At 69.3% G+C, this 57,671-nt stretch carries 33 protein-coding genes and 8 pseudogenes (1 of these 41 running past the window's edge); 15 read left to right on the top strand and 26 right to left on the bottom strand.

Annotated features, from left to right (window positions below; genetic code table 11):
* Together ACGFML_RS28675 and ACGFML_RS28670 are read right to left on the bottom strand one after the other, a co-directional pair.
* Positions 1-166, bottom strand: partial view of a GMC family oxidoreductase N-terminal domain-containing protein gene (locus tag ACGFML_RS28675; protein ID WP_393548496.1) — the 5' portion only. Its footprint begins 1,694 nt before the window's first position; only the first 166 of its 1,860 coding nucleotides appear in the window; it begins with the start codon at positions 164-166; its stop codon lies beyond the left edge, outside the window.
* Positions 163-1,488, bottom strand: a complete 1,326-nt coding sequence (locus ACGFML_RS28670) for a hypothetical protein (protein WP_393548495.1) — start codon at positions 1,486-1,488, stop codon at positions 163-165. Before ACGFML_RS28670 ends, ACGFML_RS28675 begins: the two co-directional genes overlap by 4 nt.
* Positions 1,489-1,925: 437 nt before the next feature.
* Between ACGFML_RS28670 and ACGFML_RS28665 the strand changes: the two genes are divergently transcribed.
* Positions 1,926-2,423 carry a MarR family winged helix-turn-helix transcriptional regulator gene (locus tag ACGFML_RS28665; protein ID WP_393548494.1) on the top strand — a complete coding sequence of 166 codons (498 nt, stop codon included), beginning with the start codon at positions 1,926-1,928 and terminating at the stop codon, positions 2,421-2,423.
* Positions 2,424-2,561: 138 nt separating this feature from the next.
* Here ACGFML_RS28665 and ACGFML_RS28660 read toward each other — a convergent pair whose 3' ends face one another.
* Together ACGFML_RS28660 and ACGFML_RS28655 are read right to left on the bottom strand one after the other, a co-directional pair.
* Positions 2,562-4,628 carry a cellulase family glycosylhydrolase gene (locus ACGFML_RS28660; RefSeq protein WP_393548493.1) on the bottom strand — a complete coding sequence of 689 codons (2,067 nt, stop codon included), beginning with the start codon at positions 4,626-4,628 and terminating at the stop codon, positions 2,562-2,564.
* Positions 4,629-4,688: 60 nt separating this feature from the next.
* Positions 4,689-5,831 carry a GDSL-type esterase/lipase family protein gene (locus ACGFML_RS28655; RefSeq protein WP_393548492.1) on the bottom strand — a complete coding sequence of 381 codons (1,143 nt, stop codon included), beginning with the start codon at positions 5,829-5,831 and terminating at the stop codon, positions 4,689-4,691.
* 813 nt (positions 5,832-6,644) lie between these two features.
* On the opposite strand from ACGFML_RS28655, the gene ACGFML_RS28650 reads away from it, so the two are divergent.
* Complete coding sequence (locus ACGFML_RS28650) at positions 6,645-9,272, top strand: LuxR C-terminal-related transcriptional regulator (RefSeq protein WP_393548491.1); 2,628 nt, start codon at positions 6,645-6,647, stop codon at positions 9,270-9,272.
* A 228-nt stretch (positions 9,273-9,500) separates the two neighbouring features.
* Entirely contained in the window at positions 9,501-12,113 is a 2,613-nt protein-coding gene (locus ACGFML_RS28645; RefSeq protein ID WP_393548490.1) for a LuxR C-terminal-related transcriptional regulator, read from the top strand.
* 93 nt (positions 12,114-12,206) lie between these two features.
* Here ACGFML_RS28645 and ACGFML_RS28640 read toward each other — a convergent pair whose 3' ends face one another.
* Positions 12,207-14,954, bottom strand: coding sequence for a LuxR C-terminal-related transcriptional regulator (locus ACGFML_RS28640; RefSeq protein WP_393548489.1), 2,748 nt, complete (start codon positions 14,952-14,954; stop codon positions 12,207-12,209).
* Positions 14,955-15,378: 424 nt separating this feature from the next.
* Between ACGFML_RS28640 and ACGFML_RS28635 the strand changes: the two genes are divergently transcribed.
* A complete protein-coding gene (locus tag ACGFML_RS28635; protein ID WP_393548488.1) occupies positions 15,379-15,711 on the top strand; it encodes a winged helix-turn-helix domain-containing protein in 333 nt (110 codons plus the stop codon).
* A gap of 126 nt (positions 15,712-15,837) precedes the next feature.
* Here ACGFML_RS28635 and atpD read toward each other — a convergent pair whose 3' ends face one another.
* Together atpD and ACGFML_RS28625 are read right to left on the bottom strand one after the other, a co-directional pair.
* Positions 15,838-17,256 (bottom strand): F0F1 ATP synthase subunit beta, encoded by a 1,419-nt coding sequence (atpD, locus tag ACGFML_RS28630; RefSeq protein ID WP_393548487.1) that lies wholly within the window; start codon positions 17,254-17,256, stop codon positions 15,838-15,840.
* Between the two features lie 179 nt (positions 17,257-17,435).
* Positions 17,436-17,912: an ATP-binding protein gene (locus ACGFML_RS28625; protein WP_393548645.1), complete on the bottom strand. Its 477-nt coding sequence runs from the start codon at positions 17,910-17,912 to the stop codon at positions 17,436-17,438.
* A 400-nt stretch (positions 17,913-18,312) separates the two neighbouring features.
* Here ACGFML_RS28625 and ACGFML_RS28620 point away from each other — a divergent pair, with 400 nt between their 5' ends.
* Positions 18,313-20,976 (top strand): LuxR C-terminal-related transcriptional regulator, encoded by a 2,664-nt coding sequence (locus ACGFML_RS28620; RefSeq protein WP_393548486.1) that lies wholly within the window; start codon positions 18,313-18,315, stop codon positions 20,974-20,976.
* Here ACGFML_RS28620 and ACGFML_RS28615 read toward each other — a convergent pair.
* The 5 genes from ACGFML_RS28615 to ACGFML_RS28595 form a co-directional block, all read right to left on the bottom strand.
* Entirely contained in the window at positions 20,967-22,907 is a 1,941-nt protein-coding gene (locus ACGFML_RS28615; RefSeq protein WP_393548485.1) for an FAD/NAD(P)-binding protein, read from the bottom strand. The two genes, ACGFML_RS28620 and ACGFML_RS28615, sit on opposite strands and share 10 nt — an antisense overlap.
* Positions 22,904-25,021, bottom strand: coding sequence for a prolyl oligopeptidase family serine peptidase (locus ACGFML_RS28610; protein WP_393548483.1), 2,118 nt, complete (start codon positions 25,019-25,021; stop codon positions 22,904-22,906). Before ACGFML_RS28610 ends, ACGFML_RS28615 begins: the two co-directional genes overlap by 4 nt.
* On the bottom strand, positions 25,018-26,280 hold the full coding sequence (locus ACGFML_RS28605; RefSeq protein ID WP_393548481.1) for an MFS transporter: 1,263 nt from the start codon (positions 26,278-26,280) through the stop codon (positions 25,018-25,020). Before ACGFML_RS28605 ends, ACGFML_RS28610 begins: the two co-directional genes overlap by 4 nt.
* 226 nt (positions 26,281-26,506) lie before the next feature.
* Positions 26,507-29,104 (bottom strand): class III lanthionine synthetase LanKC, encoded by a 2,598-nt coding sequence (gene lanKC, locus ACGFML_RS28600; protein ID WP_393548479.1) that lies wholly within the window; start codon positions 29,102-29,104, stop codon positions 26,507-26,509.
* Between the two features lie 595 nt (positions 29,105-29,699).
* Positions 29,700-30,980, bottom strand: a complete 1,281-nt coding sequence (locus ACGFML_RS28595) for an exo-alpha-sialidase (protein WP_393548478.1) — start codon at positions 30,978-30,980, stop codon at positions 29,700-29,702.
* 204 nt (positions 30,981-31,184) lie between these two features.
* Between ACGFML_RS28595 and ACGFML_RS28590 the strand changes: the two genes are divergently transcribed.
* Entirely contained in the window at positions 31,185-31,424 is a 240-nt protein-coding gene (locus ACGFML_RS28590; protein WP_393548476.1) for a hypothetical protein, read from the top strand.
* A gap of 624 nt (positions 31,425-32,048) precedes the next feature.
* Here the strand turns inward: ACGFML_RS28590 and ACGFML_RS28585 are convergent.
* Together ACGFML_RS28585 and ACGFML_RS28580 are read right to left on the bottom strand one after the other, a co-directional pair.
* A pseudogene (locus ACGFML_RS28585) lies at positions 32,049-32,444 on the bottom strand (aldo/keto reductase); the annotation flags it as partial.
* Positions 32,444-32,575: pseudogene (locus tag ACGFML_RS28580) on the bottom strand (flavin reductase family protein); the annotation flags it as partial. The pseudogenes ACGFML_RS28585 and ACGFML_RS28580, both read right to left, overlap by 1 nt.
* Positions 32,576-32,784: 209 nt before the next feature.
* On the opposite strand from ACGFML_RS28580, the gene ACGFML_RS28575 reads away from it, so the two are divergent.
* The 3 genes and pseudogenes from ACGFML_RS28575 to ACGFML_RS28565 all read left to right on the top strand — a co-directional run.
* Positions 32,785-33,855, top strand: coding sequence for a MerR family transcriptional regulator (locus ACGFML_RS28575; RefSeq protein ID WP_393548644.1), 1,071 nt, complete (start codon positions 32,785-32,787; stop codon positions 33,853-33,855).
* Between the two features lie 21 nt (positions 33,856-33,876).
* Positions 33,877-34,386, top strand: coding sequence for a hypothetical protein (locus ACGFML_RS28570; RefSeq protein WP_393548474.1), 510 nt, complete (start codon positions 33,877-33,879; stop codon positions 34,384-34,386).
* Positions 34,383-34,609, top strand: a pseudogene (locus tag ACGFML_RS28565) (helix-turn-helix domain-containing protein); the annotation flags it as partial. The gene ACGFML_RS28570 and the pseudogene ACGFML_RS28565, both read left to right, overlap by 4 nt.
* Here ACGFML_RS28565 and ACGFML_RS28560 read toward each other — a convergent pair.
* The 7 genes and pseudogenes from ACGFML_RS28560 to ACGFML_RS28530 all read right to left on the bottom strand — a co-directional run bounded on the left by ACGFML_RS28560 (position 34,509) and on the right by ACGFML_RS28530 (position 45,577).
* Positions 34,509-35,226 (bottom strand): annotated as a pseudogene (locus ACGFML_RS28560) (transposase). The pseudogenes ACGFML_RS28565 and ACGFML_RS28560 sit on opposite strands and share 101 nt — an antisense overlap.
* Positions 35,227-35,380: 154 nt before the next feature.
* On the bottom strand, positions 35,381-37,324 hold the full coding sequence (locus ACGFML_RS28555; protein WP_393548472.1) for an ABC transporter ATP-binding protein: 1,944 nt from the start codon (positions 37,322-37,324) through the stop codon (positions 35,381-35,383).
* Positions 37,325-37,349: 25 nt separating this feature from the next.
* Positions 37,350-38,486 carry a lanthionine synthetase LanC family protein gene (locus ACGFML_RS28550; RefSeq protein ID WP_393548470.1) on the bottom strand — a complete coding sequence of 379 codons (1,137 nt, stop codon included), beginning with the start codon at positions 38,484-38,486 and terminating at the stop codon, positions 37,350-37,352.
* Between the two features lie 165 nt (positions 38,487-38,651).
* Positions 38,652-39,896 (bottom strand): lanthionine synthetase C family protein, encoded by a 1,245-nt coding sequence (locus tag ACGFML_RS28545; RefSeq protein WP_393548468.1) that lies wholly within the window; start codon positions 39,894-39,896, stop codon positions 38,652-38,654.
* A 26-nt stretch (positions 39,897-39,922) separates the two neighbouring features.
* A complete protein-coding gene (locus ACGFML_RS28540) occupies positions 39,923-43,039 on the bottom strand; it encodes a lantibiotic dehydratase (protein ID WP_393548467.1) in 3,117 nt (1,038 codons plus the stop codon).
* A 710-nt stretch (positions 43,040-43,749) separates the two neighbouring features.
* Positions 43,750-44,157 (bottom strand): annotated as a pseudogene (locus tag ACGFML_RS28535) (transposase family protein); the annotation flags it as partial.
* A gap of 225 nt (positions 44,158-44,382) precedes the next feature.
* Positions 44,383-45,577: pseudogene (locus ACGFML_RS28530) on the bottom strand (IS110 family transposase).
* A 231-nt stretch (positions 45,578-45,808) separates the two neighbouring features.
* Between ACGFML_RS28530 and ACGFML_RS28525 the strand changes: the two are divergent.
* The 3 genes and pseudogenes from ACGFML_RS28525 to ACGFML_RS28515 form a co-directional block, all read left to right on the top strand.
* A pseudogene (locus ACGFML_RS28525) lies at positions 45,809-46,237 on the top strand (SDR family NAD(P)-dependent oxidoreductase); the annotation flags it as partial.
* Positions 46,238-46,795: 558 nt separating this feature from the next.
* Positions 46,796-47,965, top strand: coding sequence for a type III PLP-dependent enzyme (locus ACGFML_RS28520; RefSeq protein ID WP_393548643.1), 1,170 nt, complete (start codon positions 46,796-46,798; stop codon positions 47,963-47,965).
* Positions 47,962-48,609 carry a GNAT family N-acetyltransferase gene (locus ACGFML_RS28515; RefSeq protein ID WP_393548465.1) on the top strand — a complete coding sequence of 216 codons (648 nt, stop codon included), beginning with the start codon at positions 47,962-47,964 and terminating at the stop codon, positions 48,607-48,609. The genes ACGFML_RS28520 and ACGFML_RS28515 overlap by 4 nt, the downstream gene beginning before the upstream one ends.
* 433 nt (positions 48,610-49,042) lie before the next feature.
* On the opposite strand, the gene ACGFML_RS28510 is transcribed toward ACGFML_RS28515, so the two are convergent.
* The 5 genes and pseudogenes from ACGFML_RS28510 to ACGFML_RS28490 form a co-directional block, all read right to left on the bottom strand.
* Positions 49,043-50,383, bottom strand: a complete 1,341-nt coding sequence (locus ACGFML_RS28510) for a glutamine synthetase (protein ID WP_393548463.1) — start codon at positions 50,381-50,383, stop codon at positions 49,043-49,045.
* Between the two features lie 218 nt (positions 50,384-50,601).
* A complete protein-coding gene (locus tag ACGFML_RS28505; protein ID WP_393548461.1) occupies positions 50,602-51,636 on the bottom strand; it encodes a 3-oxoacyl-ACP synthase III family protein in 1,035 nt (344 codons plus the stop codon).
* Positions 51,637-51,792: 156 nt separating this feature from the next.
* Positions 51,793-52,362, bottom strand: coding sequence for an ATP-binding cassette domain-containing protein (locus ACGFML_RS28500; RefSeq protein ID WP_393548459.1), 570 nt, complete (start codon positions 52,360-52,362; stop codon positions 51,793-51,795).
* On the bottom strand, positions 52,298-52,699 hold the full coding sequence (locus tag ACGFML_RS28495) for a hypothetical protein (protein WP_393548657.1): 402 nt from the start codon (positions 52,697-52,699) through the stop codon (positions 52,298-52,300). Before ACGFML_RS28495 ends, ACGFML_RS28500 begins: the two co-directional genes overlap by 65 nt.
* 18 nt (positions 52,700-52,717) lie before the next feature.
* Positions 52,718-53,038: pseudogene (locus ACGFML_RS28490) on the bottom strand (hypothetical protein); the annotation flags it as partial.
* 232 nt (positions 53,039-53,270) lie between these two features.
* Here ACGFML_RS28490 and ACGFML_RS28485 point away from each other — a divergent pair.
* The 3 genes from ACGFML_RS28485 to ACGFML_RS28475 all read left to right on the top strand — a co-directional run.
* Entirely contained in the window at positions 53,271-53,597 is a 327-nt protein-coding gene (locus ACGFML_RS28485; RefSeq protein WP_393548457.1) for a DUF5132 domain-containing protein, read from the top strand.
* 190 nt (positions 53,598-53,787) lie between these two features.
* Complete coding sequence (locus ACGFML_RS28480) at positions 53,788-56,085, top strand: ATP-binding cassette domain-containing protein (RefSeq protein ID WP_393548455.1); 2,298 nt, start codon at positions 53,788-53,790, stop codon at positions 56,083-56,085.
* A 105-nt stretch (positions 56,086-56,190) separates the two neighbouring features.
* A partial coding sequence (locus tag ACGFML_RS28475; protein ID WP_393548453.1) for a condensation domain-containing protein occupies positions 56,191-57,671 on the top strand: 1,481 nt, incomplete at its 3' end.

Here is a 57,671-nt window from a genome sequence, read left to right as displayed (position 1 = left end):
CGGCGTAGGCATCGACGGCCGAGGCGGCGCCGTGGACCGCCGCACGGGCCGCGGCCGGCATCCGGCCGAGCAGGGCCGTGAGCCGCTCAGGCACCGAAGCCGCCCAGGGCGAGTGGTCGTCCTCCGCCAGCAACGTGGCGACAAGGCCCTCCAGTGCGCGGCTCATCGCTCCCCCACTTCGGCGTGCGCGGTGCCGCTCAGGCTCCAGGCGGCTTCGGTGCGCCAACGGCCCCACCAGCGCTCCAACTCGATGCGTGCGTCCGACGTCTCGCTGTTGCGGCACACCGCCGTGCTGCCGTCGGGGTCGGTGTACTCAAGGGCCAGGGTCCGGTCCACCGGCTGGGTCACCCGGACCCGGATGCGACGCAGGCCCGACCGCCCGGTGACCGTCCACGACGGCAGTCCGATCCGGGCGCGGAACCGCCCGGCCCCCAGCCAGCCGACGGCGCTGCGCTCCGCCGTACGCGGCCAGGTACCCCCATTCCTGCGCAGCCGGAGGAACACGGTCGGCGGCAGCCTGCGCAGTCCCGCCTTCTTCGAGACCGCGGCCACTATCTCCAGAATGTCCCCCGAGCCGAGGTCCGCGTGCAGCCAGGCCCATCGCAGGGCGTTGCCCTCGCCGTAGATCCGGGCGTCGGCGCCCGGTGCCGCTTCGAGGGGCAGCTGTCGCCCCTCGTGCGTGACGCTGCCGGTGTAGGTGGCGGACGGTGCGCTGACGAGGTGGGCGGCGGGAAGCAGGCCGCGCCGCCAGGCCCAGCGGGGAAAGGTGTACAGCGCGGCGCTTCGGGAGTGCCTGGTGAGGTCCCAGGCGAACGCCCCTGCCGTGCCCCGCAGCCTGTCCGGGCCGGCTTCGACCCTTTCGGCCGCGAAGGACTGCGGCACGGGTCCTGCCGAGGGCGCCACCGGATCGGGGCCGAATCGGGCGTGTTGCGGGGGTGCGTCGGGCGGGAAGAGTCCGACCCATCCGTGCGCGTAGGCGGACGATCCGTCGGAGGGTGCGGTCAGTTCGTGGTGCAGCCACAGGCCGGTACCGGTCACCGGGTCCGTCACGGTCGTGTACCAGACCTCGGTCCGGCCGGGCTCGCCCTCCCAGCGGCGGGCGTGCAGGGATGCCGGTTCATCGCTCAGGCGGGGCCATCGGAAGCTCGTCACGAACGGCACCAGGGAGCGTGCCACTTCGAACCGCAGCTGGCCGTGTCCGGCCTCCTGCCCGCCGTCGAGCAGGACGAACGGAAGGACCGTCATGGAGGCCAGTGGCCGTCGGGGGGAGACGGATTTCCAGCCGTCGAACGTGTAATGGCGTCCCCTCACGGTGAACCGCATGCGGTAGCGAATGCGGCGCCGGGCGAGGGGCGAGATCTCCATCTCCCCGCACACCGGCACGTCCACGGCGAGGCCCTCGATCCGCACCCGACCCTTGATCCGGCCGTCCGTCGTGCAATGCGGCAGCAACATCCGGTCGGTGCGTACCGCGAGGTCGAACCGCATCCGTCGCCCGGCGGATTCTCCTGCAAGTCGGACCGAGCCCCTCATGGTTTCCCTGAATTCCGTCGACCGGCCACCCATCGCTTCTGCCTCCGATTGATACGTGTTCCGGGGGTCCGACGCACACACCGGCGCTCGCCGAAGACCTCACCCAGTGGGTTAGTGGCTCAGCCACTCAACCACTATCGGATGCCCCTGACAAGACGCTCCCGCTCTTCCCCGCCCTTGCGCTCGGCGCGGACCAACCGCTCGACGCGGAGCCGCCGTTGCCCGCATCGCACGCATCCCCGGCCCGCCCGTCGCGACCCACGGGCCAACAGCCGGAAGTCTCCGGCAGGCAGGTGCCGCTCCGCTCTCGCGGCGCTCGGCCGACCCTCCTGCCCCCTCCATTAGCACAACCACATTTGCGCAACCAGAGTTGTCGAATAGACAATGGCGCTGTGCCCGAACCTTCCTCAGATGCCGTTGCCACCGACGATCTGGACACCGGCAGCCTCGCGCTCTTCGTCGGCTTCGCCTCCTCCCAGCTGGTGCAGGAGCAGCTCGCCGAACAGGGCTTCGGCGATCTCCGCTTCTCGCACGGCTACGTCTTCCAGCACCTCGTCGACGACGCCCGGCCCACCGTCGGGGAACTGGCCGCCAAGCTGGACATGACCCAGCAGGGCGCCTCCAAGGCCGTCGTCGAACTGGAACGCCTCGGGTACGTCGAGCGCATCGCCGATCCGCAGGACGCCCGCGCCCGCCGTGTGGCGCTGACCGCCCACGGGCGCGCAGCGGTCGCCGCGGCGCGACGCGCCCGGAGCGCCGTCGATGAACGCCTGGCCGCCCGGTTCGGCGCGGATCGGCTGGCCGAACACCGCGCTCTGCTGGGCCAGTTGCTCGTCGAACTCGGCGGCACGACCGACGTCCGGCGTCGCAGCGTCCGCCCGCCCGCCTAGGGTCGCCCCCCCGGAAAGCCACTCACGGGGTAGCGGTGGGCCACCGCGCGGAGCCATGGGCCAGGGCACGGAACGGCCGGCAGGGCGTGCGCCCGGGCCGGTGATCCCGGCCGGGCGCCTGCTCCGGCGGACCGTTCGTCAGTGATCGAGCTTGCCGAGCAGCTCGACGGGGTTCTTGTGGTCCCGGACGATGCTCTGGTTGAGCTGCGACTGGATGCGGGACAGGTCGGCTTTGTCGCTCGCGCTCGGGTCGGCGACGACGACCGCGTAGTGCCAGGTGTCGTCGGTCTCGCCGGTTTCCGGGTCGTCCCAGACCATGAGCCGGTGCCCCCGTGCGGTCGAGGCGTCCGTCCCGGAGTCCTGCGTCATCATCACCTCGTCCGGAATGTTCTTGGGCGTCTCGTCCTGCGCACCGAAGCCGAACCGGGTGGTCTTCTCGGTGATCACCGCGGTCGACGCAGGGTTGAACTGCGGCGGCAGAGCGATTTCGGTCGGGGCGCTGGAGTGCCGGCTCCGCCAGGTGACGAGGGCGAACCTCTTGCCCTTGAAGTAGTGGGAGTCGGTGCCCTGCGGAGCGAGCCCGTACCAGTCGAGCGGGGTCTTCCAGCCGTCCTTCGCCATGTCGTTGTAGGTGAAGTTCATCAGGTCGCCCTGCACGGCACGGGGGTAGACCCGCTCGGCGTTCGCCGGGTCGATGGTGAACGACACCGGTCCGCTGCCCTTGTTCACGACGGAGAAGTTCTCGTCGTTCCAGCCGTCGCCCTTGGTGATGACCTTGTCCGGATTGCCGTTCATGATCTCGTGGTGCTTGTCGTGGTAGACGTCCCAGTGCCACTGGGTGCCGGAGATCAACGGGGTGTACGGGTCGATGCGGTGGGGGCCGTTGGCGGCCTTCGACTGGTCGCTCTGTTCCATGCCCTGGTAAGTGGCCTTGATGATCCGGTCGGTGTCCTTGGCACCGATGCCGTTGAGCCACATCCCGTACTCGGAGAGAAACATCGGAATGCCCAGGTACCGGGCCTCGTCGCGGACGTCCTGAAGCTGGGGCAGGTAGGTGTTGTTGTCGACGCCGTCGGGATTCGGGCCCATCCGGCCGGAGTCGTAGAAGTGGCTGTTGAAGACGAAGCCGGGGCCGGGCTTCTGCTTGAGGTAGTGGCCGCCGGTCGCCGGGGCGAAGACGCCGGCCTGGGAGTTCCAGAAGACCAGAGGTTCGGCGAAGACCTGCTGGGTGCTGAATCCGGTGTCGTCCATGACCTTGCGGACCCGCTTGTAGAACGGCCACAGGAAGTCGTTGTCGAACTTCGACCAGTCGCTGCCGACGACACCGCCGTCGGCCGGCTCGTTGAACGGGTCCACGCCGAGGAAGTGATCACGGTCCTCGGCGTGCAGTTGGGGGCCGAGGTACTCCAGCGCCTGGGACACCTGCCACACGAAGGCATCCTGGACCCGCGTCTGCTCCACCGGGGTACCCGCGGGGAGCGGCCCGGCCGGGCCGCCGAGGTCCTTGACAGGAGAGTTCTTCCAGAAGCTGCGGTAGGCGCTCCGGATCAGCTCGTTGGTCTGCAGGTTCATCCCCCAGTGCGGACACACCACCCCGCAGTACTCCTTCCCCCCGGGCACCGCCCACCGCGGCGCGCCGTTGCCCGTGAACCAGGAGTCCTTGTGCCACAGGTGCCGGGAGTACAGATCCTGGTGCCAGTCCAACAGGACGTACAGTCCGCGACCGGTGGCCTCCTTGATCTGTGCGGCGACCTTGTCCAGGTAGTCGTGGTCGATGACGCCCGGCTTCGGGTTGACGCCCTCCCAGGAGATCAGGAAGCGGACGACATTGGTTCCCGTGAGGTTGCGCATCTGCTGGAAGGCGGCCGCGGCATCCTCGGTGGTCTTGAACGGCTTGAAGCCTGCCTCGGCGGTCTTCGTCTCACCGGAGGCGTTCCAGCCGCGCAGGGACACTTCCCGGCCGGTACCGTCCCGGAAGACCTTGTCGGTCACGGAGACCTTGCCGGCGGGGCCGAGATCCCGGACGACGGTCTTCTCGCCGATGCTGATCTTGGAGAATCCCGGCTGCCACTCGTAGTCCAGGCTGTGGTGTACCTCGCCCGCACGGGCGGGCGAGCCGCTCATCGTGGCGGCCACGCCCAGCAGAGCGGTGAGAAGGACGGGAGTGCGCCGTATACGGGAAGCGGCTCGGGCCTTGTGCTTCATGCTGTTGCCTTGTCTTGTGTGGGGGATCGAGAACGCGGGACGAGGGAGCGGAGAACGGCTTCAGCCCGCAGTCAGGTACATGGCGTCATGGCCTTGGCCAGGAGTGTTGCGGCACTTCCACATGCCGCCTCCGGCGTTCCAGATACGGCCCAGGCAGCGGCCCAGCGCGATCTGTCCGTAGGCGTTGGGGTGCAGGGATTCCTTGAGCTCCCCCTGCAGGGCTCCGGTGTTGAAGTAGCGGGCCCAGTCACTGCCTGCGGCGGAGGGCGGGTGTGCCGCGTCGGCCATGTGCGTGCTCTTGGAGCAGGCTTCGCGTCCCTGTAGTGCGTCGCTCAGGTCGAGGAAGTCGGTGCCGTTGGCCTGGGCCACGGACCGGAGCCCGTCGGTGATGCGTGGCATCAGGGTGTCCCGGGCCCAGTCGAGGTCGGTGTTGAACATCGGGCAGCCCTCGTATGTCCGCGCCCCGGACTCCGGATAGCGCATCTCCGCCCCGCGCGGCAGCGGGGACGGGTAGGACTGCACGACCAGGTGGTAGTCCGCGGGGGCGTATCCCGCCCCGGCCATCGCCGCCCGGATTTCCTTGACGGACTTGTCGACCGCCGCCATGGCGGTGGCGAACCGCGCCTGCACCTCGGCCTGCTGGGCGGTGCGGCAACTGCCGGACCCGGTCAGGTAGCCGGTCATGCACGCCTGGAGAATGTCGCCGAATCCGACGTCGTTGCCACCGACCGACAGCACCACCATCCGCACACGGTGCGAACGCGCGACCTCGGCCAGGGCATCCGCCTGGGGCCGCTCGCCCTCAAGAGACTGCCCGCCGTGCGAGAGCCGCCAGATGTTCGGGGACTCGGCACCGGAGCAGGCGAGGTTGATGGCCTGGTCCACCGGGATACCGGTGCTCTTGATCTCGGCGACGTCCGACCGGAAGCAGCCCCCGTCGGTGGTCCCGTAGACCCTGCCCGGGTCGTATCCGTTGGGCACCGCGGCGCGGTCGGTACCGCTGCGGTCGCCGAACGGGTCGTCGCTGTTGCCGCGCCACCGGCCGGCGTTGCCCGCGATGTAGCTGTCGCCCAGTGAGACGACGGCGGTCGGCCCGGCCGGCGCCGCCTCGGCCCGCGCGGGTGTCACGCACGTCGCGGCCGCGATGCACAGCAGGGCAAGGACTTGGGGCATGGCGAGGGGGCGGGGTCTGGCTCGGCGCATAGGTTCGGTGCCTTCGGATCGAGAGGTGTGGGGGCGCACGTCGCCCGGAGACGCCGAGGGCGGACGCACCCACTCCGGGTCCCGGCGGTTCGGACCGGGCCTCTGCGTCCGCCGGGACGCTGCCGTTGTGCTGCCGACAGGTCCCCGGCCGGTGCGGTGGCCCCAGGGTCGGCCCGGAAAGCGGTCGCCGGTGGAGCAACGGCTACTCAAAGGCGTGCGTCCGGCGAGCGTTTCTTCGCCGGACGCACACGCGGGGCGGCGCGGCCCGGCGCTGCGCCGGGTCCTGGGCACGAGGTACTGGCCGAGGGGGCTGCCGGGCGCCACAATGCCGCGGGTACGGGCAGTTCCGCCGCCCGTACACGGAGTATTCGTACGGAGTTGAGTAATCGCTCCCCTGGTCGGTGCCGGGACGGATACCGAGACTGGCCGGGACCATTGATCACTTGGCGCCGCCCCGCACTCGCCCGCGGCCGCCCCGGACCCGAGGAGGAGGTGGGGACATGTCCGCACCAGCACGCCACCGAATCCGGCGCACCCCACCGACGCCGGGACGGGCGGTCGGTGGGCCGCCGCGTGGCCGGCGCCACCGTCTCCGCATCCGTCCGTCACCGCGCTGAGCTCCCGGTTCACCGCCCGGTCACGCACACCCCGGCGCCCGACCGCTGCGGCGCGTACGCCCCGGCAGCCGCTGCGCCCCTGCTCCGTACCCGGCCCCGAAGCGTCCCGTCACCCCGGTGGCCTGCTCCCGTCTTCCGCACGCGTCGTGCTGCCCGGCCGTCGACGGGCCGGTCCTGATTCTCAGCACAGGAACTCATGAATACTCTTCCGCTGCCCCCTCACTCCCCGGTCGCCCGCCCGCAGCCGGTGCTCGCCACCGGCCAGCCCTTCGTGGGCAGGGTCGGCGAACTGGAGCAGATCCGTCGCGTGTTGTCGTCCCGGCAGGGTCCGCGCGGCGTTCTGGTCGCCGGCCCGGCCGGCATCGGCAAGTCCCGGTTGCTGCACGAGGCCCGGGCCTTGGCCCCGCGCCGGCAGCTCGTCAGCCTGCACCCGCGCGCCGACGCGACGGTCTCCGGCCAGGACACGGGGCGGCGCCCCTCCCCCGCTGCCCGGGCCCTGGCCGATCTGCTCCGGGCCACGGGGCGGGACCCGGCGTGCGCCTGGCTGCTGAGCATCGACGACGCGGACCTGCTGGGACCCGCGCTGTGGCCCCTGGTGTACGAGGCGGCGCGTCATCCGGCGGGCAAGGTACTGCTCTCGGTGACGGGCGACGGGCAGCCCCTCCCACCGGAGATCCAGGCACTGTGGAGCGACCACGCGCTGGTGCGCATGGACCTGCAACCGCTCGACGCGACGAACGTCAAGGAACTGACGGATTCGCTGCTCGAAGACGGGCTGGGGCAGACCAGCGCGGCCCGGCTGGCACAGTTGTGTGCCGGCAACCCCCGGCTCCTGCGGGAGGTTACCCGCACGGCCGTCGAGCAGCGCTTGCTGGTGCGGTCGGAGGGCTGCTGGCATTTCCTCCATGAACGACTGCCCGTACCGCCGTCCGTACTGGAGCTCGTGGACCCTCAGTTGCAGCAGCTCGGGCCGGTGGGCCGGGAGGTCCTGGAGCTGGTGGCCCTGGCCGGGGAACCGCGCCTGGCGGCGGTAGAGCGCTTCTGTGACGCCGAACAGCTGGAGGAACTGGAGCAGCGCGATCTGCTGCGCACCGTCGACGGCTCCCCTGCCGGCTGCGGTGAACCGCGCGTACGCATCACCCACCCGCTGGTCCGCTACGCGCTGTCCTGCGGCCTTCCGCCGCTGCGCCGACGGCGCCGGCTGCGGGACTGGCTCGCGGCGCACGGCGGACCGGCGGAGATGATGCGGGACGACGACTGCCTGCGCCTGGCCGAATGGCATCTGGACGCCCTCGAACGGCCGCCCAGGGCGCTGCTCGACCGGGCGGTCGAGCAGAGTCTGCGCGAGCAGGTGCTGCCGAGTGCCATCCGGCTCACGAAGGCGGGCTGGCAGCACTACCCGGGTGAGGACACCGCCGAACTCCACGCCTGGGCGCTGACCGCCGGCGCCGAGTTCGCGCAGCTGACGGAGTTCGTCGCGACCGTCCACAGCAGTGCTCCCCAATACGCCCGTGCCCTGGAGCGGGCCGAGGCACGCGCACTGCTGCTCCAGGCCCGGTACGCGGAGCTGGACGCCGTGCTACCGCTCCTGCCGGAGGGCGAACAGGACTATTACCGCATGGCCGCCCGGTACTTCCAGGGCCGCTTCGGCGAGGCGCACGCGCGGGCGGAGGCACTGCGCCGCAACGGGCCCGACGTCCACGCCCTGGAGGCCGGGCTCATCATGATGGGGTCGCTGTGTCACATGGGGCTGCCGGACCAGGCGCTGTGCCTGTATCGCACGCTCCGCTCGGAGCTGGACCGCACGCCCGGCGGCCCCGCCAAATTCCACGCCGACTCCCTGGAGGAGCTGCACGCCTCCGCTCTTCACTACTGCGGCAGGTTCGACGAGGCGGAACAGATCTACTGGCGCGAGTACGCGCAGGCCGTGGAGAACCACCACGTGCGCATCGACGCACAGCGTGGCCTGGCGCTGGGACACCTGCTGCATGATCGCGGCAACATCGAGGGCGCCCTGAAGTGCTTCACGTTCACCTCCAGTTACCGGGTGGGATGGCGGCAGTGGCACGTCAAGGCGGGGATCCACGCCGCCCTCGCGATCAGCTCACTGCCGCTGGACCGGCGGGTGACGGACCGGCTGCCCGACGACCTGACCGCGGACGAGGCCGGGCACTGCGCGATGTTCCTGGCGGTGGTGCGGGCCCGGCGGCACCACGAGCGGGGGGAGACGGCCCTCGCCGAGCGGGTCCTGCACGATGCGGTGGCGCGGGCGCTGGAGGACTCGGCACATGCCGACGCGGCCATCGGACTGCACGAGTGCGCGCGGCTGTCCCTGCCCACCCCGGTGCCCCCGGCCACCGAACTGCACTTGGAGGGAACCTTTCTGCAGACGCGGGCGGCTTACGCGGAGGCGTACGCCGCCCGTGAGCCCAAGTTGATGGGACGGGTGGCGCGGGCCTTCGCGGAGATGGGCGCCGGCCTGTTCGCGGCCGAGGCGTACGCCGAACTGGCCCGGTTCCACCAGCGTTGCGGTGGCGTCAAGGCGGCCACGGCAGCCACCGCACGGGCCCGGGAGCTGTTGCGTGACTGCGGACCGGTGGACACTCCACCGCTGCGCTTCCTCGGCCGTTCGGCGCTCCTGTCGGACCGCGAGCGATTGATCGCCGGACTGGCGGCCCGCGGGTTGCCGGACAAGGAGATCGCCGAGCAACTGTGCCTGTCCGTGCGTACGGTCAGCAACACCCTTTACCGGGTCTACCAGAAGGTCGGGGCGGTGAACCGCCGGGACCTTCGGGTGCTGATGACGCAGCGGGACGGTGGGTGATCCGTGCCCGCTGAGCAGTCGTACGGGCGCCGTGGCCCGCGGGCGGTCCTGCGTGCGGCGGGTGGCCCGGCCGCGGCGCATGGCATTGACGGGCGACAGGTGCGCGGGGTACGCATGCTCGTGGCAGGTCTTCGGGACCGGCCGTTCCCCCCCACAATGATCGGCAGCCTGCGGTGCCACCGGCCGACCGCCGCGGCGTCCTGGCACCGCCGATGGCAGGAAGCACCGATGAAGACGACGACTCCCGACCGCCCCCGGCGCGAGCAGTGCTGGCCGCTGCTCGGCCGCGATGCGGAGCTGGCCGAGGCGGGCCGCGTCATCGAGGACCCCCACCACGGCGGGGTGTTGGTGACCGGGCCGTCCGGCACCGGCCGCAGCAGACTGGCTCAGGAGTGCTGGCAGCGGGCCGGGCACCGAGGACACCCCCGGCTCCGCGTCACGGCGACCGCCGCCGCGCGCTCGGTGCCCCTCGGTGCGCTGGCCCCGCTGCTCCGGCGCGGCTCCGACGGTGCGCCCGCCCTCGACACCGACGGGTCGCCGGGGCGGGGACGGCCCGTGCTGCTTCTGGACGACGCACACCATCTCGACGACGCATCGGCCCGGCTGCTCGCGTCCTGGCTGCGTGGTGGGCGGATCGCACTGATCGCCACGACCGACGCACGGGGTGCCGCCGCTCCGTGGCCGGAGCACGCCCTGCACGCCGTCCGCCTGGCGGCTCTACCGCAGGCCGTGGTGGGAGAACTCCTGGAACGGGTGCTGGAGGGTTCGGTCGAGCGCAGGGCGGTGCGCCTGCTCCACGAGGCCAGCGGGGGGCGACCGCGCGACCTGCGGGAACTGGTGGACGACGCGGTGCGGCGGCGGGCACTGGTGCCGGAAGGGCCGCTGTGGCGGCTGGTGGGCCCGCTCACCGTCACCCCGAGGCTCCATGCCCTGGTCGAGAGCCGCCTGCGTCGCCTCGACCCGCCACACAGCGCGTTCCTCCAGCGGATGGCGGTGTGCGGACGCCTCGCGCTGGACTCCGCGGAACGGGCCTCTGCGGAGGTCCTGGCGGACGAGGGCTGGCTCCGCGTCGTGGCGGAGGGGTCGCAGCAGTGCGCCGAGCCGACCGGTCCGCTGTACCCGGAGGTGCTGCGCGCGGGGCTTCCCGCGCAGCGAATCCGTCGCATCCTGCGGGACCAGGCCGCACGTCCGCGGGCGCTGGATCCCGGCCCCGCCGGGCTGCTGCGCTCGGTGTGCTGGCGCCTCGAAGCTGCCGACTCCGTGGACCCGGGCGAGCTGGAGCGGGCGGTCGTACTGGCCCGCCGGGCCCAGGACCATGCGGTCACGCTGCGGTTGGCCAGGGAACTGGCCCAAGTGCGCCCGGAGCCCCGCACATTGCTGCTGCTGGCCGAGGAACTGTACGAGGGCGGCCATCCGCGGGAGGCCGAGCGCACGGTGCGACGGGCGCTCGAAGAGGCCACTCAGGACGACGACCGGTTGCTCGCCGTGGTGGTGCACGTCCAGAGTCTGGCGTTCGGCCTGCTGCGGGTGGACGAGGCGCTCGCGGTCAACTCCGCGGCCCGGCGGGCGTTCGCCGGTCACCCCGACGTGGCTGTTCTGGAGGCGAACGACGCCGCGCTGTGGAGCCTGTTGGGAGACGTACGGCGCGCCGAGCGGTCCCTGCGGAACATCCCTGCGGCGCCCGGAACCCCCGCTTCCGCCCTCGCGGCGGTGCCGCGCGTGTACAGCCTGACGGAGTCGGGCCGCACGGGCGACGCGGTGCGGGCCGCCCGGCAGACGCGGGCCCACGGCCGGGCGGAGGAGGGTGCCGAAGACGTGGCGCACCCGGCGCTGTTGATCGGCGCCGAGGCCCGTGCGCTGGCAGAGTCCGGGGCACTGCCAGCGGCGGAGGAACTGGCTCGGCAGGCTTACGACCAGGCGGTCGATGCCGGCGCGGGGCTCGCCCAGACCTGGTTGTCGGAGCACCTGGGCTGGATCTGCTACCTCGGAGGCAGGCTGGGCGAGTCCCGGGTCTGGTACAGCAGCGTGCTCGCGCACGCTCGCGAGGTGGGGCTGCGCTCCGGTGAGTGGGTGGGTCTGTGCGGACAGGCGCTGACCGCGGCGGTGTGCGGCGAGGTCGACCGCGCGGAACTGTGGTGGGAGCAGGCTCAGTCGCTGCGCCCGGGCCGCTGGTGGCGTCCGGAGGCGGCCATGGTCAGTGCCTGGCTCGCGGCAGCGACCGGCCGGCCGGCGCGGGCCCGGGCCGAGCTCGTCGAGGCCGCCGGGGACGCCTCTCGGCGGGGGCTGCGCACCGCGGAGTCCCACCTGTGGTCTGACGCGGCCCGGCTGGGCGCGGCGCGGGAGGCGGTGGCGCCGCTGGCGGAGTTGGCGGCCGGTTCGGACAGTGCACTGGCCGCCGCACGCGCGGACCTGGCGCGGGCGCTGGCCACCGGGCGCGCCGGTCAACTGGAGTGGTGTGCGGGCCGGCTGTCCTCGCTGGGGGCCGGGCTGCTCGCCGCGGAAGCCTGGAACACCGCCGCCACCGCGCACACCAGGGCCGGCGCCGCAGCGTCGGCCCGCGCCGCCCGGGAGCGCGCGCTGGCGTTCACGGGCCCCGGTGGCGCCCGTACTCCCGGACTGGTACCGCCGGCGGTGCGCTGCCGGCTGACCGGACGTGAGCTGGATGTGGCGCTGGCTGCGGCGAGCGGCCTGAGCAGTGAGGAGATCGCCCGGCGGCTGTCCCTGGCGGTCCGCACCGTCGTCAATCACGTCCAGCGCATCTGCGCCAAACTGGAGATCAACGACCGGACGATGCTGCGGAACGCGGTGCACCGCACGCCCGGGGAGCTTGCCGCGGGCTGACGCGGCGCCGTCAGGTGCGCTGCCTTGGGGGCCGGAGCAGGCCGCCCGTCGCCGTGACGGTGACGGTCCCCACCCGCGCCGCCGCAACCGCGGTCATTCCCCCCATCGCAGCACGCGGTCGAGTTCACCTCGCGAGCTCACTCCGAGCTTTGCGTAGGCCCGTTGCAGGTGGTTGTCGACGGTGCGCACCGACAGCACGAGCCGAGCGGCGATCTCCTGGCTGGTCAGCCCGTCCGCCGCCAAGTGTGCGACGTCCCGCTCGCGGTCGGTGAGCGGGACGGCCTCGATCCGGTGCCGCAGTGGTGCGCTCATACGGTCCGTCCCGCAGCGCTCCAGCAGCCTCCGGGACAACACCGCGGCGGCCGCGGCGGTACGCGACTCCCCCGCCCGGGCCGCGAGCGCCGCCGCCCCGGCGGCGGCCTCGGCTCCCGTCATGTCGGAACCCAGCCGAGCACATTCCTCGGCGGCCGCGTGCAGCATCCGGTGGTCCTCGTCGGCGAGTCCCGCGGCCAGCTCCGCCCTGGACCCGGCGAGCGGGCTGTCGCCGGCCGCGGCCAGTTCCGCGAGCCGGGCGCGCACCTCGCGGGCGGCGCCGAGCCGCGCGGCGTCCGCCAGAAGCCACCCCTCGTATGAGGCCATGCCCGTCGCCCGGGCACCGGCGGCAGCCTCCAGCAACAGCCTTTGTGCCGCCGGGCGGGCTCCTCGGGCCGCGTTCTGCCAGGCCGTCGCGAGCTGCCGGATGATTCGGGACGCCTGTTGGCGTTCGCCCTCCGGGCCGCTGGTGGCGGCAAGTTCGCGCTCGGCCAGGTCGGCACGCCCGGCCTGGGCGTGCACCGCGGCCAGCCCCGCGCCCGCGAACACCACCGCCCGCCGGAAGCCGTGGCCCCGCGCCATGCTCAGCGACTCGGCGAACCAGTCGTGCGCGGCAGGGAGGTGACCGGCGACCAGCTCGCAGCGCCCCAGGTGCGCGGCGAGCCAGATCTGCGGTGCCAGGGCGCGGGCCGCCACCGCTTGGGCGAAGGCCGCTCGGCCCACTGCCCGCGCCTCCCCGCCTCGCCCGGCATCGGTCAGCGCCGCGACGCGATAGATGGCCGGCCCGCTGGCGTGCGACGAGGGACTGCCCGGCCGCTGTTCGCGCTCGGCCGCGACGAGTTCCTCGTGCACGTCGCGGGCCAGGTCCACGGCCTCACCGGTGCGGCCGGCGTAGCCGAGGGCGAGGGAGCGTTGCAGCTGTGCCCACAGCCGCAGCCGCGGGACGGTGATGTCCTCGGCGTCGGCCAACAGCCGCAGTGCGTCGGGAACCGCGCCCGCGTTGAGCCGATAGGCGGCCTCGTTGACACGCAGCACCCGTCGTCCGCCGGCGTCCAGCCGACTGGCGGCACGGGCGTTGACCGCCAAGGTGCGAGCGGTGTCGCCCAGCCCCCAGTAGAGGTTCTGGGTGCGTTCCATGGCGACGGTGAGTACGTCCTCGTGGCGCTCCGCGAGGCGTTCCGCGGCGCTCAGGGAATCCTCGGCCTCCGCCCATCGGCCGGTGTGGTGGTATGCCTCTCCGCGCAGCAGCCAGACCTCCAGGACCGCGTCGCCCCGCGGGACGCCTGCGAGCAGTTCGACGACCTTGGGGTAGTCGCGTACGTGGCGCGCCATGCGGGCCGCGGGGAGCAGCGCCTCCAGGCCGACGGGAAGTCCGGCGGCCAGCCGCCAGGAGGCGAGGCGCAGCGCGTCCTCACGCCGGCGGGCGCCCATTTCGACAAGGTGGGCGGCCTGGTAGCGGTAGATCGCCCGGCGGCGCGCGGCGGAGATGCCGCGGCGCAGCACCTGGCCGTAGAGCGGGTGATCCAGCACGCAGACGACGCGCCTGCGGTCCATCCGGACGCGGATCAGCCCGTCCTCCTCCAACACCTCGACGTCCTCCGCCCGGTGGCCGCCGTGCACCAGGGCGTCGGGAGAGAGAGGTTCGCACAGGGCGAGGAGCTCCAGCACCCGGCGCCGGCGTCCGTCGAGGCCGGCCAGTCGGCTGTGGACGATTTCGGTGAGCCGGCGTGTACCGGTCAGCGGGCCGGTGAGGTGCCACAGCCCGTTCTCGCGCACCAGCCCGGCCGAGTCGAGGGCGCCGGCGACCAGTTCGCGCAGGACCAGCGCGTTGCCGCGTGAGGCGTGGCTCAGGGTGCGGAGCGTGGCGTGCTCAACCGGCCCGCCGAGGACTCCGCGGACGAGTTCGGCCGTTTCCGTCGCGTCGAACGCGGCCAGGTCCAGGCGGTGGCTTCCCTCTTCGTGCTCGAAGGACTCCACCACGTCCGACGGCGGCACCGGAGTGCGCACCGTGCCCACCAGGAGGACGGCTCCGGTCCGCACCAGGTGCCCCAGCAGCACGGTGGAGGCGTTGTCCAGCAGGGGGAGGTCGTCGACCAGGACCACGGTGCGCCGGGAGCCTCCGTCCGCGGTGGGCGAGGCGAAGGCTTCCGCCGCGGCATGGAAGGTCCGCACCGGGTCGTGAACAGGCGCGTCAGGCGGCAGCAGATGCCCGAGCGCCCCGAGCGGCAGCGCGGCGTCCGCGGTGGTGGCCACCACTCGCTCGGTGCGATGACCGGACCGTTCCGCGTCGCGCAGAAACTCCTCCGCGAGCCGGCTCTTGCCCACACCGGCCGGGCCGTACAGCAGCAGCACGCAGGCCGCGGCGCTGTCGAGGTGGGTCCGGAAGGCGGCCAGCTCTTCGGCGCGGCACGCGAACGGCCAGCGGTGGCGCCGAGCGGCCGCGGCGGGGAGCGCCCCGTCACGGGCACCGGCCGCCGGGCCCTCACGTGCGTTGTCATTCGGTCCCGAGGATGACCGGGGGGACGCCACCTCATGCTCCCTGCTCGTCGTGGCCCTGCGCTGGTGACCGACCGGTCGCCCCGCAGGGGCGGACCTTGGCCGGCCCACCCCCTAGCTTGTCCGCTGTCGGCCATCTGCACATGAGTAAGGATTGCTCCCGTGGTGCCGGATCCACGACGCCGGCAGCGCGATGCGCCTCCCTCCCGGCTTCGCTGTCCACACGGATGGGCCCCGGCAAGGCCCATGCGGTCCACCGGAGCCGGCTATGGGAGCCCGTCCCGGCCCCCGTGGCAAAGAGGCGATCACGTATCCTTCCGGCACACACTCGGCATCCTCGCCCTGATCGTCGTGGCCACCGTGCTCAGCCCGGAGGACCGGCGGTTGCGGGCCCGGCTGCCGGCACGCACACAGAAACAGGCAGCCAGTGACCGACACTCCCGAGGATCCGACGCCGATGGATCCGACGTCGGTGGATCCCGCGCTGGTGGATCCCACCCGTCTGTCGATCGTGTCCGTGCTGTCCTCGGCGCGGTGGGCAGAGTTCGCCTTCGTGCGCGACACCGTCGGGCTCTCCGACTCCGCCCTGTCCAAGCAGGTCAGCAAGCTGGAGGACCGCGGGTACGTCGAGGTGAAACGTGGCCATGTCGGCAAACGGCCCCGTACCTGGCTCAACCTCTCGGACGCGGGACGGCACGCCCTGGAGGGTCATCTCACAGCCCTCCAGAACATCGTGTCCGCCTCGCGCCGGGCCGGAGAACAGCACACCAGCGAATTCCCGCCCTCCTGAGCAGAGCCGCGGCTCCACTCCGGTCCGCGCCGTCCTGGCAGGTCGCCGCGCGCAGCGGCCCGTCGGAACGAATCCGGCGGGCACCGGGCCCGGGCCGCACTCAAGCGTCCCCGGGCCGGGGCTTCTTCAGAGCAGCGCCTTGGCATTCCGCTCAAGGTCCTCGATGCCGCCGCACAGGAAGAACGCCTGCTCCGGGAAGTGGTCGTAGGCCCCGTCGGCGATGGCGTTGAAGGCGTGAATCGACTCGTCCAGCGGTACGGTCGAGCCCTCCATGCCGGTGAACTGCTTGGCGACGTAGGTGTTCTGCGACAGGAACCGCTCGATACGACGGGCGCGGTAGACGGTGAGCTTGTCTTCCTCGCCGAGCTCGTCGATACCCAGGATGGAGATGATGTCCTGGAGGTCCTTGTACTTCTGCAGGATGCTCTTGACGCGTGAGGCGCAGTCGTAGTGATCCTGCGAGATGTAGCGCGGATCCAGAATGCGGGACGTGGAGTCCAGCGGGTCGACCGCCGGATAGATGCCCTTCTCCGAGATCGGACGGGAGAGGACCGTCGTGGCGTCGAGGTGGGCGAAAGCCGTGGCCGGAGCCGGATCGGTCAAGTCGTCCGCCGGGACGAAGATCGCCTGCATCGAAGTGATCGAGTGACCACGGGTCGAGGTGATGCGCTCCTGCAGCAGGCCCATCTCGTCCGCCAGGTTCGGCTGGTAACCCACCGCGGAGGGCATACGGCCCAGCAGGGTGGAGACCTCGGAACCGGCCTGGGTGAAGCGGAAGATGTTGTCGATGAAGAACAGCACGTCCTGCTTCTGCACATCGCGGAAGTACTCCGCCATGGTCAGACCGGCCAGCGCGACGCGCAGACGGGTGCCCGGCGGCTCGTCCATCTGACCGAAGACCAGCGCGGTCTTGTCGATGACGCCGGAGTCCGTCATTTCCTCGATGAGGTCGTTGCCCTCACGGGTGCGCTCGCCCACTCCGGCGAACACCGAGACGCCGTCGTGGTTGTTGGCGACGCGGTAGATCATCTCCTGGATGAGCACGGTCTTGCCGACACCGGCACCACCGAACAGACCGATCTTGCCGCCCTTGACATACGGGGTCAGCAGGTCGATGACCTTGACGCCGGTCTCGAACATCTCCGTTTTCGACTCGAGTTCATCGAAACGGGGCGGATGGCGGTGAATCGGCCGGCGCTCGACAGTGTCGGCGGGCGCCTCCGTCCCGTTCAGCACGTCGCCGAGAAGATTGAACACTTTACCCTTGGTGAATTCGCCGACCGGGACCGTGATCGGGGCGCCGGTATCGGTCACCGGGGCCCGGCGGACCAAACCGTCGGTGATCTGCATGGCAATGCATCGCACCAGGCCGTCCGCCAAATGATGGGCCACTTCAAGGGTCAAAGTGCGCCGCTCGCCCGCGAAATCCGCGTCCACCTGCAGCGCATGGTGAATCTCCGGAAGTCCGTCCAGGGGGAATTGCACGTCCACGACCGGCCCGAAAACGCGGGCAACCCTGCCGGTGACGTCAGTGGCGGTAGCCATGAGGGGCACTCCTTGCCTTCGCGGATGAGGCTCGCCCCATCCCGTATTACACACAACCATAGTTGCACAACCATAGATTTTCAACTTGGGTTGTATATATCTCGAAGGCGACCCCGCAGCGACCCCGACACCGCACCCACCGTCACAAGGGCCGCCCGGCCGCGGCCCGACCGTCGCCCTCACTCCACGCGGTACGGGCGCAGGCCCCCGCCCGGCCGACCGGCGCCGGAGGCAAGGGCCTCCACTATGGCCAGTCCTCGACCGCGCTCCTCGACACCGCAGCCGGCAACCCATTCGCCGCAGGTGAGCGCGGCGCCGCCGTCGGTCACCGAGATACGGACCGCCCCCGGCGCCGCGGCGCCCCCGACAGGGGCAAGGAACAGATGAACCGGGGGCGTCGCGTGCCCCACCGCGTTGGTCACCAGCTCGGATACGACCACCAGGACGTCATGCCCCCACTCCTGACCGACGCCCCAGTCGGCCAAGGCGCAGCGCGCCAGGCGGCGCGCCTTAGAGGGAGCCAGCGGACCGGGATCGAGGGCGAAGCGCACCGCGGCGAGAGGCACCCCGCCGGGCGCCGCAGCAAGCAGGCCCCCACCGGGGACGGGCACGGTGACGCTCACCTCCCCTCCGGCGGCTGCGTCGGACCGGCGCATCGTGGACACGAGACTCACCTTCTTCGGTAGCGAAGTGGTGTGGACTACCGCTCCAGAGTCAGCGCGGCACCCCGCCCCGAGCATGAGCATTTTGTGCCCAAATCGCTCGAAGTCCGCAGCCACCATCACCGTCGAGCCCCTGTCCGCCGGCTTCGCCCCTCGCTCGCACCTCGGGCACACCCCCCAGGGCGCATGAGCAACCCCGAGCCGAGGCCGACACCCCAGGCGGTGGCATCGCGCCCGAGCGCGTTCTCCCGATGTCCGGCGGGAGCCGGAAAGCTATTGTTGGGCCAGGTCGCGGTGTCGCGACGCGGTGGCTGAGAGTGACGCGCGAGGACGCTGCGTTTCTCCCTCGCACCCGGCGGAGGCACTACGCGATCCCCTGCCACGTGGAGACGACATGGAAATTCCGGACGTTGCCCGAGAATGGCCGCTCGTGGCGAGGTCGGAGGAATTGCGCAGCTTTCGACGTATTCTGCGGACAACAGGCTCGGAAGGCTGCGTCATCCACGGCATGTCCGGGGTCGGAAAATCTCGACTCGCCGCTGAATTCTGGCGGATCGCCCAAAATTCCGGAATGCCCACACGGAAGGCGATAGCCACCGTCGGCGCCGCTCAAGTGCCCTTCGGAGCCCTGGCCCATCTGCTACCCGCGGACCTGGACCCGGAGCAGCCGGTCCGGGCCTTTCAGTCGGCCGCGCGGTCCTTCGCCGGTTCGAAGGGCGGAAAGCTGGTGCTCTGGCTCGACGACCTGAACCTCTTGGACACGACCTCCGCCGTGCTCCTGCGGCAGCTGCTGGATGCCGGAACGGTGTTCCTCGTCGCGACGATCCGGAGCGAGACCGCCCCCGGCGAAGCCATCAGCGGCCTTGCGGGGAATCTTCACCGCTTCGATCTCGAAGAACTCTCCCCGCCGGAGACCGCGACTCTGCTCGAAGCCGCTCTCGGGGCCCCGGTGTCCCTCTCGACCCGGCACCACCTCTTCTCCGCCAGCCGCGGAAACCCGCTCTATCTCAGGGAGTTGGTCCACGGCACCCTCGACACCGGAGCGCTCTCCTTCGACGGGGAGGTCTGGCATCTCGCCGAGACACATTCCGGTGTGACGCGGCGTCTGCGCGATCTTGTCCAGGGCCGCCTGCTCCACATGCCGCCGGCCGCCCGTCACCTGCTGGAGGCACTCGCCCTCTGCGAGCAGGTGTCCGAGGCCGATGCGGTCGACATGACCTCCCGCGACATGCTGCAGAGCCTCGAAAGCTCCGGTCTCCTCGTCGCCACCGCGGAGGGGCGCCGCACCACCGTGGCTCTGGCTCACCCCGTCTACGGCGAGGTACTGCGAGATGCCCTGCCGACGATGCGCCGAAGGACCGTGCTGCAGGAGCAGATCGCGCGCACCCGCGGATACGGCGGCCGTCGCCGCGGTGACGCCATCCGGCTCGCATCCTGGGAACTCGCCGTCAACGGAACCACGGATCCGGCGCTGCTGGTCGAGGCAGCCGCCTTCGCGGCCTTCGGCAACGACAACCAGCAGGTCGTCACCCTGCTCGAAAAGCTTCCGGAACGCAGCAGGAATCTGCGGTCGGACCTGCTGCTGGGCAACGCGCAACGAAACCTGGGTGCGTGGGAGGAGGCCGAGACCGCGTATGCGCGGGCGAACCGGCATGCGTGCAGTGAGCGGGAAAAGCTCATGACGGCGGGTGCACGCACCTTCAATCTCTTCTGGTCGGGCGCTCAGGTCGACCGGGCGCTGGCCGTGAACGACGAGGCCCTGACGCACCTGTCCGGCTCCGGGAGCACCACGACGCTGCTCACCAACAAGGGCCATATGCTCGCCGCTTCGGGAGACCCGGTCCGCGGTCTCGCTCTGCTGTCCGAGCTGCCCGACCGCATCGACGACGCCGCGGACCCCGTGCTCTGGCTCCTCTGCGCCACATGGAAGGCCGCCGCCTCCGCCGCCGTCGGCAGGACCGCTCGCGCCATCGAGTTCGCGGAGCATGCGGTGAAGCAGGCCAACGCCGCCCAGGGGACCGGAGATCTGCCGCATCCGGGATCGCAGGCACTCACCCTGGTCATGGCCCTGTCGGAGGCGGGCCGCTTCGACGAGGCGGCGGCGGTCGGTGCGGCTACGCACGAGGACGTGGTGCGCTCCGCGGAACCCATGCAATACCTGTGGCTTTGCCTGCACATGGGAAGGTCGGCCTGGATGGCCGGCCGGCCGGGTACGGCTCGCCGGCTGTTCGCGGAGGCTCTCGCGATGGCCCGCGCGCACCGCCACACCAAGGCACTGCAGATCGTCCTCTCCGGACTGGCGGCCTCGGCCGCTGTGCAGGGCGACACGGAAAGCGCGGCGGCGGCTCTCAGGGACATCGCCGGCCAACCCCCCATGGGGTTCTTCGCCGGTCAGGAACATCTGGGTGAGGCGTGGCTGCTCGCCGCCCAGGGGCGGGTGAGTCAGGCACGGTCCGTACTGATGTCGGCGGCCCGCTCGGCACGCGACGCAGGGCAGCTGATGTCCGAAGGGCTGCTGCTCACCGATGTCGCGCGGCTCGGCGCGCCCCGGGAGGTGAGCGGACGCCTGGGGGAACTCGCGGACCTGTGCGACGGTCGCCTGGCACCGGCTCGTGCGCGTCTCGCCGCAGCTCTGGCGGACCGGTCCCCCGATGCTCTCAGCGAGGTGTCGGACGAGTGTGACGCCATGGGCGCACCGCTGCTGGCCGCCGAGGCGATGACCCAGGCCAGTACGGCCTGGCAACTGGCGGGCGAACCACGGCGGTCGACCTCCGCGGCCAACCGAGCCCTCGCGCTGATCGGGAAGTGCGAGGGCGCGCAGACTCCCGGCCTCGTGCTCTCCGCTTCCGCGGCGGCGCTCACCAAACGGGAGGCCGAGATCGCCCACCTCGCGGCAGCCACGATGCGCAGCCGCGAGATCGCCGAACTCCTGACCATCTCGGTCCGGACGGTCGACAACCATCTGCAGAGCATCTACGCCAAGCTCGGGGTGACCAACAGGCGCGAACTCGCCCGGAAGCTCGGGGAAACAACGCCCCGCTCCTCCGCTCACCCCTGATCGGCGCCCCGGGGAACGTTCCTGGTCGAGGCCCCCGCCCTCGCCTCGACCGGCGCGCACAGCCAGTCGACGACCTTGTCGTTCTGCCGGAAGAACGCGGCGTTCGTGTGCGGCCGCGACAGCGACCCCAGCGCGCCCGAGTCCGCATGGTCGCCGAGAGCGACGAGCCGGTCGTCGCGCGTCCCGTGGCCATCGAGGACGTGGAACGTCTTCCGGCAGGTGGCAAGCTTCGCGCCGTGGGCGGGCGTGGCCGGTGTGGTCACCCGGACAAGTCCGTCTCCTGCCGAACGGCGCAGCAGCCCCGAGGCATCCGCGATGGCGTCGGAATCAGGCAGCCAGGCGTCCACGAGGCGTGCCGCCCGGAACTCCTCCCCCGGCAGTGTGCGGGTGCGCAGGACGAAGGTCCCGGTGGTCGGCTCGGTCGCCACGGCCGGCTCTCCGCCGGCGAAGCGGACCAGGCCGCATCGTGCCAGCGCGGCGAGCTGCTCGATCCGCAGTGCGGGCGCGCCGGCGGCGGCGCGCCGGGCGAGTCCGGCCAGCGTCGCGACGAGCCGGCGCGCTTCCGTGTCCAGCGCTGCCCGCTCCCTCATCAGCACCCCGATGATGGTCTCGACCGCGCGCACCATGGCCTGTTGGGCTGCGCCGTCGGTGGTGCGCCGGGGGTCGCCGGCCTGTCGTACCGCGGTGTGAAGGTGCCGCTGCATCCAGGTCGTGAGCCGGTCGGCGGAGGGCATGACCGGCAACACGGCCGGGGTGAGGCCGGGTTCGACGAACCGGTCGGCGGGGTCGCTGATGTGCCGGGCGAGGAGGGGCCAGGCGGGGCTCTCGACGGGGGTGGTTCGCAGCACGGCCGCGAACGCCTCCCACCCCATGTGTCCGGCCCTCGGATCCCTGGTGAAGAGCTCCTCGTAGTGGGCCCAGGCCATCTCGCGCACCACGGCCTGCCAGAGCTCCTCCAGGGCGGCCCGCCGCCCGGCCTCGCCACCGCTCGTCATGCGCTCCGCAGCTGCTCGGACCTCTGCGTCGGCCAGCAGGACGGGCGCGGTCCGCTCCGGCGTGAGCGGTGGCACGGCGGGGCGGGCGCGGGGTGGCAGCCCCCGGCGCGAGGCGACGATGAACGTCGGTTCGCGGCCGGACGGCTCGTAGGCCAGTACTCCGGACGCGTCCCGGCGGAAGACGCCTCCTCGCCCCTCTGTCAGCAGGATCAGCAGGTCCAGGAACGCCAGGCCAAGCCCTCGTACAAGGAGCGGGTCCCGGGCGGGTATGCCGGACAGGTCGAGGTCCGCGGTGTAGCAGGGCGGGAAGTACCGGCCTCCGTGCTGTTCGGCGAAGGTCCCCAGCGCCCGCTGCTCCGGCGAGGGGGCGCCGTCGAGGTTGCCCAGGGCGAGGACCACACGGTCCGCCGCCAGGCGGCGGCCGCCCTCCAGGTGGACGTCGAGCGCACCGTCGGATCGTTCGCGGAGGTGCCGTGCGCGCACGGCGTGTGTCACGACAGTCCATCCGGAGGACAGCGCGTCCAGTGACGTCCGCAGGCACCAGTTCAGATACGCGCCGCACAGGCGGCGGCTCGCGTAGCTGTGGGGCTTCAGGAGACCCGCCTCGGCGAGCAGCGCCGGATCGGTGCACCACCGGGGTGCGATGCGCGACGCCCAGTCGTACAGCGTCGGCCCCACTGCCAGGGGGCCGGTGGTCCGGACGCTCTCGTCGGGGAGCAGCGTGACGTCGCCGCAGCGCGAGTTCATCCACAGCAGCGAGGACTGGTCCTGCCGCCAGACCCGGCCGCCGTCGGGGTGGGGGTCCACCAGGTGCAGGATTCCCGGCCCCTGCGGGCGTCGTGCCGCCAGACGTTCGACGATGCCGATGCCTCGCGGGCCCGCGCCAATGACGACGACACGCAGGGAGGCGCTGCTCAGGGAGGTACCCGCTCTCATGCGGTGACCGCCCGGGTGAGGGCGAGTCCGGTGTGCTGCCCGGCGAAGGACAGCACGTCGCAGCTCATCCGGTGGCGTGCGCTGCGGGCCATCGAGGTGTGCCCGCTGTCGCCGTAGGAGCGCAGGAGGTACGGGCCGTCGCCGCTCGACGCGCTCTGCAGCCGGGCACAGAACTTCCGGGCGTGCAGCGGGTCGACGCGGGTGTCCCCTTGGAGGGTGATGAGCAGCGTCGGCGGGTACGGCCGCCCGTGCTCGATGCGGTGGTACGGCGAGTAGGAGAGCAGGTGCCGGAACTGGTCGGGGTCGGCGGCGGATCCGAACTCGTGCCGCCAGGAGCGTCCCAGTCCGCTCTGCTCGTAGCGCACCATGTCGGTCAGCGGAGCGATGGCGACCACCGCGGCGTACCGGCCGGGATCGCGCACCATGGCAGCGGCCATCGTCAGACCGCCGTTGCTCATCCCCAGGAGTGCCAGCCGGTCGGGGGCGCTGAGCCCCCGCCGGCGGAGGTGGTCGGCCGCACCTTCCAGGTCCTCGAAGGTGCTGTGCTTGCCCGCCCTCGCGGTGGGCCCCCGCAGATCGGGGACCGCGACGAGTCCGCCCGCCCGCACCCAGGCCAGGACCAGCGACTCGTAGGACGAGGTCAGTGCGTGGCCGAAGCCGCCGTAGCCCAGGAGGAGGGTGGGCAGCGGCCCGGAGGGCCGGCCGCGTCGGGCGAGCAGGGTCAGCGCAACCCCGGTCCCGTCGGCGGAGGGCGCGAACTCCCGCCACTCCTCCAGGGGCTCCGGTCCGGCGTCCGGGAATCTCACGGCGGGCGAGGAGTCCGGGTCGAGGGGGACCGCGATCGGCGGTGTCGTCCAGCTCGTCCAGCCCAGTCGTGCCCCGCCGTGCGGTGCGGGCTCCAGGGAGAGCACGGTGCCGGAGGAGGGGAGAGGCAGTGTGCGCGGCGGGACGTTCCCGCCGAGTTGGTGGACGGAGAGCACCGGCCCCCCGGCTCGTGTGCGGGCGACCAGCAGCCGGGGCGGGCGGCGTTCCTGGGCGCCGTCCAGCAGACACAGGTGTGTCAGCGGGGCCCCGGGTTCCTCCGGGACCACGGTCGTCCGGTTCTCCGGGCCCGGCCGGTTCGGGTCCACCACCACGACCTGCCCGTCCGGCGCCCCGTGCGTGGTGGCGAGGAAGACGACTCCGCTGCGTGCGACATGGGCCGTGGAGACGGCGTCGGCCGATTCCTGCAACGGCGTCCAGAGGGGGTGGGCCGGTTCCTCGCCCAGTTCGGCGAGCCACAGCCGGTTGCGGGTCTCGCTGCCGCGGCGGATCTCCACCGTCAGCCACCGCCCGTGCCACACCCGGGCCCGGAAGCGGTCCAGATCGTCGGTACCGCGCAACACCCGCCGGTCCCGGCCATGTCGGTGCAGCCAGAGGTCCTGACTCCCACCGTCTTCGTCGGTGGCGGCGTAGAAGAAGCCGCTCCCGTCCGGCAGCCACGCGACCGGGCTGTGACGCGTACGCGGGATCCGGTTGCGTAGGTCTCCGGTCGTCGCGTCCAGGAGCAGCAGCGGGGTGCGGTCCTCCCGTCCGCCCTCCAGGATCTGGCAGGCGACGGTACGGCCGTCGGGAGACGGTTCCCAGGACGCCAGGGCCGACTGCCGCCACAGGACGACGGCTTCGTCCTCGCGTGCCGCCTCGAACACGCCCAGGACCGGGTGTTCCGCCTCTGCGTCGATCACTTCCCGGAAGACCCGGGTACCGACGGCGCGTTCCGGGCTCCGCGCCCCCTGGGCCATGAGATGCGTCAGGGTCCGCTCCACGGCCTCCCTGCCAGGAAGGGCGGCCAACACGCACTGGGAGAACCGCTGTTGGCGCTCCAGCCAGTCGCGGGTGGCATCCGAGGCGCCGTCTTCCAGCCACCGGAACGGGTCGTCCACGGTATGACCGTGGACGACCTCACGGAACGGTGCGCGCGGGCTGACGGAGGGCGCGGCGCCGTCGGGGCCGCCCCGGCTCTCGGCCCTGTCGGTGCCGTGCCGGTGGGCGCGACGGTGTGAGCCGTCCGGGTGGTCGGGCGCGTACGGAACGCTGTCCGGGCGCGCCGGCTCGGGCCGAGGCGTGGGGGTCATGACACCGCCTTCTCCGTGAGTGTTGTGGGGGCAGGATCCGGGCCCTTGCCGGTGGGGGTGCGTACGACCCTGATCAGCCAGGGGAGGGTGAGCAGCGGAAGGGCCGCGGCACACCACAGGGTTGTCCGGGTCCCGATGACGGAGGCCAGCAGTCCGGCGCCGAGTGCGCCCACCACTTGGCACGCGGTCGAGGCGCTCCGCAGGAGGGCAACGGTGCGGCCCAGGCTGCCGGGGGCGCTGTCGGCCAGCACCACGGTGGAGAGGCAGATGTTGGCGATCGCCCCGGAGAACTTCGCCGTGGCGAGTCCGCATCCGGCCGTGGCGACGGCCAGCGGAAGGGGCCCGCCTGCGGTGGCGAGCACGGCGGACGCCAGCATCTGTGCGGCGTTCGCCAGGAGGAACCAACGAGGGGTGCCGCCCCGCCGGGTCAGGTGTGGCCCGGCCCATGAGCCGAGCATGCCCGCCAGGCCGGTCGCCACGAAGGCGAGGCCGAACAGGGAGGCCGGGACGTGCAGATCGCGCAGCAGGAAGGGGCCCAGCAGCGCGGCGCCTGCGGCGGTCGCGGCCGACTGCAGCATGAGCAGGCCGAAGACCGCCTTCAGGAACGAACCCCGGCGGAGCAGACCGCGCAGCCTTGCCCCACGACGAGAGGGCGAGCCTTCCGACGTCGCCCGGTCTTCGAGGACAGGGGCGTCGGGCCGGCGGATGCTCAGCAGCAGCACGGCGCTGAGCGCGTAGGTGAGGGCGTCGAGGCCATAGGCGGCGGCGCCGCCCAGTGCGGCGACGGTGAGGCCGGCCAGCGCGTTGCCCGCAAGCCTGGCCCCGTACTCTCCGCTCTGCAGCGTGGCCCGCGCCCGGGTCAGTTCTCCGGCCGGCACCAAACCCTGGAGGTGCAGGAAGTACAGAGTCTCCGCCGATACGGCGATGCCGCCCAGCAGCAGGGTGAGGCCGACCAGCCAGAGGACCGAGAGGTGGCCTGTCGCGGCCACAAGAGCTGTGGCCGCCAGCAGACTTCCCGCGACGACATCACAGCGGATGAGCTGCCTGCGAGGCCGCCGGGCCCGGTCCGCTGCTCCGCCCACCCAGAGGCCGAAGAGGGCTGCGGGAAGATATCCCGCCGCGGTCAGCAGCCCGGTCTGTGTGGTCGAGGCGTTGAGGGACTCCACCGCGATCGTGGTGCCGGCGACGAAGGTGAGGACCGTCCCGAACTGCGAGGCCACCTCGGCCCACCAGTATCTCCGGAAGTCCGTGCTGCTCATCGGGGCGGTCTCCGTCCTTGGTTCTGCGTGGCCGTGGGCCGGGCGGGTTGGGGTGCCCGGCCCACGGCCGGGGTCAGCAGGCGACGGAGAGCGTGCTCTTCTCCGGCGGCATCGGAGCGTCGTCGGTCTCGGTGGCCAGCTGCTGCAGCTCAATGACGTTGATCATGATCGTTATCCTTTTTTCTTGAACGAACGACGGTCGGATGGACCGCCTCTCCCGGAGAGATCACCCCGGGAAGTCTGAGGGGAGGGAACACGCCGGCACCGGGTCCCGCTCGACGTGTGCGTCGAGGGTGAACAGAGGGTCGGCGGTGCCTCGTAGAAGGTGGTCGAGGAAGAGCAGCACACCCGCGGAGCCGCTGCCGAGGTCGCAGCTCAGCCGTATCCCCGGGTCCCCGTTCAGATACGTGCCGTCTTCGGTGGGAACGAGGTGCACGAACAGGCGCGTCGCCACGTCCTCGGCCATCGCGCGGGCCGACTCGTCGCCGGTCCGCCGGGCGACGTCGGACCAGTAGGACCCCAGTCCGGCAAGCCCCTGGAACAGACCGCCGGCGCGGGTGAACAGGCAGCTCGCGGCCGTTCGGATCCCGGCTGCGGCACGGGACAGATCCTCGTCGTCCCCGAGCGAACGGTAACGCTCGACCACCATGCCGATCCCGGCGCTCCCGCTCCAGAGATACGGCATGAGCCTGCGGTCCTTCGCCGATACAGGGAACAGCAGACCGCCATGGTCGTACGTGCCCCGCGCGAGGTCGCGGTCCAGCAGTCCTCTCCCCCGCGCACGAGCCGGTTCGTCACCGGTGAGCCGGTACAGGTAGGAGAGGGCGAGGGCGAGGCCCGCGGGCCCGGTGGCCAGCCCTGTGGTCGCCAGGTCGCCGGGGGTCCCGTCGCGCGAGGGTGCGAGCAACTCGTCGGCTCGCTCCAGGTATCCGCCCTCGCCCGTCGCCGCGTGGAGCCGCAGACACGCCATCGCCACTCCGGCACGCCCATGGGCGAAGTCGGGGCAGTCGCGCAGCACCGGGTGGTCCACGGCGCACCCCAGCAGCGCCGCCGCCTCGTCGAGACGGCCGGCTTCGGCGAGGACCCAACTCAGGCCCGCCGAGCCGCTGAAGAGCCCCGGGGGCAGGACTGTCCGGGACGCGAGGGCATCCCTGGTGAAACGGGCGACGATCGCGTCCGGCACCTCCGTTCCGGACCGCTGGAGCGCGTGCAGCACGCCTGCCGAACCGTGCCGAACCCCCAGCGTGTTGGTCGCGAAGCCGTCGGGAACGGTGGGGAAGAGCGTGACACCGTTCCCGGTATCCGCCGCGCTCAGGATGCCCCGCACCAGATCATCCCTGAGGACGCTCAGCTGCCCCGTGGGGGCGGCCGCCAGCCGCTCCGGGGACACGAACGGCGTGGGTGCGGACAGCCTCAGGGGCGCCCGTCGGCGCAGGACCTGGTCCCACAGCGCGTTCGGGGGCGGGTTCACCCGCTCCAACAGGGCCCGCAGATGCCCGAGCACGGCGGGGTTGCGGTCCGCGGTCGCCTGCACCGGGGCCAGCAGGTACAACGCCACGGAGGACAGGGCGTGCTCGTCCTGTGCGAACGGGTCGGTTCCGGCGAGTTCCGGATCGAAGAATCCGACCGCGCCGATCAGCGCCGGCAGCCGGTCGACGGGAGCGACGGTCTCGAAGTCCACCAGCCGTGGCACGCCGCCGTCCTGGACCAGGATGTTGTCCGGACCGAGGTCGATGAAGGCGTGGCCCGCAGCGTGGAGGCGCCTGAGGTCTTCGCGCAGTGCGTCGATCAATTTCTCGCAGGCCGCGAAATACTGCGCGAACTCCGCTGCGGCGACGGTGCTGTTGACAACCGGATTATTCCGCACCGTCCATCCATTGAGGGTCTCCCCCTCGACGAACTCCGTCACCAGGAATTCGTGTCCGCCCTCGGTGAAGTAGTCGACGGGCTCGGGACACAATCCGGGATGTATCGCGTGCAGAGCTGTCAAGGCCCGGAATTCTGATTGCAGCCGCCGGCGTGCGTCGCTTTCCAAGCTGACCAGGCCGACGTGCGGCCGGGCCTCTTTCAGGAACACCCGCCGCCCGGTGGATTGCTGGATCCCCTGGTACGTTCCGCCGCTGTTGCTGAACCGCACGACGCGTTCGATCGTGCAGCCCCCCACCGACACCTCGCCGGCCCGGGGGGTCCGGGCCGCCATCGGCTCCTGGAACGGGTCGGTGATGCCGGGTGGAAGTCCGAATCCGATGTCCCGGCCGTCCACGACGGCGTGTCCGTTCGCATCGATGACCGTTCCCTCAAAGGATCCGTCAGGTCGTATGCGGCCCTGCGAAGTGAAGGCACCGTAGCGGTAGTACACGCAGGCCGATCCCTCGAAGGCACGATCGGTCAGAACGTACGGGCCCTCTTCACCGGCCAGCGCCTCCTTGAGATCGCGCATCAGCCCCAAGGCGGTCCGTGGGTCACCGGGATACGCGGCGATGAACTTGCCCGCCTGCGACCGCGCGGCGTGCTTGTGGTGCATCACCACGAAGTGGAGCGGTGTGGCCAGGTGTTTGAACACCACACCGTGCTCCGCGCAGAGCGGCGCCACTATGTCGAGCACCTGCTGCGCCCGATGGGCGCGGGCGCTTATGTGCACCTTCCAACCCTGCGCCTCGACGTGCGGTCCGCCGCCCGGATGCCATTGCCGCCACATTCCGGAGAGGGTGTTCCGCCAGTCGGTCGGCAGACCCTGCGGGAGATAGGGGACGTCGTTCCCGGATTCCGTTCCGGCCGGGACGTAGAAAGGACCAGCTCCCAGAACATGAGCCAATTCATTCATGGTCGTCCCTTCGGGTGGAGTGGTCCGCGGGGAGCCGATCTCCGGCTCACCGCCCTTGCAGGAATGACAATTCCATCGCCGAAAATGCGCTTGGAGAGTAATCACGACTCCATGCGTATCGCTCAATCGAATGACAGCTCGCTCACTTGCCCAAACAGCATGAGATGAGGTCGCTGAGCGCCCTAAAAGGGGATGCTTCACCCCATGCCGCACATGCCGTACTCACACGAGCGGCAGGCAGGCGAGCGCGCACACTCCCACGAACCGGCACCCGGCGCCGGGTCCATAGCGGCAGCCGGCGGCGGCCCGGGCTCAGGGACGGAGCCGGGCCGGCAGCCCGGGCCGCCGCGAGAATTGGCTCGACGTCAACTCCGGGCAGTTCGCGCTGAACGCACCGCGGATCTGCAGCGCGCGGCCCAGTACGAGCCGCCGGCCCGGCTCGGAGCGAGTCACCCAACGCGCCGTCATCGGCTCCCGATTGGCCTCGCAGCCGGGCGGATCGTCGAACCGTCGCAAGTGGCCGCGCGACAGGTGCCGCCACGTCGAGACGTCGGGACTTCTCCCGCACCGAACGCCCGGGCGGCCCCGCCTCACCTCAGGCGGGACCCTGCGCGTAGAAGGGCTTGCAGGCGCCGTCCACGTTGTCGGTGGCGATCTCCAGCACACTCTTCCCGTCGGCTGCCGGCAGCAGCGCGCTGCTGTAGTTGGCGCAGGAGTCCTCCTTACCGGAGTTCACCGTCACCGGAGCGCGCTTGGACTGCCACGCGCCTTCCCCGCCCTTGCTGTTGGTCCAGAACGTCCGCCGGCCGCCGGAATTCGGCTTGCCGTCCCGGTCGCGAGTCACCTGCCCGATCAGCATCAGCTTGCCCTGCGGGTTGCCGCTCTCGGGAGCCCACGCCAGCGTCGGTGTGTGGGCAAAGTAGTGACCGTCAGCGGTCTCCGGACGTGTCCCCGGGTCCGACGGCTCGCCCCACTCCCAGCCGTCCTCGGACGTACGGGTGTGCACGACGCAGGCGTACTTCCCGCCGGGCGTGCAGATCTCGTAGACCATGACGTACGTGCCGTCCGGCACCTTCCGCACGACGGCCATCCCCGGCCGGTCCGGCTCCTGGCTGCTCTCGACGGTGGGGTGCCGTCCGTTCCAGTTCTTACCGTCCGAGGTGCGCACCGCCATCAGCTTCTGGCTGTGCTTCGGGTCGGTCTCGTCCGAGTAGTGGCAGACGAGGTTGCCCTGCGCGTCGATGGAGAACTCCGGCTCCCACAGGCCGCCTTCGTTCCCGGCGGACGCGGCGACCGACAGATGCGACCAGGAGCGTCCGTGGTCGGTGCTCTTGAAGACGCGGATCGACATCGTGCGGGGTTTCTCGCTCTGGCCCGGCGAATCCGCCCACAGCAGCGTCCCCGCAGGCATGTCACCGATCCGCTGCGGCAGTTCGTACAGCGTGCTGCAGCACAGCCCCTTGCCGTCGGCGCCCTTCGGGTCGGCGACCGAGCCGACCTCCCGGAACGTCTTCCCCTCGTCGGAACTCTCGCGGATCACGCCGACCCCGTCCTTCCCCCGGAAGGCGACGTTCGAGGTCAGAATGCGGCCGTTGGCGTCTCCGCTGTGCTGCAGCCGGATCACCCGCGGGTAGAACCCGGGCTCCTTCTGCAGCGGCCGGCGCGCCGAGACTCCCGCCGTCCCCTGCAACGGTTCGGCGGCGGTGGACGCGGAGCCCCCGCTCCCCTTTCCGCCTCCCGTGCCGCCTCCGCCACCCTTGCCCTCCCCGCCGACGACAGCTTGTGTGACCACCACCGCCAGCAGGACACACAGGAGGGACGAGCCGAGTATCAAGAGGAGGCTGCGCCGGCCGAAGGGCGCGCGTACGAAGGGCATGAACTCCCCAGCAATCGAAGATCGTTGTTCATGCCACGCTGTCACAGCACGCTGTTCAGCAGCGAAGGGCCGGGTGCATGGTGACAGGACCGGCAACACGGTGACACGCCCGCTACACGGTCACAGGGGTGAGGCGGGGTGGCAGTCCGGAGGCGCGGCGGCAGGTCGCCCATTGCCGTACGTCTCCAGCAGGTGCAGGTGCAGGTGCCTGTGATCACGTGGCGGGAACGGGTGGCGGAATCGCGTCGGGCTGCCGGCTTCCAGTCGGCCGCGACACCGTCCGAGGATCGCCTTGCCGTCGGACCGCCGGCCCGACCCGCGGCCGAATTGCTGGACGGCGAGCAGTGGGCGGCCGTGGCCGAGGACGTCCTGCTCCGCCTCAGGCCGGACGAACCGGTCGAGGAGCAACTTGCCATGTGGGTACGGGCGTTGGACGCGGCGTGACAGCTGATGGCCGAATGGAAAAGGCCGGGCAGGACGCGAAGTTCAGCTTCGAGATCCACCACCGTCCCCGCCGGGGAGCGGTCTGCGCCCGCCGCGGGACCCGGCCACGGGCGATGCGGACGAGGACGACGAGTAGCCGTCAGCCCCTGGCATCCGCCCGGGCGGCCGCGACGTTTCTCGGCAGGACCGGTCACCGGGCGGGCAGCCCGATACGTCGCAGCCACGCCTCCACTTCGGTGTCGGCGTCCTTGACCTCTTCGCCGCGTACCGCGAGACCCTCGGCGATGGTCGCACCGGGACAGGAGGCGGCGTAGTCGCGTTCCGTGGTGCCAGGCCGCTCATGGCGTAGGTGGTGGTCGGATGGACGGCCTTGCCACTGAAGTCGAGTGCTTCGGTGAATCTCGTCATGATCATGGGTGCTCGGACGTATTCGCGCTCAAGGCGGCAGTTGCGGTCACCAACGCGCCGCGCAGAACTGTGCGCCGGCTCGGCAGGGCGGCGTGGTGCTGTGGCGTGATCATGGTGGACGGCTCCCGATAAACCGTGGAAAGTGTGGGAGCCGGGCGGGTGCCCCGGGCATTCGCTTGAGGGCACCCGCGGCCGGCCAGGCATCTGGTGACGCCTTCAGCTGTCCAGGCGGCACCCTGCGAGCCAGGTGACCATCTCGGGGTCGTGGTGGTCGAAGAACAGGGAGCTGCCGGTGTCGAGGGTGGCGATCCGGGCCAGCTGTTCGTCGGTGAGCCGGAAGTCGAAGACGTCGATGTTCTCGGCCATGCGCTCGGCCCGCACCGACTTGGGGATCGCGATGACGCCGCGCTGGGTCAGCCAGCGCAGGACGACCTGGGCGACCGACTTGTCGTACTCCTTGCCGACCTCGGCCAGAAGCGGGTTGGTGAACAGGTCGTTCCTGCCCTCGGCGAAACCGCCCCAGGACTGGATCTGCACCCCGTGCTCGCGCATGAGGTCCTGGTAGTCGGCGCGTTGGAAGAAGGGGTGGGTCTCGATCTGGTTGACCTGCGGGGGGCAAGGTCGTGTGTGCCGTCCGCGGACGTGGTGGACACCCAGGCGATGGGCCGAGGCACCACCACGGCAGTCAGCAGCCGGTAGAACTCGGTGCGGGACATGGCAGCGGGATCAAAGTCGGTACGCATGGTGATCAGTATCCACACGGACGGCCGCGGATCCTACAGCGGATCCACGGCACCCCAAACCCCTGAGTGCGACGCAAAGTGCCTGGTATCGCAGCCGCCGAGCACCAGGAGCCGACACCGGTGGACGCCTAGTTGTTGCTGGCCATGAGGTTGGTGGCACCGCTCGTCGGTGTTGACCTTCGAGTTGGTTGAAGCTCAATGATGGCGAGGTGCCAAATTCTGAGCTGATGTCAATCGGGGTTTTTGCCCAGCGCAGTGGTCTGACCTCCAGCGCGTTGCGGTTCTACGCCGACTCCGGGCTGCTGCCCCCTGCCGAAGTCGACCCGATCTCGGGCTATCGCTACTACGGCGCTGACCAGGTGGCGCGGGCGACCGCGCTGCGTCAGCTCCGCGAGATCACCATGCCCCTCGCTGCGGTCGAGGCGGTCCTCGACGCCGGGGCCGACGAGGCAGCGCGGCTGCTCGACGAGCATGTTGCCAAGATCGTCGATGATGCGGCGGCGGCACAGCAGAAAGCTGCTGACATCAAGTCCGCGCTCGGCAATGAGCCAGGTCTTCCGATTACGGCGCTGAAGGGTCCCGTGCTGGCGGATGCGGTCGAGCAGGTCCTGACCGCGACCGCACATGAGCCCGGGATGCCGGTTCTCGCCGGCCTGCGCATCGAGGCAAGCCATGAGGCGGTCACCCTGACCGCGACTGACCGTTACCGGCTCTCCACCCGAACCCTGGTGCCGACGCAACCACCGAGGCAGACCTGGGCCGGCACGGTCAACGGCGACGAGCTGCGGGCCGCGGTCGCCGAGATCCGCCGCAGCGCGCTGGTGCAACTCGAAGCAGTGCCGCACGGGATCTGGCTCCGCGTGGCCGACCGGGAGGACCGGCATTGCCGGTTGCTGCCCGAGGAATTCCCCGACTATCGCCTGATGCTCGCGTCACTGGGTGAGGTCACCACCCGTGTGACGGTCTCGAAGGATCTGCTCCTGCGCGCTCTGGAAGAACATCCCGGCGACCGCATCGCGCTGCACGTTGCCGACCACGGAGTGAACGTCGTGTCAGCGGATGACGAACACCCCGACATCCCGCTGCCGGCTACCGCGACGGGGCAGACCCTCCAGATCTGCTTCGAACTGACCACGCTCTATCCCGCCGTGAGCACCTCGATCGGCCCCGACGTGATGCTCGACCTGCGGGGAAACGACCAGCCCGTCACGATCCGCTCCGCCGACCGCGGCGATCTCACCACCCTGGCCATGCCCATCAAATCCGACCACTCCGTCTGAGAACGACGACAAGGAACATCCATGACCACCGCACCCGCCAGCCCCGACCCGACCATGGAAGCCATCGGCCAAGCCGTCACCGCAGGCCGAGCCGGTGACACCGCTGCCGCCCGCCAACAGCTCCTGAGCCTGTGGTCCGCGATCGGTGTCACCGGTGACCCGCTGCACCGCTGCTCTCTCGCTCACTACCTCGCAGATCTCTACGAAGATCCCGCCCGGGCCCTGGCCTGGGACGTCCGGGCCCTGGACGCTGCCGACGCCGTGACCGAGCAGCGCGTCCAGGAACACCACGCCAGCCTCCACATCGCCGGCTTCTACCCCTCCCTGCACCTCAACCTTGCCGACAACTACCGCCGACTCGGCTCCTTCGAAGCCGCCACCGAGCACATCAACGCGGCCAAAGAGCACGCCCCCAACCTTCCTCAGGATCCCTACGGTGACCTGCTTCGTGGCGCCATCCAAGACGTTGCCGAGGCAATCGCCGGGCGGGACCGCACACGGCGAGCCTCTGCGCCCGGTTCCCCTGTGTGACGCACAAGAACGCCCCCTCACCGTGGAGGGGCGGCGTCGCCTCATCGAGCGCTGCCGCACGAGGCCCATCGCCCACGTCGCAGCCGAGATGGGGATCTCCCGGGCGTGCGCATCGAAGTGGGTCAACCGATACCGGCGCCACGGCGAACTCGGGCTCGAGGACCGCTCTTCCACACCGCACCACAGGGAGAGTTGCCTGCGATGCGGACTCCGGCAAGGTAGATCATGACGGTCTTCTCGTGGCGGGTGGCGATGCCGCGCCACTGCTTGGGGCGGTTGATGCACCGTTCCACGGTGTTGCGCTGCTTGTAGGTCTCGCGGTCGAAGGTGGGTGGCCTGCCGCCCCGGCTGCCGCGTCGCAGGCAGTGGGCCTGCTGGTCGGCCGGGACAGGAATGACTTCACGGATTCCTCGCTTGCGCAGGTGCTGGCGGATGGCCCGTGAGGAGTACGCCTTGTCGGCCAGGACCACGTCCGGCGTGGTGTGGGGGGAGCCACGCCGCCGAGGGACCCGCCGGGTCATGACCTCCTCGAAAGCGGGTACGTCACCGGCCTGGCCGGCGGCCCCCTTTGCGGGCCCCGGCCGCGTGCTGGTGAGCCCGCACGATCGTGGAGTCCACCGAGACCCCACAGTTGAGGTCCTCGTCCGCGTCGACCTGGGCCATCAGCGTGCTGAACACCCGCTCCCAGGTGCCATCTACAGCCCACATCCGCAGCCGGTATCCGGGGAACCACGACGGCGCCGCCCATCGGCGCCCGTCCGTGGTTCCGGGTGGAGTACCACCGTGACGCCCAGACGACATCAACGGCGATGCCCGTCGGTCAGCGGACCGACTGGGCATCGCCGCGTCGTCAGACCACCGTCACGGCACAGGTACCGCGAACCTCACATCCCCGGAGCAAATATGCTCGGCTCGCGCAACTCGCCTGCTCACGAGGACACGGCCACCGGCTCGGATCGCCTCACCGCGTCAGCCGTTGCAAGTGCCGTTGTCGTCAGTCACTGTCGAACTGCCGGGCCTGAAGTCGATACATTCCCGCGTACACTCCCCCGGCATCCAGAAGATCCTCATGGGTTCCGGATTCCACTATGCGCCCCTGGCTCATGACATGTATGCGGTGCGCAATGCGGGTCGAAGCCAGCCGATGCGTGACGAGAAGAACCGCCTTGCCGGCACTTGCCGCCTTGGCGACCTGCGAGAAGACCTCGATCTCCGATTCCGGATCCAGGGCTGCTGTCGGCTCGTCCAGGATGACGAACGGCGCATCTCGGTACTCCGCCCGGGCAAGTCCAATACGTTGCCACTGTCCGCCCGACAACTGAACGCCGTTTCTGAAGTTCAACGCAAGGAGGGTATCCTTTCCGCTCTTCAAGGACGATACGAGATGCATCGCGTTCGCCTGACGCAGGGCATTGTCAATGGCCTGGTCGTCCCAAGAATTTTCCGGCCGCCCGATCCCGACGTTGGCGCGGACGGTGAAAGGCCACGTAACGAACCTCTGTGCCAACATCGAGACCTGCGAAGAAATACTCGCGCGCTCCACGGCCGCCACGGGCCGACCATCCCATGTCAACGATCCATGGGAAGGCAGATAGAGCCCAGCCAGCACCCTTGCCAGGGTCGACTTACCCGACCCGTTGACGCCGACCAAGGCCACGACCTCACCACATCTCACCGTTACGTCAACGTCCGACAATGCGTCGCGATCAGCACCGGGATACCTGAAGCAAATCCCCTCGGCCCTTATTTCCTGAACCTGTTGCACGAGAGGTCCCGCTTCGGACGACGACTCGGAGACCTCCATTCGGCAGCAGGCCGCGTGCCATTCGCTTATCGACAGGGCATTTTCGACCATGACGTTGACGGCCGTCACAAACGTGGTGACGCCGCCGCTCAAAGCCGGAATGGCCAGGAGAGCGGTACCCACATTGGCCAAGGAAAGGTCACCCGTCCAGACGAGGATCCCCATCGCGCCGTAGGTGGCCAGTGTCAGCAGTCCACTCACCGAGCCGGCAAGGAGCGAGTCCACAGCGGTGCGCTTCGCCAGCCTACGCTGCTCCCAAAGGGCTCTCCCGGACAAGCTGGTGAAGCTCTCCACCAGGTAGCCGCCGATATTATGGACTCGAATTTCCTCCGCACTGTCGCGCTCGGTCATCACAGCGGAAAGGAGATCAATCTTCCGCGTGTTCTCGATCCACCGCACCGCGGACAGATAGTGGCGGCGGGCGGCTCTGACAGCGCTGAACCCTCTCGGTATGCCGGTTACGCAACTCAGCGCGAAGAGTACCGGATGCAAGGAACCAAGCGTCGACGCAACCGCGATGAGCGAACACGCGGACCCGATGATCGTCATCACGTGACCGAAGGCGGTTTCAACGTTGCGCGAACCCGTCTTCGCCAGCGCCATCGAGTTGTGAAAATCAGGATCATCGACGATGGCGAGCTCAGCGGAAACCGCACTCCGGAGCAACATTCGCCCCGCCATCGTCCCCATTTCCGGACCTATCCGGTTGACCAGGAATTCTTGAAGAATTCGCATTCCACCGGAAAGAGCTACGGCTACGCATATGATGACCATCCCGGGAACGGCCGCACGGAACCGCCCCTCATCGATGGGCGGCCGAAGCAACTCGACCAAGGCGCTGTTGGCCGCGAGCAGCCCTGTCGCCGAGGTGACCCCGATAGAGATTTGCACGACGACGAGCAATACGACAGACAGCGGACTCACCTGCCACGCGAGCCCCAGGGTGAGACCAACCACACGCGGCAAGCCACTCAGCGATTTACTTACGGGCACCTCGCCATCGGCGGACGCCAGCTGACCAACCATTTCGCTGTGCGCCCCGAAGAGTGGATCCTCGTGATCCCGGAATCCTTCGTCACGACGAAATAGCGAGCCGGATTGGCCGGCAAATCCCATTCCCTTGAAGGGGCCCATTACCCATTACCCGCCCATCGTTTCGTCAGCATACCGCCAGCAAACGTCCCCATCCCGGAGGGCGGCCCGAATTTACGGCGTTGAAAAGCGCCAGGATTCCGGCCGTCCCGGAAATGAACCCGGGATCATTGAACTCGACCCCGGCTCGCACAGTGCGGTATCCGAGAACCGATTCCTCGTCGTACGAGTCCAGTAATTGATCAAGAAGTGATATGGCGCTCCGGCGCAGGCGTGAATCCCCCGACTCCTGCGCGACCAGCCAGGTAATCATCAGCAGACCCGCCAGTCCGTGGCACAGGGATGCCTCCCGCAGGCGATGGCCGGCCGGCAGGTGCAAGTCGGACAACGCATGCACGGCGGAGTCCCTGAGCCGGCGGTCGTCGAGCGCACGACCTGCCAACCACACGGCCCTTGCCATCCCGGCGGCTCCGTAGCACCAGGCAGCCGGCACATCTTCCGGAGGTGTGGGCAACGACGTCTCCCCGCGCAGGCCCAGACGGGCCGGCGGCCGGGGGCCGCGGGCTCCTGGCGTGAGCAGGGCACTCAGCCATCCAGCTGCGTCTGCCAGCACAGGTTCCAGATCGGTGAGGGAAGCGCGGTAGCGGGGGCCGATGGCTGCCAGCAGCCCCACTGTTCCGCTCACGCCGTGAGCCACCCCGCAGTCAATGTGCCCGGAGGGTGCTCGCAGGCGAGCCGTCTCGACCAAGAAGGCAGGCCCCGTGTACATGGGAAACCCGTCCCCATCACGTCGGACCAGGTCAACAAGTGTCTTGAGCAGGCGCTGGACCGCAAGATCGGCAACCGGATCCGCTATGAGGGAGAGTGCCGCTGCCCAACCAGTCACCCCGGAGACCAGGTCATGTACCGAGCCCTCCATTCCTTCGCCGGATGCGATCTGTTCGTCGGCGACGGCGCACACGGTATCGACCCGAGCGCACATCGCCGCAGTGAGCGCACGCTCAGCCCTTTCATATTTCTGTCCCCCGCGCCCGGCCAGCTTGACAGCTGCCAGCAACCCGCCAGATCCGTGAAAGAGGGAAAAGTCGTTGTGGCCAGAAGCTCCTAGACCCCGTGCGGATTCAGTCAATAATTGCTGAACAACTTCTTCCCCGGCCTCCGCCGTGGCCAAGGCGATCGCTATCCCGGCGGTACCGTCGGCCATCGACAAGTCTGTTGTGGACTGTGCGACCTTCCGCACCTCGGCGTTTTGCAATCTCGCGGCCAGCGTCGAGCCTATGGTTCTCGCCCGCTGAAGTTTATCGAAAGTAAACAACTCTCCCCCACTCGCCTCCGCGGCCTCTCCGCGGACCGCCCAGGCACTACCTGATCAGTTCAGCAACAGCGCCTGGTCCCATCCGCTCTTCGGCGGCAGCCCCGTGGAATATGCGTGGAGCGCAAGAGCGGTACCCGCGGAGCCCTCCAAGAACCCCGGTCGATCGAGGCGCCGGCCACCAGGAGTATGTGAACGGAACCCAAAGAGGGAATCTGGGCGGAACTGCGCAATCGCACGGGTGGCAGTCAATTCAACCAGCCGCTCCAGAACGGGTTCAGGAGCCTGCCGATGCATAGCGGAGAAGGTTTGTAGCAACCCACCCCAGCCGTGGCAGAGCGAGGCATCTGCCACACCCCACTCGATTTCCGGACGCTTCGCAAGATCCTTTACAGCCTCGATTGCCGCACTTTCCCACGCCGGCTCCCCGGTCGCTGCCCCGGCGATTTGCAGTGCTCTCGCGATTCCGGGCGTCCCGTAGCACCATGCTGCTCGACTGGAGTTGGCGCGATGGCGACTTTGCTCATCCACAAGTGACCGGTGCGTCGGCCAATAGACCCCGTAGGCGTCTCTCCGACGCTCATGGAGTATCCAGGCGGCAAACGCTTGAATGGCGTGTACATGGCGATCATCTCCGTGTCCGGCCTGGACGAGCAACGCCAATGTCGCAAAACAACCAGGAATGCCATGGGCGAGGCCGAGGTTCGCATGCCCCTGAAAGGGGTCCGAAATCGGCTTTCCTTCCAGGTCGTGGTCGACCCACCAGCCGGGAACCTCTTTTTTACCAATGACACGGGGTTCGGCGAGTGCGGCAAGCATATCGGCGATGTTTCGCAGAACGAGCGCATCCGTAGCGGGTCTGCTGAGAAGATAGCGTCCGATTCCTGCCAGACCGCTGATCACGTCGTAGTGATACCAGGTGTGACGTTCGGCGCCATCGGCAGTCCAGGAGCGAACCCGTGCCTCCAGCATGCTGTCCAGCTGCCGTGTCAGGATCGCGTGGTCGCCATGCTGCGCGCTCCGCGAGGAGGCAAACGCGACAGCGGCCAATCCGTTGATCACCCCTGGGTCATGAATCCGGTATTTCACCGCCCGGGTGATGTGTTCATGAACCACAGAGCGGTAATCAGGCTCAAAGAAGCGCAGTTCGCTGAACAGCAAGGACAGGCCGGCGTACCCGTCGGAGAGTGACGGGTGCCACCAGTGAGCAGTTGTGTCGGGGGGAGACGACTGAGCGAGCGCTTCTTCGAACTGCTTCCGAACGCTTTCCGGGTCACTGAGTCGCGCGGCGACACGCGTCACAACTTCTGCCGCTGATTTTCGGGCCGTCAACGTCCGTACCTCTCTCGACTGACAATCAGCTCAGCCATGCCGCGAGCTATTGCGTGTGCCGCCCCTTCAGACTCTCTGTCGATTCCCACAAACCGGTTGTGATGCATGTGCAACAAGGATTGCAAAATGTGACTGATTCCATCATGTTCGACTGCTTCGGAGTGCAACCCGGACAACAATTCGCGGTACCGGACAACAGCCGAGTCACGCTTTTTGCGAAGGTCCGCCAAGACGCCCGCCTCGGCTCCCGGCGCAACGGTATCCCAGCCGTTCGCCACAAGCGCACGAAGTTCACTCCGGCGACCTCGGAAGGCTTCTCTATGCTCATCGCGAGGCAATTCTTCGACCAACCGTGAAGCCCATCCTCCGGGCAGCATCGCGTGGCAGATGTCGAGAAAATTGAGAGCTGTCAGGACAGGTATTTCGAAGTCTATTCGCTTGGCTCGCAGCAATTGCAGCTGAGCTAGCGCGAACTCGCTGTCCGCTTGAAAAACCTGCTCTGCCGACTCCATGACGTCAAGGCCGCCATAGCGAGCAAACTCGGGTTCATAGGAATCCAGGTTCCACTCGCGGATGAGCCCTCGCTCCCGAAGTCGCTCAGCCCACTTCCGCACACCGGGCAATACATCGGTCAGCAGTCGGTCAACATCCCCGTGAAAGCGGATGCGCAGATGCGGATCGGGGTCCGAATAGCGAATGAAGAACCAGCGATCGGTAAACTCTTGCACGCTGTTCACCAGCGAAGGAAGGTGCTCTGCCAATACTTCGTCGTGCAATCTGAATGAAGTATAGATCTTGACATAGAGCCATTCGCCGCCTACTCGGTGCTTTGGCACGGGCGGTGTGGCAACCGGTCGGTGGAGGCGCATGGAGGCTGGAGCTGTAACTGTGGACTTCAGCGGAATGACCAACTCATTGACGTAGCCCTGCAGCCAACCCGTCCCCTCCTCGCCGTCGACGAGGGGTTCTTCGATACGAGCGTGGGGCATCCGGCGTATTTCGTCATGCAAGATGCGCTGATGCATTGGGTCGATCAGGTCGAGGATCAGCTGCCGGTCGTCAGCACAGACTCGGATTTCGCGAGGAACCTCGTACCGATCTCGCCACTCGGACATTGCCTCGCGCCACTTTTCCCAGTCCCCGGCAGATTCGACCATGGCCGATGTAGGCCTCCAGCGCTCCGGGCAAAGGATGGTCCGACGATATCGGACTCGAGGTAGGTGGGGCAGCCGAGAGTGGATTCCCCACTCCCATCCGTACCATCCCTGATGCCCACTGGAAGCGACTTCCCGGAGGAACCGGGCGGGTGGCGTGCTCACCCCTTCCGGGTTCAACATGTTGGGCACGACCACGGCAATATCGCCACCAGTTGCGGCGGACATCAGGTGAAACCGGTCCTGGCTTGCGCCGACGAGCACGTCCACCGCTCGCAGCGGGGGGACGCCCTCGTGACCGAATTCGCCAATGCTGATGGATCGATCGGCCCATTGCGGGCTTTTGACGACGTTGGCAGTAACTGCCTTGCCAGATCGATAGGAGAGTTGGGCGGCAACGGCCCCGTCCGGGATCCCGTGGACCATTCCCCGGCGCAATCCTTGATCCAATTCCGGCAGCAGGTGGGCGAAACGGCCGAACATCGCGCCCGTCTGCCAGCTTCCGCCCAAGGCGCCGAGCGCCAATGTATATTCGCCACTCTCCACCATGTCGATCGAGTCGGCAAACAGTTGAACGCACGCCTCGGCTGTGGGCGTGGGCGGCAGCGTCGACTTACGGTCAAGGCGATTTACGGTGTCATCGGAAAGAACGACCTCCCGCCCTCTGCGCTCGATCGCGGTCAGCGCCAGCTCGGCAAGAACGGCTTCGCGGTTGTGGTCATCCGCACCTGCGCGATGTGCTGGCCGATGCTCCGCCTGGGGTTTGTCGGGGCTGTAGCCTTCTGGCAGCCCCAGGCCCCGCTCAGGATCCAGTAGATCCAGGAGAGGCACATTTGTCCCGGGTTCATAATGGTTGAGGAATCGCTCATGGTAGGCGCTCAGCGCATCCGAAATTTCTCCCTGAACGGGCGACATGCGCCACAGCGCGCTCACGGCAAGGGCAGCTTCGTCGGCCACGGACTCAGGCAGTGAAACCCGTGCGTCGCTTCGCAGGTCAACTTGGAAGAAGGGGCGGTTCTCGTCATTCACTCGACACGCTGTACGAGCAGCGTCATCGAGTTCTGCACAACCTTCCCCGACGCCCGTGGCCTGGTAGGCGGAGATCTTCTCGCGAAGCTGGTGCAGGTCGGCGATGATTGCCTGATCGACCGGCGTGGGCAGCCGGTTGAGCACGTGATCGAGCGGGTCCGAGGAATCGAGAGGCGGATGCAGGTCCGTCAGCAGGATGTTCTGCCGTATCAACTGCACAATGAGCGCCTCGATTCTGGACGCGGCAGCCATGGGGAAGGACTCGCACAGGAGACTGAACAAATCGGAATAGGAAATGGGCTGTGCGGCGGCCTCAAGGGTCCGGCGGAGTACCGATGTCATTCGTACGGCAGCCTGACCGATCCTGGGAGGTGCCCAGCGTGCCGCATCGGCTTTGCTCTCGTAGACCGGTATGTGCAGCCGATCGCCTTTGACCACCCGGAGATCGCTGGCGATGAGTTTCAATCCACGAACTATCTCTGGACGGCATTCCAGATTCTGCACCACGGATGTCAGCCAGGCGCCGTCCACCCGGACATGCTTGACATGTTCCGTACCGACTGATACTTCCACACGCTCAGTGAATCTGACCGGAGCGACGCCTGCCAGAATGCCGAAGGGAGTACTGCGGCTCCGCGCCCGTATGAGGTATCGGCTCACCGACAGCAGTGCCCGACCGAGCTGTGAACGTTTGACGGGGAGCCCGTCGACGATGCGATCGACCAGGTCCGACAGTGAAGGCGCTGAGACCGATATGGCTTCACGGATTTGAGGGTCCTTGACCGCGGCGCGAATGAATTCGACCATCTGCTCGGAACTCATTTCCTCCACAGCCTTGCCCCCGGTATCCGGTGACGGGCTGCGCAGACGTGCCAGCGGCAGGCGTAGCATCGCAAAATTCTCTGCCGCATAGACAGATCCAGAAGCCAATTTTTGGGCCTTTCATAACTCTCCGCAACAAGCCTGCAGCGTCCAGCTCAGCGCAGTGCACCCCAACCCCTCATTCGACCGAAGGGTGTCCGAGAATTACACGCGTCAACTTGTCCGGATGTGGAGTGATGTTTCTCTTCTGTCAACAGCACGCCTCCCCGCCCGCAGTGTGCGGACGGGGAGGCAGTCGCCGACAGGTAGCAGTCTGGCGGACTTACCGGGAAAAAATCAGAAGCATCTACAGGGACTGCCTGTCTGACCGGTGCTGTGGCAAGAGGAAGAACACGTCCCAGCGCAGGTTGCCGTGTTGCCGCAGTTGCTCAACTTGGTGGCGGTTCCGCTGGTGGTGATGCTCATATCAATTCTGGATACCGAAGAGTCCCACAGAATGTCGACATCAATATCGAAGATGTCGTCGGTACCGGCCTCCAACTCCATCACGCTCATGGTCAACCTCCCATTGAGTGCCTGATTCGCGAGGCACTGGTGTTCGAAATGTTGCTCGGGAGTAGAGAATTGCGCACTCCTGCCGGAAAATCGTTAGCAGTGGGTGCACAGGTGTCTTAGCACTGAGTTCACACATACCGGCCTGCGGACGGTGACGTTGCCCCGTGTACCGGTCCTCGGACCAGAACTTCGGTCCCAGGATTGATGCGTGTTGCAGAAGGCTGTGATCTGGGCAGGTCAGGGCCCGGGTTCGACGGTTGTGATCAGGCGGTCAGGGCGAGGTTGTGCATGTGGGCGACGGCCTGGACTGCGTGGTGAAGGCCGTCGCCACGCTGCCGGCAGTCACGAAGGGTCTTGAAGTTCTGCATGCGGGCGACGTTGTGTTCCACACGGGCGCGGACCTTGCGATGCTCGGCATTGTCCGCCTCTTCGCCCGGTAGTAGCGGCCGTCCTGGGCGTTTGCGGTGCGGGACGACAAGTCCGGTGTTGAGGGAAGCGCCATCCCCCAGGACGGTGACGTCGTGGCACTGGTCGGGCAGGCCGGAGTTGCGCCAGACGTGCGCGTCGGCCTTTTTGCCCGGGGCCGGCCGGGCGGCGGCAACGACCAGCCTGGTATCCGCATCGATGATGACCTGCACGTTTGCCGAGAAACGGTAGTTGCGGGACGAGGCTTAGCTTGAGTTTCAACCTCTGACTAAGTGTGGAGAGTTGCTGCGCGGCACGAATGGGCAGGTCGCATTGCTCTCATTCCCAGTTCTTCGCCCTCGACGAGGGTTTCGGAGACCAGCGGTGGGGCGCAAGGTCTGCCGGTGTTCCATGACGCCCCTACCCACCGGAGCCGGGCCGCTCCGGTCGGCCTCTGTTCGCATCGTACGAAGGGAATCTCAATGACCGTGTCAAGCCACATGCGTGACTGGCGGAGCGGAGGTGAACAGCCTCTTGTCACGCAGCATCGCCCACAGCACGTCCACCCGCCGCCGGGCCGGCGCGAGCAGGGCCTGAGTGTGCAACAGCCCCTCAACAGCCCCTCGGCGCGCTTTCTGAGGTAGTAGTCCCGGGAGGGCCGGGTCGCATCATCGCTATCTGGGCGGCCATGTAGAAGATGTGCCGCAAACGCCGGTTGTAGCGTTGGGGCCGGTGGTAGTTGCCGCTGCGGCGGCCGGAGTCCCGGGCGACCGGTGTCAGGCCGGCGTGCGAGGCGAGGCGGCCGGCGTCGCGGTAGCCGGACAGATCGCCGACGATGGCGACGAATTCTGCACCCAGGACGGGACCCATGCCGGGCATCGACTCGGTGATCTCGGCCCGTCCGTCGGCGCGGAAGGTCTCGCGGATCTCCCGGTCGTTGTCCTTGATCCGCTCGTCCAGGGCCAGGAGCTGGTGGGCGAGGTCGCCGACCAGCTTCGCGGCCCGCTTCTCGCCGGGCAGGGCGATCTGCTGGGACTGGGCAGCCTCCACGGCCTTGGCCGCGACGGTGCCGGCGCTGCGGACCTTGCGGCGTTCCAACCAGCGCGTCAGGCGTTTGACGCCGATCCGTCGCAGGGCGGCCGGGGTCTGGTACTCGGTCAGCATGACGACAAGGCCCTTGGCCTCGGAGCAGTCGAAGGCCCGCTCCAGAGCAGGGCAGATACCGACCAGCAGGTCTCGGAGCCGGTTGATCAGCCGCACTCGGTCCGCGATCAGGTCGGCCCGGTAGTTGGTCAGGACCCTGAGCGTGGTGACCACCTCCGGGGGTGTGTCCAGCGGAGTGAAGTTCTTCGGACGCATGCGGACCTGGTCGGCGATGACGCGGGCGTCACGGGCGTCGGTCTTGCCCTCGCCCCGGTAGGCGCCGGGCATGCGGTTGACCGTGCGGCCGGGCACGTGGACCACGTGCTGCCCGTGAGCGATGAGCGGGGCCGGCAGCAACGTGGAGGCCCTGCCGGAGATGTCCACCGCCCACCGGACTTCGTCGGCCCGCGCGCAGGCGGTCTCGATGAGGGCAAGTATCTGGGCCTCGTCGTTGTTCACCTCCGTCGAGAACGGCGTCTCGCCGTCGGCGTCGAGGGCCACTGCCCAGTGGTGCCCCTTGCCCGCATCGATGCCGACCCATATTCGCGCCTGCCGCGTGCTCGAGCCCGTCGCTCCGTATCCCTTGTGACCAGCACTTCCATGGCCCGAAGAACACCCCGCCGACAGGTCCCTAACCAGCGATCACCGCAGTTCTCAATCAGTGGTCGGAGCGTCCCGGAGGACCGGGCGGCCATTCCTTTCGAGCCATCAACGGCAAGCACCTGTCAGCCACACCCGGTCCTCCCGGACCGCCAACATTCTTAGGGAACTCCTGTGCCGGACACCAAGACATTCCTGATCACCGGCGTCAGCACCGGCCTGGGCCGCGCACTCGCACGTGCGGCGCTGGCCGCGGGCCACCGGGTGGTGGGCACGGTGCGCACGCCCGCCGACGCACGGGCCTTTGAGGCACTCGCCGACGACGCGCACGCCCGCATCCTGGACGTGACCGACCATGACGCGGTGGACACGGTCGTGGACGAGACCGAGCGCGACCTGGGCCCGGTCGACGTACTTGTCGCCAACGCCGGGTACGGCCATGACGGCCTCTTCGAGGAGTCGTCGATGGATGACCTTCGCCGCCAGTTCGAGGTGAACGTCCACGGAACCGTGGCGGTGATCAAGGCCGTGCTGCCGCACATGCGGGAGCGCCGCTGCGGCCACATCATCGCCGTCACCTCGATGGGCGGGCTGATCACCATATGCGAAGGCGCCATCACCGGCGCGTGTACCAAAACCTTCCCGTCCCGGCCCCAGCCGCCCGCCCGGTTCCAAGAACCGTCGCCCGGCGTACCGACCTACGCAAGGGCGAACTCCTCGGCCCGCGCTGGGAAGACTCTCGACCTCAACACCGGCACCGCCACCATCAGTCACACTCCCCAGCGCGACCTCAGCGGCGATCCGACCACCCTGCCGGTTGGACCGGGGGTTCCCCCCGTCCGTTCAAGCGCCATTTCAATGACGCGGTGGCACAGGGAGCGCGGCGGGGAGAAAAGTCGGGCCAGGCGTCATAACCGACCTTCGCCCCTCTCGTTTCACCTTATGGGTGCCACCAAGTCCTGGCATCGATTATCCAGTTGGATGGGAAGTTCACACGTGAGGCCTCAGGCCACCGACACGCGTCAGATCGCCGAGCAGCGCCGGACGGCCGACCGTAGCAGAACCGGCCACCGCACCCTGACCGCGTCGGCCGCCGTGCACGCGTCCGCCGCCTGCCGCCCCGGCCAGTACGGGCACCTCGGTCGACACGACCGTCCTGCCCTGCGCGCCGCCCTCGCCGCCGCCGACGAGGACGTCATCATCTACGATCTGACCGGCATCGGTCGCCAGTACACCGCGCTGTGCGCCGAACTGCCTGGTGTCGCCGTCCGGTTCGCGATGAAGGCCTGCCCCGTGGGTGAGGTGCTCGACCACCTCACCCGGCTCGGTTCCGGCTTCGACGCGGCCAGCCCGCAGGAGATCGCCCTGGCGCTGCGCACCGGGGCGGCCCCTGAATCGATCCACTACGGCAACACCGTCAAGTCCGACCGCAACATCGCCGAGGCCTACCGGCTGGGCGTGCGCGACTTTGCCACCGACAGCCTGGAGGACGTCGCCGCGATCGCCGAACACGCCCCTGGCTCACGGGTGTTCTGCCGGATCGCGACCACCGGCGATGGCGCGTTGTGGGGCCTGAGCCATAAGTTCGGCTGTTCGCCCGAGGATGCCCTGCGGGTGCTCGGTGCCGCCCGGGCCGCCGGGCTGGTGCCCTCCGGTCTGTCTGTGCACGTCGGCTCCCAGCAGATGACAGCCGAAGCCTGGGGCGCGGCGATCGAGACACTGGCCGCCTTGCTGGAGACGCTCAACCGGCACGGCATCGTTCCGGACCGGGTCAACCTCGGTGGTGGACTGCCCGCCCTCGGTGTCCTCGACCGGCGCGGCCGGCCACTGGAACCGCCGCTGGACAAGACGTTCACGGTGATCCGCGAAGGCATGGAACGGCTGCGCGCCGTCAACGCCGCCCCGCTGGGCTTCCTGCTGGAGCCCGGCCGCCACCTGGTCGCCGACCACGGCGCGATCCGTGCCCACGTCGCCCGGCTCACCTCCCGCCATCGGCTCGACGGCACCCGTGAGGACTGGCTCTACCTCAGCTGCGGAAAGTTCAACGGCCTCTACGAGATGGACCAGTTGCAGTACCGGCTGGAGTTCCCGACCTGCCCCGTCGGGCAGTTCGTCAACGCCGTGGTGGCCGGTCCGACCTGCGACAGCGACGACGCGTACGCTCAGGACGGCATGGTGCGTGTCCCGCGCACGATCGCCTCCGGCGACCCGGTCTGGGTCCACTCCTGCGGTGCGTACGCCGCCGCCTACACCACCCAGGGGTTCAACGGCTTCTCGCCGCTGCCGTACACCTGCATCGGCGGCCCGGCTCCGGACGGAGACGGCGCATGACCGACACGCGGATCCGGCTGCTCCGGGAGGAGGACTGGGACGAGTTGGTGATTCTGGAGGAACGCGCCTACGCGGCGAGCGGCCTGTCCGAGGGAGAGGCGGCACTGCGCTCCCGGCACCGTGCCTCGCCCTCGACCTGCTTCGTGCTGGAGCACGCCGGCGGCTTCGGCGGCTACCTGCTCGCACTGCCGTACCCGCTCTTCCGTTGCCCGGACCTGAGCCTGGCCGAGGAAGGCGCGGTACAGGGGAGCAACCTGCACCTCCACGACCTGGTGATCGCCGAGCGGGCACGCGGCCGGGGTCTGGCTCACCGGATACAACAGCACCTGGAGGAGACTGGACGGGCGGCTTCCTACCAGACACTCTCCCTGGTCGCCGTGCACGGCTCGCAAGTGATGTGGACCACGCTGGGCTACCGCGCCCGGCCCGAGATCGAGCTGCCCGCGAGCTACGGCGCCGAGGCGGTCTACATGGCGAAGCCCCTGGAAACCGCTGTCACGAGTCGGCTCTCGGGTCCTCATTCGGAGCCACAGCGGGCTGATGCGGATGTTTCCGTCCCCGGCATGTTCCGCCGCTCCCGACCGGCCGCCGGCGCACTGGCCTTCCTCCTCGGATTCCAGTACGCCACCCCGGCTCCCGGGTAACCGTCGCAGATCTCGAACGCGCAGGGCGCACCATGGGCGACCGGGTGCGCCGAGCCACCTGTCGGGCCGACGCGGAACTGAGCGTGCGGCAGGTCCGGCGCGACTGGGCGATCACCTGCCGAGCCTTCGGGCTCCGGGCCGTTGCGTGACTCGCGTGCGCGGCATCGAGCTGCCGCCCCTGGCCGTCAGCCGCGTGCTGCTCCGCGACGGCTCATACCGCCCTGCGCTGTTCGCTTCGGCCTCTACCGACGCCCAAGGCGCCGGATGTTGCCCGGCACCGGGTGCTTGAAATTCAGGATCACAACCTGCGACGCCCGGCGCGGGTTGCCCTGCAGCCCGCGCCGACAGGCGTCGCCCCTGCCCGCCCCTCTCACTTCGGACGATGCCGCGGCTCATCGCTCGTTACCTGAAGGAGGGTGGTACGGATGCCTCGTCAATGCCGCCAGCGGACCGCCTTGATGACGTCCGCGTCGGTATGCGTCGCGAACAGCTCCGCCTCCGCCCGCCGGACGGCCAGCACGGCCTCGTACAGTTCGGTGCCGAGTGCCTGCCGCAGCAGAGCGGACTTCTCGTACGCGTCGGTCGTCTCCGGCAGGCTCGCCGGGAGGCGCTCGGCGCTGCCGAGGGCGGCGGGGTCACTCCGGGTCTCGGGAGGCAGGGGCAGGCCGGCGTCGAGACCGGCGAGTCCGGCGGCCAACACGCCGCCGATCTCCAGGTACGGGTTGGCGGTGGCGTCGAAGCACTTGAACTCGGCGTTGGCCTGCCCAGCGGTGGAGCCGGCGATCAGGCGCAGCGCCGCCTCACGGTTCTCCAAGCCCCAGCAGCGGAAGGCCCCGGCAAAGCGGGAAGGGACCAGGCGCAAGTAGGATGCGGCGCTGGGCGCGCCGAGGGCGAGCAGGGCGGGCAGCTCGGCCAGTACGCCCGCGAGGAAGTGCTCGGCCTCGGGGTGCAGCCCGTGGCGGCCGGGGCCGCCGTGTCCGAGGTTTCGGCCCTGTCGCCAGAGGCTGAGGTGCAGGTGGCCACCGTTGCCGATCTCACCCTCGGTGAAGACCGGCGCATACGAGACACGCAGACCGTGCCGCGCGGATACGGCCCGGATGGTATGGCGCACCAGCATCGTGGTGTCGGCCGCCTCGACCGGCCCCTCGGCGGCGACCGTGACCTCGAACTGCCCCGTGGCGTACTCGGGGTGGAGCTGCAGCACGTCCAGCCCTTGCCTGATGAGGGCCCGCAGCACCTCCCGCAGGTAGTCGGAATGCTCGATGAAGCGGGTCATTCCGTACCCGGGCCCGACCGTTGCGGGGTCTCCGGCGGCGTCGGCCACCACCCACTCGATCTCGATCCCGGCTCGCACCGAGAGCCCGCGCCGCTCGACGGCCTCGGTGGCCCGGCGGGCGAAGCCGCGCTGGCAGCCGGGGTGCGGGGTGCCCTCCTGGGTGTACCGGTCGGCCGGGGCCCAGGCCCAGCCGGGCTGTGCGGCGAGCGGGGTGAGCCGGTCGAGGTCGGGGACGAGCCGCAGGTCGCCCATCGGGCCGGTACTCGAGGGCGCGGTGGTGAAGGAGTCGTCCACCAGCGAGAAGTCGAAGCAGGGTACGGCGCCGACACCGTACTGGGCGGCGTGTTCGAGTTGGGTGAGCGGGACGGACTTCACCCGGGTGAGCCCGGCGTTGTCGACCCAGCCGAACACCACCCCGTCGATTCCGTCGGCAGTGAGCTGGGCTTCGGCCGCCCGGGCCTGGGCGGCCCGTTCAGCCCGGGAGCGTGTGGTGTCCATGTCGCCCATGCTGGTGCTCGCGGCAGCGGGTGCACCAGGAATTACCTTGAGTTCACTCGTCCGTGAAAGGACGGAGCAGAAAGGCGCCACAGGACGGACAACGACCGTGAAACACGGCGCCTTCCCTGTACCCGGGTGTTCGCATTACCGAGGTTCGCGTCGCCCGGGATCGACGGGTTCGACAACCCACCTGGAGCCATATCGGGTCTGTGGATCGGTCAGGCGTGCCGGAAGCAGAGGGTTCCCCACTGGAAGCCTGCGCCGATCCCGGACAGCACGTAGGTGTCTCCCGGAAGCAGGGAGCCTTCGGCGACGGTGGTGTGGAGTGCGGTGAACAGGCCGGCTGATCCGGTGTTGCCCAGTCGGTCGATGGTCACGGGTGCACGCTCACGGGGAACGCCCAGGGTAGCCATGGCCTCCGTGAGGATATTCAAGTTGGCCTGGTGCAGGAAGAAGTATCGGACCTGGTCGACCGGCACGCCGGCGCGGTGGGCGGCGCTGGTGATGCTCTCGGGCAGACGTGTGGTCGCGGCGTTCCAGACGGCGCGGCCGTCCATGGACATGTAATGGTCTCCGGCGGCGACGGTGGCGGCGCTGGCGGGCAGCCGGGAGCCTCCGGCGGGGATCTGGACGTCGTAGGACAGCTGGGAGCCCAGGTTGTAGGAGAGCAGGCCCGCTCCAGGGGTGTCGGCACGGGTGAGGACGACGGCTGCTGCGGCGTCCCCGAAGAAGACCTTTGTGGTGCGGTCGGTGGGATCGGTGATTCTGGAAGCGCAGTCGGCCGCGAGAAGCAGGATGGTGGTGATGGAGGGGTTCTGCAGGAGGTGGGCGGCGATCAGCATGGCCTGGATGCCGGAGGCGCAGGCGGCTTGGGTGACGTCCAGGGACAGAGCGCGGTGGGCACCGAGGGCGTCTTTGACGATCAGTGCGGTCGACACGAGCGGCTGGTCCCAGGTGTAGGTGGCGACGATGACCGCGTCCAGTTGCGCGGGCTCGATGCCGGCGGCGTCCAGAGCCGGGTGGGCGGCGGCGACGCACATGTCGGAGGTCGCCAGATTTGGGTCCAGACGGCGGCGTTCGCGGATACCGGTGCGGCTGGTGATCCATTCGTCGCTGGTGTCCAGGGTGCGGGTGAGCTCCTGATTGGTGACGACCGTCGGTGGCAGGTGCATCCCGGTTCCGGCAATGGCGAACGGCACGGACAAGCCGACACCGGTCTGGTGGAACAGGGTCTGGTCCAGGGCGACGGTCACTCCGCGGCGCTCCGCTCAGGCCCGTTCGATGTTCCTCGAAGAATTCCCATATTCCGCCCCATTCGATATCGGTCCGTGAATGCCAGGCACTGCCAGCCCTGTCGCATTACAACACCGCCGCATCGTCTCACGGGACACGGATATGAAGTTCGCTCGTTAATCAATGAGAGTGAGGAAAGAATCGACTGCTTGACGTCCCTTGCTGGAAATGCTTTGTCGTGCTCCGGGTGGGCGCGGAGCGGACACCGGCCGTGATCGATTTTCGAATACCTTTTCCTTGCTTCGTGCGTGGAGTCCGCGGACCGTGTTGAGGACGGAGGCCTGCACCGAGACGTCGAGCGCCGAAGTGATCTCGTCGGCGATCAGCAGGCCGGGGTCGACGGCCAGGGCGCGGGCGAGGGAGACCCGCTGACGCTGGCCGCCGGACAGCTGCCGCGGCAGGCGGCCGGCGAGCCGGGGGTCCAGGCCGACGAGGCCCAGCAGCTCGGTGACGCGCTCAGCGTGGGCGGCCCGGTCAAGTCGGCGGAAGACGGTGGCAGCTTCGACGAGCGCCTGGCAGACCGTAATCCGGGGGGGGCGAGCGCGGTGTCCGGGTCCTGGAGGACGACCTAGCCCGAGGGTGCTGCCGGACGGGATCTCCAGTGGGTGGCATCGAGGTCCTTCAGCCGTGGAGCCGGCTCGGCGCAGTGGTCCCGGCGGCGCGGGCAGCGGGGCTCGAACGGGCATCCCGGTGCGGGCACGAGCAGTTCGGCGGTGCGCCCTCGATCGCCGGCAGCGGTCGGCGGCGAGCTCCGGCACCGAGGCGGCCAGGGGCCCGGGCGTAGGGGTGCCGGGCGCCGTCGGCGAGGCGGTCGGCGGGCAGTACCTCGACGATGGTCCCTGCGTACATCACCAGGCCCCGTTCGCAGAACTCGCCCACAAGAGCAATGTCGTGGCTGATGAACAGGATCGCGGTGGAGGTGTCCCGCCGGATATCGGTGAGCGGCCGGGTGATCTGCCGCTGCACGGTGACGTCGAGCGCGGTGGTCGGTTCGTCGGCGATGATCAGCCCCGGTCGCCTCATCAGCCCTGATGCGACCATCGCGCGCTGGTACTGGCCGCCGGAGAGCTGGGAAGGACGTGAACGCAGCAGTGCCGGGGGGAGGGCGACCCGGCACAGGGCGTCGGCAGCCTCCGCAGCGGCCTGTGCACAGCTCGCACCACAGTGAGCCCGGACGGCCTCCGCGACGCGGCGGGTCCGAGGCGCGGGTCCTGCACGGAACGGCGCTGAAGGGCGGGGTGCCACGTTGCCGGGCCGCGGCGGAGGTATCGGCTGAACCTGGCACTTATTCGAGAATAAAATCAGGTAATCGTGCCGGACGGTGTTCGGCGCACCGTAATTCAGGTTACGCAGGAAGGTCATGACCACTCACATGAGTGAAACCGCAGGGAGTCATTTGGCTCAGGCGGGCGTGACTCGACTACCGTGATCACGGGATCGGAAGGCGCGTTCCGGTGTCCGGGAATCTGAATTCGTTAGGTGAGTCCCGGATTTCGAGATGGAATGTTTCATATTCGCCCGGCTGTGCGCTGCTTCGGCGTTCGCCGCGCCCGGGTTCCCTGTCATACGTATGCGTAGAGAGGATGGAGCATCAATGCCGCCTGTAGTACCGCCCTTCCTGGTCGGCCTCATCGTCGCGCCACTGGCCAAACGCCTGCTCAAGCCCCTGGTGGGTGGAGTCGTCAAAGCGTCCGTCGGCATCGCGATGGAGGTGAAGAAGGCGGCTCAGGAGGCCGGGGAGAACATCCATGACCTCGCGGCCGAAGTGGCCGCCGATGTGGTGGCAGCCCAGATCGCCACCGGGGAAACCGAAAGCCACTCCGGTGACGGCCAGCACGCCACCGGGAACGGCGACAAGGGGGAATCGAAGGCCCCGAAGATCCGCACGACCGCCGGTAGCACCGCCGGAAAGGCGAACTGACGGCCCGTAAGGGACTACGGCCGCCGCCAGGCGCGTAGCCGATCGATTTCGGCGGAATGCGCCCGGGCGGCGGCCGTTGACAGGCCGTTCGGCCGCAGAGATTTGCCGTCCACAATTTCCCGCTCCGTCGCCGTAATCCGTCGTGTCCGTGGCGGTTTTCCGCGACCTCCGCAAACAGGTGATCGTACACATGCCATCGCTACTGGGTGCCGCCAGCGGATTCCGCTCCGTGGAATTGGGTGCGAGCCCGCGCTCGGTCACACCGGGCCGCCAGCGCTGGGACGTCAAGCTGGTCCTCGGACGACCCCGGACGGCCGAGATCCTCTCCGCTGCGCTGCGCCACATTCCCGGGATCACCGCGGCCCAGGCCAACCCGGTTACCGGCGGGGTGCTCGTACGACATGATGCGCGGCTGCGCGCCTCGGACATCGGCCGGATCGTCCGCAGGGCCGTCTCTCGGGTCGCGGAGGGGCCGACCGGAGTGGGGCATCCGGCCCCGGCCCGCACCGCCTCTGCGCCGGCCCCGGAGGCGGACCGCGGCCTGATCGTGCGCCCGGTGCTCGCCGTCGGTGGCGGGATCGCGGCCGGGGTCGCGCTGATCAAGGGGTCGGCGTTGAGCAGGCAGCTGGTGGCTGCGGGCGGGGTTGCCGCGGCGACCGCGGTCGTCCTCCGGAAAGCCTGGCGCGGAACTGTCGACGCGTCCCAGGACACGGCCGGGCCCGGTGCCGAACGCCACCCCTTGCTGGAGATCGTCGGTCCGCACCGACGCCGCCTCTACGGGGCCGCCGCCCTGTCCGTCGGCTGCCAGGCCGCGGAGATGACGCTCGGCACCTTCCTCGGATGGACCGGCCTGGTCCTCATCAAGGGCGAGGCAGCTCCGCTGGTCAGCCTCGGCCTGACCACGGCCTCGGCTCAACTCTGGGGCCTGGCCGGGCTGGTGGCCGCCGCCTGTGCCGCGGTGGCGGGCCTCTCGTACGCCTCGAACCGCCAGTGGCGCCGACTCGGCCAGGACATCGAGCACGACTGGCGGAGCCGCACGTACCGACACGTCCAGCACCTCGAACTGGGACATCTGGAGGGTGAGCGGACCAGCCGGGTGGCCGGCGCGCTCACCAACGACATCGGCCAGCTGGGCGCCTTCTTCGCCGGCCCGGCCAACGACGTGCTGCAACTGGGCACCAGCCTGGCCCTCCTGGTGCCGGCGTTCCTGCTGCTGGCACCGCAGATCGCCTGGATCGCGTTCCTGCCGATCCCGGTCATCGCCTGGCTGTCGCTGCACCACCAGGAGAAGGCCGCGGCAGACTACGCCGTCGCCGGCGAGTGCCGGGCCAGGCTGGGCAGCCAGGTGATCAACTCGCTCGAAGCCGGTGCGACCGTCAAGAGCTTCTGCTCCGAGGACTACGAGGCCGAACGCATCGACGAGCTGAGCGAGGCGGTCCAGGAGAGCGGCCGGCAGACCGACCGGAGCACGCTCCGTCACGCCGAGACAGTCCGGTCCTGCACCACCGCATCGATGGCAGGCACCCTGCTGATCGGCGGTCGTTCGGTACTCAACGGCACCCTGCGCTTCGAGGTGTTCAGCCCGCTGATCGGGCTGCCCCAGATGCTGCTGATGCGGATGAGCCGGCTCGGCGGCATCGCCGACCAGTACCAGCGCACCCTCGCCTCCTACGACCGGGTCCAGCGGTTGCGCGCCCTGCCCGTCGAGGCCGAAGGCGGCGACGGGACGCTCGACCTCGCCGAGGTGCGGGGCGAGATCGTCCTCGACGGGGTCACCTTCGCCTACCCCGGCCGACCGAAGGCACTGGAGGACCTCTCGCTGACCATCCCGGCCGGGCAGGTTACCGCCCTGGTGGGCGCTACCGGCTCCGGCAAGACGACGATCGCCAGATTGCTGATGCGATTCCAGGACGCCCAGTCCGGAAGGGTGCTGATCGACGGGCAGGACATCCGGGACCTGCAGCGACACAACTTGCGCCACGCCATCGGCTTCGTCGCCCAGGACCCGTTCCTCTTCGACGGCAGCATCGCCGACAACATCCGCTACGGCAGCTTCGGAGCCTCGGACGAGGCAGTGCTCCAGGCCGCCGCCATGGCCGAGGCGCATACCTTCATCGCGACGCTGCCGGACGGCTACGACACCCTGATCGGTGAACGCGGTGCCGCGCTCTCCGGCGGCCAGCGGCAGCGGATCGCCCTGGCTCGTGCGATCCTCAAGGACTCTCCGGTCGTGATCCTCGACGAGGCCACCTCCGCCGTGGACAACGAGACCGAGGCCGCCATCCAGCGCACACTGCGCGGCTTCGCGACCGACCGCACGATGGTCGTCATCGCCCACCGCCTCTCCACGGTCCGCCACGCCGACCGCATCTACGTCATGGACAAGGGCGGCATTGTCGCCGAACAGGGCACCCACGACGAACTCCTCGCCCAGCGCGGACTCTACGCATCTCTCTGGCAGCTCCAGGCCGGCGAACTCGCCGCCTGACCGCAGAAAAGCCGCTCCGCCCGCCGATCGCGTGACACCACCGCGGTCGGCGGGGCCCGGCACGTGCTGCGCGCATGCCCGCCCATACTTCTGGAGGTACCCCCCATGTCCCGTCGCGACGGAGACGTCCTTCCGCTGACCGCGGCCCAGCGGGAGATCTGGCTCGCCGAGCAGTGCTCCCGGACGCCGATCCCGGGCTACCGCGTCGGTGAATGCCTGGAGATCCACGGGCCGGTCGACCCGGAGCTGTTCGAAGCCGCGCTGCGCCGGGTGGTCGACGAGGTCGACGCCCTGCACGTGACCTTCGTGGACGACGGTGAAGGACCGCGCCAGATCCTCCGCGAGACCTGGGACTGGGCGCCCGTCCACCTCGACCTCGGCGCGGAGCCGGATCCCCGGGCCGCGGCCATGGAATGGATGAAGCGGGACCTGGCCCGTCCGCTGGACCTCGCCCGTGATCCGCTGTTCGGCCATGCGCTGATCCGGCTGTCGCCGACGGAGTTCCTCTGGTACCTGAACTACCACCACGTGGTGTTGGACGCGATCAGCAGCTCCATGGTCCGTCAGCGGGTCGGCGAGGTGTACTCGGCGCTGGCCGAGGGCGGTGTTGTCCCGCCCTGCCCGTTCGGCTCGCTGCGGGACCTGGTCGACAGCGACGCCGCCTACCGTTCGTCCGCCGACTTCACCGCCGACCGCTCCTACTGGACCGAGCGTTTCGCCGATCTGCCCTCCCCGACACGGCTCACCGGCTCCTCCGCGACCGACCCGCACCGGGCCCTGCGCGTGGCCGGGGAACTGGAGCTGCGGAGCCCCGAGGCACTGCGGGCGGCGGCGAGCCGGGCCGGTGTGCGGTGGTCCCGGGTGGTGGTCGCGGCGACGGCGCTCTACGCCCACCGGCTGAGCGGCGCCCAGGACGTGGTGCTCGCCCTCCCCGTCACCGCCCGTCGGGGCTCCGCCGACTTGATGTCGGTGCCCGGCACGATGTCCAACGTGGTGCCCCTGCGGCTGACCGTGCGACCGGACATGCCGTGGGGTGATCTCGTCGCCCAGGTGGCGCGGGAGGTCGAGTCGGCCGTCGCGCACGAGCGCTACCGCAGCGAGGACCTGCTGCGCAACCTCGGCGCGCCCGGCAGCATGGGCACGGCGTTCCCGCTGATCGTCAACATCATGGCCTTCAACGCCAGGCCGAGCTTCGCCGGGCATCCCGCCTCGGTTCACCACTTCGTGTCGGGGTCGACCACCGACCTGGCCGTCTGGGTCTTCGACTACCGGGACGGCAACCCCCCGCTTCTCCGGCTGCACGGCGCGCCGGAGGCGTACAGCGACGACGATCTCGCCACGCACCAGCAGCGGCTGCTCGCCCTGCTTGACGCCGTCGCGGACTGCGCCCCGGACGAGACGGTCGGCCGGATCGACCTGCTCACAGCCGAGGAGCACCGCGAGGTGGCGGCCCTCGGCACCGGGCCGACGGCGGTGGCTCCGACCGAGAGCCTGCCGGAGCTGTTCCGGGAGCACGTCCGGGCGACTCCGGACCTCGTCGCGCTGGTGTGCGGCGACGTGTCGCTGACCTACGCGGAGTTGGACGC

The sequence above is a fragment of the Streptomyces sp. NPDC048650 genome, from assembly GCF_043199095.1.
Taxonomy (GTDB): Bacteria; Actinomycetota; Actinomycetes; order Streptomycetales; family Streptomycetaceae; genus Streptomyces.
The sequence above is the reverse complement of the archived record's forward strand: the minus strand, read 5'-3'. Positions and strand labels throughout refer to the sequence as shown.

Bases quoted from the DNA above. Each gene is read 5' to 3' on its own strand.
- ACGFML_RS28620 (WP_393548486.1), top strand. From the start codon at position 18,313: ATGGAAATTCCGGACGTTGCCCGAGAATGGCCGCTCGTGGCGAGGTCG.
- ACGFML_RS28615 (WP_393548485.1), bottom strand. From the start codon at position 22,907: ATGAGAGCGGGTACCTCCCTGAGCAGCGCCTCCCTGCGTGTCGTCGTC.
- ACGFML_RS28610 (WP_393548483.1), bottom strand. From the start codon at position 25,021: ATGACCCCCACGCCTCGGCCCGAGCCGGCGCGCCCGGACAGCGTTCCG.
- ACGFML_RS28555 (WP_393548472.1), bottom strand. From the start codon at position 37,324: ATGGGCCCCTTCAAGGGAATGGGATTTGCCGGCCAATCCGGCTCGCTA.
- ACGFML_RS28660 (WP_393548493.1), bottom strand. From the start codon at position 4,628: ATGAAGCACAAGGCCCGAGCCGCTTCCCGTATACGGCGCACTCCCGTC.
- ACGFML_RS28515 (WP_393548465.1), top strand. From the start codon at position 47,962: ATGACCGACACGCGGATCCGGCTGCTCCGGGAGGAGGACTGGGACGAG.
- ACGFML_RS28655 (WP_393548492.1), bottom strand. From the start codon at position 5,831: ATGCGCCGAGCCAGACCCCGCCCCCTCGCCATGCCCCAAGTCCTTGCC.
- ACGFML_RS28500 (WP_393548459.1), bottom strand. From the start codon at position 52,362: ATGCCCGTTCGAGCCCCGCTGCCCGCGCCGCCGGGACCACTGCGCCGA.
- ACGFML_RS28635 (WP_393548488.1), top strand. From the start codon at position 15,379: ATGGATCCGACGTCGGTGGATCCCGCGCTGGTGGATCCCACCCGTCTG.
- ACGFML_RS28605 (WP_393548481.1), bottom strand. From the start codon at position 26,280: ATGAGCAGCACGGACTTCCGGAGATACTGGTGGGCCGAGGTGGCCTCG.
- ACGFML_RS28495 (WP_393548657.1), bottom strand. From the start codon at position 52,699: ATGAGGCGACCGGGGCTGATCATCGCCGACGAACCGACCACCGCGCTC.
- atpD (WP_393548487.1), bottom strand. From the start codon at position 17,256: ATGGCTACCGCCACTGACGTCACCGGCAGGGTTGCCCGCGTTTTCGGG.
- ACGFML_RS28550 (WP_393548470.1), bottom strand. From the start codon at position 38,486: ATGGCCGACGGTACCGCCGGGATAGCGATCGCCTTGGCCACGGCGGAG.
- ACGFML_RS28645 (WP_393548490.1), top strand. From the start codon at position 9,501: ATGAAGACGACGACTCCCGACCGCCCCCGGCGCGAGCAGTGCTGGCCG.
- lanKC (WP_393548479.1), bottom strand. From the start codon at position 29,104: ATGAATGAATTGGCTCATGTTCTGGGAGCTGGTCCTTTCTACGTCCCG.
- ACGFML_RS28625 (WP_393548645.1), bottom strand. From the start codon at position 17,912: ATGCGCCGGTCCGACGCAGCCGCCGGAGGGGAGGTGAGCGTCACCGTG.
- ACGFML_RS28570 (WP_393548474.1), top strand. From the start codon at position 33,877: ATGACCACCGCACCCGCCAGCCCCGACCCGACCATGGAAGCCATCGGC.
- ACGFML_RS28650 (WP_393548491.1), top strand. From the start codon at position 6,645: ATGAATACTCTTCCGCTGCCCCCTCACTCCCCGGTCGCCCGCCCGCAG.
- ACGFML_RS28510 (WP_393548463.1), bottom strand. From the start codon at position 50,383: ATGGACACCACACGCTCCCGGGCTGAACGGGCCGCCCAGGCCCGGGCG.
- ACGFML_RS28595 (WP_393548478.1), bottom strand. From the start codon at position 30,980: ATGCCCTTCGTACGCGCGCCCTTCGGCCGGCGCAGCCTCCTCTTGATA.
- ACGFML_RS28670 (WP_393548495.1), bottom strand. From the start codon at position 1,488: ATGCGGTTCGACCTCGCGGTACGCACCGACCGGATGTTGCTGCCGCAT.
- ACGFML_RS28485 (WP_393548457.1), top strand. From the start codon at position 53,271: ATGCCGCCTGTAGTACCGCCCTTCCTGGTCGGCCTCATCGTCGCGCCA.
- ACGFML_RS28480 (WP_393548455.1), top strand. From the start codon at position 53,788: ATGCCATCGCTACTGGGTGCCGCCAGCGGATTCCGCTCCGTGGAATTG.